At 71.7% G+C, this 55,754-nt stretch carries 57 protein-coding genes (1 of these 57 running past the window's edge); 27 read left to right on the top strand and 30 right to left on the bottom strand.

All coding sequences use genetic code 11. The features are described from left to right. Window positions 1–92: 92 nt before the first annotated feature. The 6 genes from ACWED2_RS00005 to ACWED2_RS00030 all read right to left on the bottom strand — a co-directional run bounded on the left by ACWED2_RS00005 (window position 93) and on the right by ACWED2_RS00030 (window position 8,580). Window positions 93–2,021, bottom strand: a complete 1,929-nt coding sequence (locus ACWED2_RS00005) for an RICIN domain-containing protein (RefSeq protein ID WP_449688198.1) — start codon at window positions 2,019–2,021, stop codon at window positions 93–95. Window positions 2,022–2,115: 94 nt separating this feature from the next. Next, the gene (locus tag ACWED2_RS00010) at window positions 2,116–3,870 is read right to left on the bottom strand and encodes a glycoside hydrolase family 35 protein (protein ID WP_449688199.1); all 1,755 of its coding nucleotides are present in this window, start codon (window positions 3,868–3,870) and stop codon (window positions 2,116–2,118) included. Next, window positions 3,863–5,416: an arabinosylfuranosidase ArfA gene (gene arfA, locus ACWED2_RS00015; protein WP_449688200.1), complete on the bottom strand. Its 1,554-nt coding sequence runs from the start codon at window positions 5,414–5,416 to the stop codon at window positions 3,863–3,865. Before arfA ends, ACWED2_RS00010 begins: the two co-directional genes overlap by 8 nt. Further along, window positions 5,413–6,753 carry an ABC transporter substrate-binding protein gene (locus tag ACWED2_RS00020; RefSeq protein ID WP_449688201.1) on the bottom strand — a complete coding sequence of 447 codons (1,341 nt, stop codon included), beginning with the start codon at window positions 6,751–6,753 and terminating at the stop codon, window positions 5,413–5,415. Before ACWED2_RS00020 ends, arfA begins: the two co-directional genes overlap by 4 nt. Before the next feature lie 32 nt (window positions 6,754–6,785). Further along, window positions 6,786–7,649 carry a carbohydrate ABC transporter permease gene (locus ACWED2_RS00025; protein ID WP_449688202.1) on the bottom strand — a complete coding sequence of 288 codons (864 nt, stop codon included), beginning with the start codon at window positions 7,647–7,649 and terminating at the stop codon, window positions 6,786–6,788. 1 nt (window position 7,650) lies between these two features. Beyond that, the gene (locus tag ACWED2_RS00030; protein WP_449688203.1) at window positions 7,651–8,580 is read right to left on the bottom strand and encodes a carbohydrate ABC transporter permease; all 930 of its coding nucleotides are present in this window, start codon (window positions 8,578–8,580) and stop codon (window positions 7,651–7,653) included. Between the two features lie 111 nt (window positions 8,581–8,691). Between ACWED2_RS00030 and ACWED2_RS00035 the strand changes: the two genes are divergently transcribed. Together ACWED2_RS00035 and ACWED2_RS00040 are read left to right on the top strand one after the other, a co-directional pair. After that, complete coding sequence (locus ACWED2_RS00035; RefSeq protein WP_449688204.1) at window positions 8,692–9,747, top strand: LacI family DNA-binding transcriptional regulator; 1,056 nt, start codon at window positions 8,692–8,694, stop codon at window positions 9,745–9,747. 327 nt (window positions 9,748–10,074) lie between these two features. After that, the gene (locus ACWED2_RS00040; protein WP_364254210.1) at window positions 10,075–10,260 is read left to right on the top strand and encodes a hypothetical protein; all 186 of its coding nucleotides are present in this window, start codon (window positions 10,075–10,077) and stop codon (window positions 10,258–10,260) included. Here the strand turns inward: ACWED2_RS00040 and ACWED2_RS00045 are convergent. Next, window positions 10,235–10,873, bottom strand: coding sequence for a DsbA family oxidoreductase (locus ACWED2_RS00045; protein ID WP_449688205.1), 639 nt, complete (start codon window positions 10,871–10,873; stop codon window positions 10,235–10,237). The two genes, ACWED2_RS00040 and ACWED2_RS00045, sit on opposite strands and share 26 nt — an antisense overlap. A 74-nt stretch (window positions 10,874–10,947) precedes the next feature. Between ACWED2_RS00045 and ACWED2_RS00050 the strand changes: the two genes are divergently transcribed. Then, a complete protein-coding gene (locus ACWED2_RS00050; RefSeq protein ID WP_449688206.1) occupies window positions 10,948–11,547 on the top strand; it encodes a QsdR family transcriptional regulator in 600 nt (199 codons plus the stop codon). Window positions 11,548–11,746: 199 nt separating this feature from the next. Beyond that, entirely contained in the window at window positions 11,747–12,676 is a 930-nt protein-coding gene (bdeA, locus tag ACWED2_RS00055) for a bis(hydroxyethyl) terephthalate hydrolase (protein WP_449688207.1), read from the top strand. On the opposite strand, the gene ACWED2_RS00060 is transcribed toward bdeA, so the two are convergent. Then, entirely contained in the window at window positions 12,673–13,647 is a 975-nt protein-coding gene (locus ACWED2_RS00060; RefSeq protein ID WP_449688208.1) for an NAD(P)-dependent alcohol dehydrogenase, read from the bottom strand. The two genes, bdeA and ACWED2_RS00060, sit on opposite strands and share 4 nt — an antisense overlap. Window positions 13,648–13,738: 91 nt before the next feature. On the opposite strand from ACWED2_RS00060, the gene ACWED2_RS00065 reads away from it, so the two are divergent. Both ACWED2_RS00065 and ACWED2_RS00070 read left to right on the top strand, forming a co-directional pair. Beyond that, a complete protein-coding gene (locus ACWED2_RS00065) occupies window positions 13,739–14,392 on the top strand; it encodes a TetR/AcrR family transcriptional regulator C-terminal domain-containing protein (protein ID WP_449688209.1) in 654 nt (217 codons plus the stop codon). A gap of 45 nt (window positions 14,393–14,437) precedes the next feature. Beyond that, complete coding sequence (locus tag ACWED2_RS00070) at window positions 14,438–15,430, top strand: LLM class flavin-dependent oxidoreductase (RefSeq protein WP_449688210.1); 993 nt, start codon at window positions 14,438–14,440, stop codon at window positions 15,428–15,430. 1 nt (window position 15,431) lies between these two features. On the opposite strand, the gene ACWED2_RS00075 is transcribed toward ACWED2_RS00070, so the two are convergent. The 4 genes from ACWED2_RS00075 to sigK form a co-directional block, all read right to left on the bottom strand. Further along, the gene (locus ACWED2_RS00075) at window positions 15,432–16,106 is read right to left on the bottom strand and encodes a fasciclin domain-containing protein (protein WP_449688211.1); all 675 of its coding nucleotides are present in this window, start codon (window positions 16,104–16,106) and stop codon (window positions 15,432–15,434) included. 92 nt (window positions 16,107–16,198) lie between these two features. Next, window positions 16,199–17,665, bottom strand: coding sequence for a molybdopterin-dependent oxidoreductase (locus ACWED2_RS00080; RefSeq protein WP_449688621.1), 1,467 nt, complete (start codon window positions 17,663–17,665; stop codon window positions 16,199–16,201). A 25-nt stretch (window positions 17,666–17,690) separates the two neighbouring features. Beyond that, window positions 17,691–18,371 (bottom strand): anti-sigma factor, encoded by a 681-nt coding sequence (locus ACWED2_RS00085; protein WP_449688212.1) that lies wholly within the window; start codon window positions 18,369–18,371, stop codon window positions 17,691–17,693. Further along, on the bottom strand, window positions 18,368–18,964 hold the full coding sequence (gene sigK / locus ACWED2_RS00090) for an ECF RNA polymerase sigma factor SigK (RefSeq protein ID WP_449688213.1): 597 nt from the start codon (window positions 18,962–18,964) through the stop codon (window positions 18,368–18,370). Before sigK ends, ACWED2_RS00085 begins: the two co-directional genes overlap by 4 nt. A gap of 334 nt (window positions 18,965–19,298) precedes the next feature. Between sigK and ACWED2_RS00095 the strand changes: the two genes are divergently transcribed. Continuing rightward, the gene (locus tag ACWED2_RS00095; RefSeq protein ID WP_449688214.1) at window positions 19,299–19,712 is read left to right on the top strand and encodes an SsgA family sporulation/cell division regulator; all 414 of its coding nucleotides are present in this window, start codon (window positions 19,299–19,301) and stop codon (window positions 19,710–19,712) included. Between the two features lie 16 nt (window positions 19,713–19,728). After that, entirely contained in the window at window positions 19,729–21,087 is a 1,359-nt protein-coding gene (locus ACWED2_RS00100) for a class I adenylate-forming enzyme family protein (RefSeq protein WP_449688215.1), read from the top strand. On the opposite strand, the gene ilvD is transcribed toward ACWED2_RS00100, so the two are convergent. Beyond that, the gene (gene ilvD / locus ACWED2_RS00105) at window positions 21,066–22,757 is read right to left on the bottom strand and encodes a dihydroxy-acid dehydratase (protein ID WP_449688216.1); all 1,692 of its coding nucleotides are present in this window, start codon (window positions 22,755–22,757) and stop codon (window positions 21,066–21,068) included. The genes ACWED2_RS00100 and ilvD overlap by 22 nt on opposite strands. Before the next feature lie 114 nt (window positions 22,758–22,871). Here ilvD and ACWED2_RS00110 point away from each other — a divergent pair, with 114 nt between their 5' ends. Continuing rightward, window positions 22,872–23,948 (top strand): NAD(P)H-dependent amine dehydrogenase family protein, encoded by a 1,077-nt coding sequence (locus tag ACWED2_RS00110; protein WP_449688217.1) that lies wholly within the window; start codon window positions 22,872–22,874, stop codon window positions 23,946–23,948. Then, window positions 23,945–24,430 (top strand): carboxymuconolactone decarboxylase family protein, encoded by a 486-nt coding sequence (locus ACWED2_RS00115; protein ID WP_449688218.1) that lies wholly within the window; start codon window positions 23,945–23,947, stop codon window positions 24,428–24,430. The genes ACWED2_RS00110 and ACWED2_RS00115 overlap by 4 nt, the downstream gene beginning before the upstream one ends. A gap of 34 nt (window positions 24,431–24,464) precedes the next feature. On the opposite strand, the gene ACWED2_RS00120 is transcribed toward ACWED2_RS00115, so the two are convergent. Then, entirely contained in the window at window positions 24,465–26,027 is a 1,563-nt protein-coding gene (locus ACWED2_RS00120; RefSeq protein ID WP_449688219.1) for a GMC oxidoreductase, read from the bottom strand. Window positions 26,028–26,250: 223 nt separating this feature from the next. Between ACWED2_RS00120 and ACWED2_RS00125 the strand changes: the two genes are divergently transcribed. From ACWED2_RS00125 to ACWED2_RS00135, 3 genes are all read left to right on the top strand, one after another. Further along, on the top strand, window positions 26,251–26,604 hold the full coding sequence (locus ACWED2_RS00125; RefSeq protein WP_449688622.1) for an RNA-binding S4 domain-containing protein: 354 nt from the start codon (window positions 26,251–26,253) through the stop codon (window positions 26,602–26,604). Window positions 26,605–26,759: 155 nt separating this feature from the next. Next, the gene (locus ACWED2_RS00130; RefSeq protein WP_449688220.1) at window positions 26,760–27,260 is read left to right on the top strand and encodes a sigma-70 family RNA polymerase sigma factor; all 501 of its coding nucleotides are present in this window, start codon (window positions 26,760–26,762) and stop codon (window positions 27,258–27,260) included. Beyond that, window positions 27,257–27,559 (top strand): cupin domain-containing protein, encoded by a 303-nt coding sequence (locus ACWED2_RS00135; protein ID WP_449666721.1) that lies wholly within the window; start codon window positions 27,257–27,259, stop codon window positions 27,557–27,559. Before ACWED2_RS00130 ends, ACWED2_RS00135 begins: the two co-directional genes overlap by 4 nt. 3 nt (window positions 27,560–27,562) lie before the next feature. Here the strand turns inward: ACWED2_RS00135 and shbA are convergent, their stop codons facing one another. Next, a complete protein-coding gene (shbA, locus tag ACWED2_RS00140; RefSeq protein WP_449688623.1) occupies window positions 27,563–28,192 on the bottom strand; it encodes an RNA polymerase sigma factor ShbA in 630 nt (209 codons plus the stop codon). 235 nt (window positions 28,193–28,427) lie between these two features. Next, window positions 28,428–29,423 (bottom strand): hypothetical protein, encoded by a 996-nt coding sequence (locus tag ACWED2_RS00145; protein ID WP_449688221.1) that lies wholly within the window; start codon window positions 29,421–29,423, stop codon window positions 28,428–28,430. 316 nt (window positions 29,424–29,739) lie between these two features. Between ACWED2_RS00145 and ACWED2_RS00150 the strand changes: the two genes are divergently transcribed. Continuing rightward, a complete protein-coding gene (locus tag ACWED2_RS00150) occupies window positions 29,740–29,916 on the top strand; it encodes a hypothetical protein (protein WP_449688222.1) in 177 nt (58 codons plus the stop codon). A 6-nt stretch (window positions 29,917–29,922) separates the two neighbouring features. Here ACWED2_RS00150 and sigJ read toward each other — a convergent pair whose 3' ends face one another. Together sigJ and ACWED2_RS00160 are read right to left on the bottom strand one after the other, a co-directional pair. After that, window positions 29,923–30,789 carry an RNA polymerase sigma factor SigJ gene (gene sigJ / locus ACWED2_RS00155; RefSeq protein WP_449688223.1) on the bottom strand — a complete coding sequence of 289 codons (867 nt, stop codon included), beginning with the start codon at window positions 30,787–30,789 and terminating at the stop codon, window positions 29,923–29,925. Further along, window positions 30,786–31,313, bottom strand: coding sequence for a hypothetical protein (locus tag ACWED2_RS00160; RefSeq protein WP_449688224.1), 528 nt, complete (start codon window positions 31,311–31,313; stop codon window positions 30,786–30,788). Before ACWED2_RS00160 ends, sigJ begins: the two co-directional genes overlap by 4 nt. A 204-nt stretch (window positions 31,314–31,517) precedes the next feature. On the opposite strand from ACWED2_RS00160, the gene ACWED2_RS00165 reads away from it, so the two are divergent. After that, on the top strand, window positions 31,518–33,845 hold the full coding sequence (locus tag ACWED2_RS00165) for a putative bifunctional diguanylate cyclase/phosphodiesterase (protein WP_449688225.1): 2,328 nt from the start codon (window positions 31,518–31,520) through the stop codon (window positions 33,843–33,845). A gap of 31 nt (window positions 33,846–33,876) precedes the next feature. Here ACWED2_RS00165 and ACWED2_RS00170 read toward each other — a convergent pair whose 3' ends face one another. Further along, a complete protein-coding gene (locus ACWED2_RS00170) occupies window positions 33,877–34,704 on the bottom strand; it encodes a cyclase family protein (protein WP_449688226.1) in 828 nt (275 codons plus the stop codon). 82 nt (window positions 34,705–34,786) lie between these two features. Here ACWED2_RS00170 and ACWED2_RS00175 point away from each other — a divergent pair, with 82 nt between their 5' ends. Then, complete coding sequence (locus ACWED2_RS00175; RefSeq protein ID WP_449688227.1) at window positions 34,787–35,212, top strand: DUF5709 domain-containing protein; 426 nt, start codon at window positions 34,787–34,789, stop codon at window positions 35,210–35,212. A gap of 1 nt (window position 35,213) precedes the next feature. On the opposite strand, the gene ACWED2_RS00180 is transcribed toward ACWED2_RS00175, so the two are convergent. After that, window positions 35,214–36,260 carry a hypothetical protein gene (locus ACWED2_RS00180; RefSeq protein ID WP_449688228.1) on the bottom strand — a complete coding sequence of 349 codons (1,047 nt, stop codon included), beginning with the start codon at window positions 36,258–36,260 and terminating at the stop codon, window positions 35,214–35,216. Beyond that, window positions 36,257–36,631, bottom strand: a complete 375-nt coding sequence (locus ACWED2_RS00185; RefSeq protein WP_449688229.1) for a MerR family transcriptional regulator — start codon at window positions 36,629–36,631, stop codon at window positions 36,257–36,259. Before ACWED2_RS00185 ends, ACWED2_RS00180 begins: the two co-directional genes overlap by 4 nt. A gap of 54 nt (window positions 36,632–36,685) precedes the next feature. Between ACWED2_RS00185 and ACWED2_RS00190 the strand changes: the two genes are divergently transcribed. Continuing rightward, window positions 36,686–37,849 (top strand): MFS transporter, encoded by a 1,164-nt coding sequence (locus tag ACWED2_RS00190; protein ID WP_449688230.1) that lies wholly within the window; start codon window positions 36,686–36,688, stop codon window positions 37,847–37,849. 47 nt (window positions 37,850–37,896) lie between these two features. On the opposite strand, the gene ACWED2_RS00195 is transcribed toward ACWED2_RS00190, so the two are convergent. Then, the gene (locus ACWED2_RS00195; RefSeq protein ID WP_449688231.1) at window positions 37,897–39,090 is read right to left on the bottom strand and encodes a glycoside hydrolase family 18 protein; all 1,194 of its coding nucleotides are present in this window, start codon (window positions 39,088–39,090) and stop codon (window positions 37,897–37,899) included. Between the two features lie 164 nt (window positions 39,091–39,254). Between ACWED2_RS00195 and ACWED2_RS00200 the strand changes: the two genes are divergently transcribed. Further along, entirely contained in the window at window positions 39,255–39,644 is a 390-nt protein-coding gene (locus ACWED2_RS00200) for a hypothetical protein (protein ID WP_449688232.1), read from the top strand. A 5-nt stretch (window positions 39,645–39,649) separates the two neighbouring features. Here the strand turns inward: ACWED2_RS00200 and ACWED2_RS00205 are convergent, their stop codons facing one another. Further along, window positions 39,650–40,996, bottom strand: a complete 1,347-nt coding sequence (locus tag ACWED2_RS00205; protein ID WP_449688624.1) for a pyridoxal phosphate-dependent decarboxylase family protein — start codon at window positions 40,994–40,996, stop codon at window positions 39,650–39,652. An 82-nt stretch (window positions 40,997–41,078) separates the two neighbouring features. Here ACWED2_RS00205 and ACWED2_RS00210 point away from each other — a divergent pair, with 82 nt between their 5' ends. Next, a complete protein-coding gene (locus ACWED2_RS00210) occupies window positions 41,079–41,612 on the top strand; it encodes a GNAT family N-acetyltransferase (RefSeq protein ID WP_310967351.1) in 534 nt (177 codons plus the stop codon). Here ACWED2_RS00210 and ACWED2_RS00215 read toward each other — a convergent pair. After that, window positions 41,602–42,069 carry a nitroreductase family deazaflavin-dependent oxidoreductase gene (locus ACWED2_RS00215; protein ID WP_449688625.1) on the bottom strand — a complete coding sequence of 156 codons (468 nt, stop codon included), beginning with the start codon at window positions 42,067–42,069 and terminating at the stop codon, window positions 41,602–41,604. The two genes, ACWED2_RS00210 and ACWED2_RS00215, sit on opposite strands and share 11 nt — an antisense overlap. A 42-nt stretch (window positions 42,070–42,111) precedes the next feature. Between ACWED2_RS00215 and ACWED2_RS00220 the strand changes: the two genes are divergently transcribed. From ACWED2_RS00220 to ACWED2_RS00235, 4 genes are all read left to right on the top strand, one after another. After that, the gene (locus tag ACWED2_RS00220; RefSeq protein WP_449688233.1) at window positions 42,112–42,741 is read left to right on the top strand and encodes a class I SAM-dependent methyltransferase; all 630 of its coding nucleotides are present in this window, start codon (window positions 42,112–42,114) and stop codon (window positions 42,739–42,741) included. 95 nt (window positions 42,742–42,836) lie between these two features. Continuing rightward, window positions 42,837–44,015 (top strand): PucR family transcriptional regulator, encoded by a 1,179-nt coding sequence (locus ACWED2_RS00225; protein ID WP_449688234.1) that lies wholly within the window; start codon window positions 42,837–42,839, stop codon window positions 44,013–44,015. 56 nt (window positions 44,016–44,071) lie between these two features. Then, window positions 44,072–44,551, top strand: a complete 480-nt coding sequence (locus ACWED2_RS00230) for a DUF2975 domain-containing protein (protein WP_449688235.1) — start codon at window positions 44,072–44,074, stop codon at window positions 44,549–44,551. Next, a complete protein-coding gene (locus ACWED2_RS00235) occupies window positions 44,551–44,763 on the top strand; it encodes a helix-turn-helix domain-containing protein (protein ID WP_449688236.1) in 213 nt (70 codons plus the stop codon). Before ACWED2_RS00230 ends, ACWED2_RS00235 begins: the two co-directional genes overlap by 1 nt. A gap of 6 nt (window positions 44,764–44,769) precedes the next feature. On the opposite strand, the gene ACWED2_RS00240 is transcribed toward ACWED2_RS00235, so the two are convergent. After that, window positions 44,770–45,339, bottom strand: coding sequence for a GNAT family N-acetyltransferase (locus ACWED2_RS00240; protein ID WP_449688237.1), 570 nt, complete (start codon window positions 45,337–45,339; stop codon window positions 44,770–44,772). A gap of 56 nt (window positions 45,340–45,395) precedes the next feature. Between ACWED2_RS00240 and ACWED2_RS00245 the strand changes: the two genes are divergently transcribed. Further along, window positions 45,396–45,785 carry a helix-turn-helix transcriptional regulator gene (locus ACWED2_RS00245; protein ID WP_449688238.1) on the top strand — a complete coding sequence of 130 codons (390 nt, stop codon included), beginning with the start codon at window positions 45,396–45,398 and terminating at the stop codon, window positions 45,783–45,785. Between the two features lie 166 nt (window positions 45,786–45,951). On the opposite strand, the gene ACWED2_RS00250 is transcribed toward ACWED2_RS00245, so the two are convergent. Further along, the gene (locus ACWED2_RS00250) at window positions 45,952–46,449 is read right to left on the bottom strand and encodes a hypothetical protein (protein ID WP_449688239.1); all 498 of its coding nucleotides are present in this window, start codon (window positions 46,447–46,449) and stop codon (window positions 45,952–45,954) included. 271 nt (window positions 46,450–46,720) lie between these two features. Here ACWED2_RS00250 and ACWED2_RS00255 point away from each other — a divergent pair, with 271 nt between their 5' ends. Continuing rightward, window positions 46,721–47,785, top strand: coding sequence for a DUF3068 domain-containing protein (locus tag ACWED2_RS00255; protein WP_449688240.1), 1,065 nt, complete (start codon window positions 46,721–46,723; stop codon window positions 47,783–47,785). Between the two features lies 1 nt (window position 47,786). Here ACWED2_RS00255 and ACWED2_RS00260 read toward each other — a convergent pair whose 3' ends face one another. Beyond that, on the bottom strand, window positions 47,787–48,482 hold the full coding sequence (locus tag ACWED2_RS00260; protein WP_449688241.1) for a class I SAM-dependent methyltransferase: 696 nt from the start codon (window positions 48,480–48,482) through the stop codon (window positions 47,787–47,789). 161 nt (window positions 48,483–48,643) lie between these two features. On the opposite strand from ACWED2_RS00260, the gene ACWED2_RS00265 reads away from it, so the two are divergent. Next, window positions 48,644–49,876, top strand: a complete 1,233-nt coding sequence (locus ACWED2_RS00265; RefSeq protein WP_449688626.1) for a glycosyltransferase family 4 protein — start codon at window positions 48,644–48,646, stop codon at window positions 49,874–49,876. Between the two features lie 906 nt (window positions 49,877–50,782). Here ACWED2_RS00265 and ACWED2_RS00270 read toward each other — a convergent pair. After that, window positions 50,783–50,965, bottom strand: coding sequence for a hypothetical protein (locus ACWED2_RS00270; RefSeq protein ID WP_449688242.1), 183 nt, complete (start codon window positions 50,963–50,965; stop codon window positions 50,783–50,785). A gap of 3 nt (window positions 50,966–50,968) precedes the next feature. Next, window positions 50,969–52,651 (bottom strand): hypothetical protein, encoded by a 1,683-nt coding sequence (locus ACWED2_RS00275; protein WP_449688243.1) that lies wholly within the window; start codon window positions 52,649–52,651, stop codon window positions 50,969–50,971. 69 nt (window positions 52,652–52,720) lie between these two features. Here ACWED2_RS00275 and ACWED2_RS00280 point away from each other — a divergent pair, with 69 nt between their 5' ends. Then, on the top strand, window positions 52,721–53,923 hold the full coding sequence (locus ACWED2_RS00280; protein ID WP_449688244.1) for a lipopolysaccharide biosynthesis protein: 1,203 nt from the start codon (window positions 52,721–52,723) through the stop codon (window positions 53,921–53,923). 227 nt (window positions 53,924–54,150) lie between these two features. On the opposite strand, the gene ACWED2_RS00285 is transcribed toward ACWED2_RS00280, so the two are convergent. Beyond that, window positions 54,151–55,754: the final stretch of an alpha-(1->3)-arabinofuranosyltransferase domain-containing protein gene (locus ACWED2_RS00285; RefSeq protein WP_449688245.1), read on the bottom strand. The gene runs 2,407 nt beyond the window's last position; only the last 1,604 of its 4,011 coding nucleotides appear in the window; its start codon lies off the right edge, out of view; its stop codon occupies window positions 54,151–54,153.

Genomic DNA, 55,754 nt, shown 5'->3' on the forward strand with positions numbered 1-55,754 from the left:
CCTACCTCGAGCATGCCCGCGACTACCTGGGCCTTGACGTCGACATCGCCGCCCTGACCGGCTACCACTCACGACCAGCTGCGGCAGACTGCTCAGCTGGCGATGGACTGCCAGCGCTGGTTGGGCCCGTTGGTCGGCTTGTACAGGCCGATCCGGGCGCCGTCCTCACGGGACTCGCTCGTGACGTCGAGCAGCTGCCCGCTCGCCGCGTTGACGAACGTCCAGGTGCCGTCACCGGTGGTGGACAGCGTCCACTGGGCCGCCGGGTCGCACACCCCCGCCGCGGCCAGCGTCACCGCGCCGCCGGACGTGCTGAGCACCTGGCCCGTGCCCGCGTTGGTGATGGTGAACCGGTCGCGGTTGCCATAGCGGCCCGTGCGGTCGGTGAGCGTCCAGCGCTGCGCCGGCGCCGACGCGTCCGTGATGCGCTGGACCAGCGTGCCGTTCTCCGCCGACAGCGACTTGCCGCTCTGCACGCCGGTGAAGGTGAACGGCTTGCCCGAGCCGATGCCCGTGCCGGCCGCCGTCGCGGAGACGCCGTCGACGAGGAAGGTCGTCACCGACCGCGCCGGTACCCGCAGCATCGCCTTGCCGCCGGTGACGCGCACCGGCTTGCCCCGCTTCAGCGCCCCGGTGACGTCGGTGACGACCGGCGTCACCGACGCACCCGGACGCACGTTCCGGAAGCCCGACAGGTCCAGCGTGACGTCCTGGGCGTCCGTGCCCGCGTTGGTGTGCACCACCGTGGCCAGGTCCTCGCCGCGCATCGCCACCGTCGACGCGGTGTCGTTCACCCCGATCAGCCGGTCACCCGGCCGGATGTAGTGGGTGAAGTTGCGCATCGTGTTGAACTTCGTGTTCGTCCTGATCTGGCAGGTCGCCGGGGTCGCGTTCGCCGCGCAGTCGAACGGGACCTGGATCTCGCCCCAGTTCATCCCGGCCGCCGACTCGCCGCCGGGCTTCATGTTGTTGTAGTCCTCGATCGGCTGCCAGCTGACCCACGCGCTCGGTTCCAGGAGCCGCAGGTCGTCGGTTATCTGCTTGGCCATGCCGAGGCCGGGGTCCATGTCCGTGAAGTCCTGGCGGTCCAGCCAGCTGCCGCCGACCTCGCTCATCCACAGCGGCTTGTCCGCGCCCTTGGCCAGGTCGCGCGGGACCGGCCGGTTGCCGGTGCCGTAGGTGTGCACGTTGAGCCGGCCCGCCGCCGCGCGGGCGTCGGCCGACCAGCCGGTCCAGTCCGCGGCGAAGATGTCCGGGTTGGTCTCGTCGGGCGCGGAGACGATCGCGCGCGACCCGGCCGCCTTCAGTGCCGCGGCCATCGCCGGGATCAGCTGCGACTGGACCGCCGGGCCGATGTGCGCGCCTTCCTGACGGCCCCCGGTCGGGTTGCCGTCGGCGCCGAGCGTGGTCTTCCAGTAGTTCGTGTTCGGCTCGTTCAGCGGGTTCACCGACGCGAACTTGATGCCGTGCGCCTTTTCGAGGGTGCGCACGACCTGCGTCAGGTACGCGGTGAAGTCGCCGATCTTGTCCGAGCGCAGTTGCTCGTCGGTGGCGTTGAAGCCGCCCGAGACGTAACCGGACACGGTCTGGAAGTACGGCGGCGAGTTGCTGAACGCCTCCCACTTCGTGACGCGGTTCTTGATCTTGTCGACCCACCAGCGCTGGTTGGGGTCGGCCTTGGGGTCGAACTCGGCCGCGTCGCCGGGGGTCCACCAGTCCTTGTCGTTGCGGGTGGTGCCGGCCGGTGCCTTCCACCAGCCCGGCACCGCGGCACCCGCACGCAGGTACGACGGGACGTCGGGCGCGTTGCCACCGCCGACGTTGAACCGGGCGATGTTCAGGTTCAGCCCGTCGGGACCGAAGACCAGGTCGGCCAGCTTGTTCCGGATGGCGTCGGGGTAGCCGCCGGTCGCCTCGGCCATCCACGCGAGGCTGGCGCCCCAGCCGTCGAACGACTGCTGCCGGTAGGTCGGGTCCGGTTTCACGGTGACGGCAGTGGCCGCTTCCGCCGGTGCGGCCACTACCGCGCCGCCTATCAGAGGTACACAAAGGACGGTGAGCAAACGCCGCAAGTTCATCGTCGAACTGCCCTTCGGGTGCGGTGGGGACTGTTTCTCAGGCCTCGGTGTGGCCGAGCAGCGGCCGCGGCACGAACCGGGCCGCGGGGTCGAGCATCGTGCCGAGTTCGAGCACGACCAGTTCGTTGGCACCGGCCCGGACCACCGGACGCGGCACGTACAGCGTCCGTTGCGGACCGCGCCGCCAGTAGCGGCCGAGCGCGAACCCGTTGAACCAGACCACGCCCTTGCCCCACTCCCCGGTGTCGAGGAAGAGGTCGGCGGGCTCGTCGACATCGATGTCGGCGCGCAGCAGCACCGGCCCGGCCACCGCACCCGCCACGGACGACGGCGCCGAAGGCCGCAGCGACGGCAGCGCGGCCAGGTCGAACGGCAGCACGTCCCAGCCGGTCAGCGGTTCGCCGTGCAGCGACGCGCCGCCGATGATGCCCTTCGCCTCGCCGATGCGCGGGCCGTAATCGACCCGGCCCTGGTCTTCGACCAGCACCAGCAGCTCGCCGCGGGCGCGCGGCAGCGGGATCGCGCGCTCGTGGTGGTCCCGGCTGAGCGTGCCCACGAGATCGCCGTCGAAGAACACCGTGGCGCGGTCGCGGACCTCGCCGAAGGTCAGCACGCCGGGCCGGTCGCCCTCGATCGCGCAACGCAGCAGCGCGAGCTGCGGCATCGGCGTGAGCTCGTCGAACGCGGGCAGTTCCTCGTGGAACTCCCAGGTACCCCAGCGGTCCGGGGCGTCGAGCAGCCGCACCGGTTCACCGAGCACGCCGGACGGCGTCGGCGCGGGCCGCGCCGGGGGCGGGACCGTGTCGGGCACCTTGTGGTAGCGGGCGATCACGTCCCGGAAGGCGTGGTACTTCGGTGTCGGGTCGCCGGCTTCGTCCAGCGGCGCGTCGTAGTCGTAGGAGGTGATCAGCGGCTGGTAGACGCCCTTGTCGTTGGCGCCGTTGGTGAGCCCGAAGTTGGTGCCGCCGTGGAACATGTAGAGGTTGACCGAGGCACCCGCGGCGAGCAGCGCGTCGAGCTCCGCCGCCGAGTCCGCGGCCGGGGTCGTGTGGTGGTGGGCGCCCCAGTGGTCGAACCAGCCGTTCCAGAACTCACTGCACATCAGCGGCCCGGTCGGCTGGTGCTCCCGCAGGATGGCCAGCCGCGCCTCGGCGCCCGAGCCGAACGACGCCGTGCGGTGCAGACCGTCGAGACTGCCGGCTTCCAGCATCTCCGGCGTCGGCTGGTCCACTGTGGTCAGTGGCACGGTGACACCCGAAGCAACCGTGTGCTCGGCAAGCGCTTTCAGGTACCGCTTGTCGTCACCGAAAGCACCGTATTCGTTCTCCACCTGGACCAGCAGCACCGGCCCGCCGCGGTCGATCTGGTGCGGGACGACGACCTCGTACACCTTGCTCAGGTAGCCGCGCACCGCGTCCAGGTACTTCGGCTCGTACCGGCGCACCCCGACCGACGGGTCGCGAAACAGCCACGCGGGCAGCCCGCCGTTGTCCCACTCGGCGCAGATGTACGGGCCGGGCCGCACGATCGCGTACATCCCGGCCTCGGCCACGAGCCGCAGGAAGCGGTCGAGGTCGAGGCCGCCGGAGAGGTCGAACTCGTCCGGCGAGGGGGCGTGCGCGTTCCAAGCCACGTACGTCTCGATGGTGTTGAGCCCCATCCGCCGGGCCTTGTCGATCCGGTCGGCCCACAGGTCCGGGTGCACCCGGAAGTAGTGCAGGGCACCGGACAGGATGCGGAACGGGCGTCCGTCGAGCAGGAAGTCGTGCTCCCCGATGGCGAACTCAGGCATCCGGGCCCGCCTGCGGGGTCAGCTGGAGCACGGTCCAGGACAGCGGTGGCAGTGTCACGGTGATGGTCGTCCCCCCGGGATCGGACGTCGCGGCCGTGCCGGGTAGCGGCACCGGCCGGACCGGTTGCGAGTCGGCGGTGTTCACGGTGTGGCGGGTCTCGCCGTCCGGTGTGGTCAGCGTTTCGGCGGCGTACACGCCGAAGCGGGCGCCGCGCAGGCGGATCCGCACCTCGGTCGGGGACGCCGTGGCGCGGTTGGTCAGGAACACCGCCCCGCGGCCGGACTCCTCGACCGTCGCCGCGACGTCGACGAGGTCGACTTCGCCGTGCTGCGCGGTGCGGAGCCGGTCGCCCTCGACGGCCAGGCGCAGGCTCGACCCGCCGGCCAGCGCGGCGACCTGCCGGAACGGGTGGAACGTCGTCTGCCGCCACGCCGGGCCATCGGGCTCGGAGCGAATCGGCGCGATGACGTTCACCAGCTGGGCCTGGTTCGCCATGGTGACGCGGTCGACGTTGCGCAGCAGCGAGCTCAGCAGCGAACCGACGACGACCGCGTCGGTGACGGTGTAGGTGTCCTCGATGATCCGCGGGTGCTCCCGCCAGCCGCCCGCGGCCAGCTCCGCCTGGTCGACCTCGTTCCAGCGGCGCAGGTCCCAGACGTTCCACTCGTCGACGCTGATCCCGATCTTCTTGTCGAGCCCCAGCTCGGCCAGCGTTTCGTCGATGACCCCCGCCGTCGTGCGGATGTAGCGGTCCAGCGCGGCCGCGCTGGCCAGGTAGCTGTCGGTGTCGCCGTGCAGTTCCTGGTAGTAGGCGTGCAGCGAGATGTGGTCGACCAGCTCCGCGGTGTGGCGCAGCACCGTGCGCTCCCACGAGCCGAACGTCGGCATGTCGGCGTGCGAACTGCCCGCGACGACCAGCTCGACGCCGGGGTCGATCATCCGCATCAGCCGGGCGGTCTCCGCGGCCAGGCGGCCGTATTCGTCGGCCGTCTTGTGGCCGATCTGCCACGGGCCGTCCATCTCGTTGCCCAGGCACCACAGCTTGAAGCCGAACGGGCGGTCGGCGCCGTTCGCGCGCCGCCGCTCGCTCAGTTCCGTGCCGCCGGCGTGGTTGCAGTACTCGAGGACGTCGGCGGCTTCCTGGATGCCGCGGGTGCCGAGGTTGACGGCGTACATCACCTCGGCACCCGCGGCTTCGGCCCACGCGACGAATTCGTGCAGGCCGAAGCGGTTGGACTCGACGCTGTGCCACGCCGGGTCCAGCCGGACCGGCCGCGATCCGGCCGGCCCGACGCCGTCTTCCCAGCGGTAGCTGGAAACGAAGTTGCCGCCGGGGTAGCGGAGCACGGTCGGGCCGAGTTCCCGGACCAGCTCCAGCACGTCGCCGCGGAACCCGCGATCGTCCGCTGTGGCGTGCCCGGGCTCGTACAGCCCGGTGTAGACCGACCGGCCCATGTGCTCGACGAACGAGCCGAAGAGGCGACGCGGGACCCTGCCGATGACCTGGGCAGGGTCGCCGACGTCGCCTTCGATGTGGACGGTCATCCGGCGCTGACCGTGAAGCCCTGCTGGTTGCCGTAGTCGACGATGGCCTGCTGCCAGGCCGCCAGCCCGGCGTCGAGGCCGGTGGCGTTCACGTAGGCCTTGCCGGCGGTGTCGCTGAAGACACTGTTGGCGTAGGTCTGGTACGGCAGGTAGGTCCAGCCCGGCGCGACGTCCTTGGACGCCTGGGTCAGCACCTGGTTGACCTTCTGGCCGCCGAAGTACGGCAGGGCCTCGTCGACGAACGCGGGCGAGGTCAGGTCGGCCGTGGTGGACGGGAAGCCGCCGCTCTTGATGAACGGCTGGACGCCGCCGGCGTGGTTGAGCCAGCGCACGAAGCCCGCGGCCAGCGCCGGGTTCTTGCTCTGCTTGACCACGGACTGCGCGCTGCCGCCGTTCTCCGCGGTCACCGGCTTGCCGTCGTAGGTCGGCATCGGCGCGACCGCCCACTTGCCGGCGCCGCCGGGCACCGACGAGATGAAGTTGCCCGGCATCCAGGCGCCGGTGACCAGGGAGGAGATGGTGCCGTCGCCGAGGGCGCGGAACCAGTCGTCGGACCACTCCTTGACCGGGGCGAGCAGCTTGCCCTGGATCAGCTGGTCCCACATCGCGGTCCACTTCTTGGTGCCCGCGTCGCCGAAGTTGACCTTCACGTTCCGGCCGTCGACGGTGAACGGGCGCCCACCGGCCTGCCAGATCATGCTCAGCACGAACCCGGGGTCACCGGTGTCCGAGGTGATGTACTTGGTGGGGTCGGCGGTGTGCAGCTTCTTCGCCGCGTCGATGTACTCGGCCCAGGTCTTCGGCACGGCGATGCCGTTCTTGTCGAAGACCTCCTTGTTGTAGAACAGGGCCATCGGGCCGGAGTCCTGCGGCAGGCCGTAGATCCCGTTGCCGTTCTTCACCTGCGCCCACGTCGAGGCGCTGTAGTCCTTTTCGAACGACCCGAAGCCGAACTGGTTGAGGTCGGCCAGCGAGTCGGTCAGCGCGAACTGCGGGAGGGCGTAGTACTCGATCTGGGCGACGTCGGGGGCACCCGAGCCGGCCTTGATCGCGTTCTGCAGCTTGGTGTACTCCTCCTTGTTCGTGCCCGCGTTGACGTAGTTGACCTTGACGTTCGGGTATTCCTTCTGGAACGCGGCGACCTGGTCCTTGGCCGACGGGGTCCAGCTCCAGTACGTGATCTCGCCGCCGGCCTTCAGCGCGGCGTCGACCGAGTCCTGGGTGCCGGTGGCGGCGGCGGGAGCGGAGGACGAGCCCCCGGACGAGCAGCCGACCGCGAGCGCGGCGGCCAGCGCGATGGCGGCGGCCGCCTTCGCGCGGGTGCGGATTCCTGACATCGAATGTCCCTTCACGGCGGTGTGACGGCGGGTTATTGCTTAACGCTTCCGGCGCTCAGCCCGGACTGCCAGAACCGTTGCATGAGCAGGAAAGCGACGACGAGGGGAATGATGGTGAGCAACGACCCGGTGAGCACCAGGTTGAAGATCGGCTGGGCGCCCGCGCCGTTGGCCTGGGCGCTCCACTGGTTGAGCCCGACGGTCAGCGGGTACCACTTCGGTTCGCTGAGCATGATCAGCGGCAGGAAGTAGTTGTTCCACGTCTGCACCATCGTGAACAGCGCGACCGTGATGATGCCGGGCACCAGCTGGCGCAGCGTCACGGTGAGGAAGATCCGGATCTCGCCCGCGCCGTCGATCCGCGCCGCTTCCAGGAGCTCGTCCGGGATGGCGTCGGCGGCGTAGACCCAGATCAGGTACAGGCCGAACGGGCTGATCAGCGACGGGATGAGGACCGCCAGCGGCGTGTTGGTCAGCCCCATCTTGCTGAACATCAGGAACGTCGGCACGGCCAGCGCCGTCGGCGGCACGGCCACGGCGCCGAGGACGATGGCGAACACCGAGCGGCGGCCGGGGAAGCGGTACTTGGCCAGCCCGTACCCCGCGGCGGTCGCGAGGATCGTCGCGCCACCGGCGCCGACCACGACGTACAGCAGGGTGTTGCCGAGCCAGCGGAAGAAGATCCCGCCGTTGTAGGTGAACGTCTGGCCGATGTTGTCGAACAGCGCGAACGGGCCGCCGAAGGACAGGCCCGACGTCGAGAACAGCGCCGGCTGGGTCTTCGACGCGTTGATCACCAGCCACACCAGGGGAACCAGGGTGTAGATCAGGTACAGCGCCATGAAGCCGGTGAGGACACGCGACTTGCGAGGTTTTGTCACCGAGAAGGTGGCCATGTCACATCTCCTTCCGGGAACCGCGCAGCTGCACGACGTAGGCGATGACCGCGGTGATCACGCCCATCACGATCGCGACGGTGGCGGAGTAGTTGTACTGCTGCCCGTTGAAGGAAAGGTTGTAGGCGTACATGTTCGGCGTGTAGAAGGTCCCGATCGTGTTCGGCACCAGGTTGCGCATGATGTTCGGCTCGTTGAACAGCTGGAAGCTGCCGATGATCGAGAAGATCGTCGCGACCACGATGGCGCCCCGGATCGCGGGGAGCTTGACCGACAGGATGGTGCGGAACGTGCCGGCGCCGTCGATCGCGGCCGCCTCGAACAGTTCCTTGGGGATCACCTTCAGCGCGGAGTAGAAGATGAGCATGTTGTAGCCCACGAACTCCCACGTGACGATGTTGCCGATCGACGTGAGCAGCCAGTTCGGCGACAGCGGCTTGATCGAGTCGGTGCCCAGCAGGTGGTTCAGGTCCGCGGCGAGTCCGAAGTGGTCGCCGTAGATGAAGCCCCACATCAGCGCGGCGACCACGGCGGGAACCGCGTACGGCAGGAAGATCACGATCCGGAAGAAGCCGGCGGCGTGCAGCCGGGCGCTGTCGATCGCCAGTGCCGCGATCAGCGCGAGCACCAGCATGATCGGCACCTGCACGGCGAGGAACACCAGCACGCGCCGGAAGGCCTCCCAGAACTTCGGGTCGCCGAAGACCTGGACGTAGTTGTCGGCGCCGACGAACACCGTGCCGCCGAAGAAGGCCTGGTCGCGGTAGAGGCTGAGCACGAACGCGTACACGACCGGCGCGATGAAGGTCAGGGCGAACACCAGCATGAACGGGGCGACGAAGAGCCAGCCCCGCCATTTCCGCCGTGGCCGGCGGGCCGCGGGCGCCCGGCGCGAAGGCACCGGGGCGGGCGGAGCCGCTGTGGACGTCATCGTCTCTCCGAGTGGTCATGCGGCCGGGCCCTGGACCCGGCGGGATGTTTACGTCAACATGGACGGCCGCAGAGTAACGTGTTGACGTAAACATGTCCAGGACACCAAGGAGTGACCGTGCCGCGCCAGACAGCGACCTCGTCCGCATCCGGCCACGCCGCCCGGCGCCGGGGGCCGTCGATGGCGGACGTGGCCCGCGAGGCGGGTGTCTCGGGTCAGACGGTCTCGCGCGTCGCCAACGGGAAGACCAATGTGGACGAAGCGACGCGGGAGCGGGTCCTCGCCGCGATGCGCCGGGTCGGCTACCGGCCCAACAGCGCGGCCCGTGCCCTGCGCAACGGCCAGTTCCGCAGCATCGGCGTGATCATTTCGGCGCTCCCGACGTTCGGCAACAGCAGGACCCTCGACGCCATCGCGGCGGCGGTCGTCTCGGAGGGGTTCTCGATCATCCTGATGCCGGTGACGCGCCCGACGCAGGGCGAGGTGACGGGCGCGTTCAGCACGTTGAACGAGCAGGCCGTCGACGGCGTCATCATCCTCATCGAGCAACACCAGCTTGACCAAAGCGAGATCGAACTGCCGCACGGGCTGCCGGTGGTGGTGATCGACTCGAGCGCCCGCTACGACTACCCGGTGGTGGACAACGACCAGGCCGACGGCGCGGCCCGCGCGACCAGCCACCTGCTCTCGCTGGGGCACTCGACGGTCTGGCACATCGCGGGCCCACCGCAGTCGTATTCGGCCGAGCGCCGCCGCAAGTCGTGGCAGGCCACTTTGGAGCGTTCCGGCCGCGTGGTGCCGCCGGTCCTGGTCGGCGACTGGTCCCCGGAGTCGGGCTACCAGGCGGGCCTGCGCCTGGCGGCGGACCCCGCGGTGACGGCGGTCTTCGCGGCGAACGACCAGATGGCTCTGGGATTGCTGCGCGCGTTGCACGAGACGGGCCGCGCGGTGCCGGCGTCGGTGAGCGTGGTGGGCTTCGACGACATGGAGGAGTCGGCCCACTTCTGGCCCCCGCTGACGACGATCCGCCAGTCGTTCGAAGCGGTGGGCCGCCACGCCGTGGAGGCCCTGCTGGCGGAGATCGAGACGGGCGCGGAAGCCGGCGAGCCGGTCCTCCTCCCGACGGAACTGGTCATCCGCTCGAGCACCGCCCCACCCCCCGCCTGACGAGCCGGGCATCACCCGTGTCCCGAAAGGCATCACGTGTGATCGGGCAGGCATCAGCCCGATGCCCCGCCAATCACGAGTGATGCCCTTCCCATCACACGAGATGCCCCGCCAGTCACACGAACCGACCCTCCAGGTACGTGGGCCGACCCCCTGGGTACGCGGGCCGACCGCCTGGGTTCGGGCGGGCGAAGTGGACTTGCGGGGATCAGTCGTTTCAGGCGGGCGGGGCGGGGGAATTACCGGCCACCAAGCCGGGAACCCCGGTAGCCCCAACGTCCCAGTGGCGTGGACCATTCGGCGCCACCGCACGGAAACGAGGCCGTCATGCTCGCCATTCTCGCCGCCGTTCTCTTCGGGCTCGCCCTGCTCATGGAGCTGGCCGGGTTCGGGCTGGGCCCGGTGATCACCACCGGGACCCTCACCACCGCCGGGTTGCTGTGCGTGGCCCTGCACCTGGCCGGCATCGCCACCGACCGGTCGCGGTTCACCCGGCGGCGGCGCCGTCGCTGACTCGCCTCAGCACCTGGGCGAACACCTCCGGCGACTGGGCTCCCGCCACGCCGTACCGCTGGTCGATCACGAAGAACGGGACGCCGGACGCGCCGAGTGCGCGGGCCTGCTCGCCGTCCGCCGCCACCTCTGCTTCGTACGCGTCGGACTCGAGCACCGCCCGCGCCTCGGCCGCGTCCAGTCCCGCTTCCGCGGCCAGCGACACCAGCGAATCGCGGTCGAACAGCGACCGCCGCTCGGTGAAGTGCGCCGCGTAGAAGCGGTCCACGACGGCGTCGGCCACGCCGTGCTTCGCCGCGAGGTGGACCAGGCGGTGGCCGTCGACCGTGTTGCCCATGTGGACGCCGTCGAGGTGGTACTCGAGGCCGTCGGCCGCCGCGCGCTCCTCCATCTGGGCTTCCATCGCGTCCGCTTCTTCCAGGGTACGGCCGTACTTCTCGGCCAGCACCTCGCGCGTCGGCCGCGAGGTCCCGCGCGGGAACGACGGGTCGAGCTGGAACGAGTGGTGCACCACCTCGACGTCGACACCGACTTCGGCCACCGCCCGCTCGAAGCGGCGTTTGCCGAGATAGCACCAGGGACAGACCAGATCGGACCAGATGTCTACGCGCACGAAACCCAGCTAACCGAAGGGGTGCCGCGCACTTCAAGGTAACCGGCACCCACCAGCGGACTAGGGTTGGCGCGGTGACCGTCTCGACCGACGACATCGTCCGGCACGCGGCCCGGCTGCTGATGGCCGGGACGCGCCTCGACCTCGGCCGGATGGCCGCCGAGCTCGGGATCTCGCGCACCACGTTCTTCCGGCGCGTCGGCAACCGCGACGACCTGATGGGCGCCGCGCTGCGGCTGCTGTCCGACCGGACCTGGCAGCGGGCCCTCGACGGCTGGCGCGCCGGGCACGGCGACGCCGTGCGCACCCCCGAAGGCCGGCTGCGCTGCCTGTGGGTCATGGAGGCCTACCGCCGCGAGGTCGCCGACAGCGACGGCATGCGCAAGCTCATCGAGGCGGAGTCGAACACCGCCCTGCGCGTGCTGACCGACCCGCGCGGCGCGGTCCAGCCCGGGCTGGTGGACGCGCACGTCGAGCTGTTCCGAGCCGACGCCGACGCCGCCGGGCTGGCGCCGCTGGTCGGGCTGCCGGACCTGGCCTTCGCGGTCGTCCGGCTCGGCGAGTCGTTCCTCTACTCCGACGTCCTGGCCGCCCGCTCGGTGGACCTGACCGTCGCGACGACGCTGATCGACACCCTCGTGCGCGGGGCCCTCGAACCCGCCCACGTGCACTGAGCGACCGCACAGTTCGTCAGACCACTCCCCCGTTCGGAGGATGTGGAACATTTCGCCAAGGTGTTTCATAGGCGGACGGGAAAGCGGTTACCCCGCACCCCGTCCGCGGCACGTCTTTCCGTTGCCGTGCAACAGTTCTGCCGATCCGCCCGTCTGTGTCCGGGCGCGCTTTCGCCTGCCCGGGGAAAGAGAGCGATCCATGTCCGCACTCACCAGCCCGCCGACGACGTCCGGCTCGCGTGAGAAAATTTCCCGCCACCGCCCGTGGCGCGCCAAGGCCGCCGGCGTCGTGCTGGCCGCCCTGGCGCTGACCACCGCGGTCGCCGCGCCGGCGCCCGCCGCCGCGAACCCCTACGAGCGGGGCCCCGACCCGACCACCGCCAGCATCGAAGCCACCCGAGGCTCGTTCGCGACGAGCACCGTCACGGTGTCGCGGCTGGCCGCCTCCGGCTTCGGCGGCGGCACCATCTACTACCCGACGACCACGACCGCCGGCACGTTCGGCGCGATCTCGATCGCGCCCGGCTTCACCGCCACCCAGTCGAGCATCGCCTGGCTTGGCCCGCGCCTGGCGTCGCAGGGCTTCGTCGTGTTCACCATCGACACCCTGACCACCTCCGACCAGCCCGACAGCCGCGGCAGGCAGCTGCTGGCCTCTCTGGACTACCTGACCCAGCAGAGCTCGGTCCGGTCGCGGATCGACAGCAGCCGGCTCGGCGTCGTCGGGCACTCGATGGGCGGCGGCGGCACGCTCGAAGCGGCGCGCTCCCGCCCGTCGCTGCAGGCCGCGGTGCCGCTGACCGGCTGGAACCTGACGAAGAACTGGTCGACGCTGCGGGTGCCGACGCTCGTCGTCGGGGCGCAGTCGGACACCGTCGCGCCGGTGGCGTCCCACTCGATCCCGTTCTACACCAGCCTGCCGTCCACGCTGGACCGCGCGTACCTCGAACTGCGCGGCGCCAGCCACTTCGCACCCAACTCGCCGAACACGACGATCGCGAAGTACACGCTGTCCTGGCTCAAGCGGTTCATCGACAACGACACCCGCTACGAGCAGTTCCTCTGCCCGATCCCCCGGACCGACCTGTCCATTTCGGACTACCGCGGGAACTGCCCGCACAACGGCTAGCCGCCGAGGGTCACGACAACCTTTCCCTTGGCGTGCCCTGATTCGGAGTAAGCGAACGCGGCACGCAGGTCGTCGAACGGGTAGCTCCGGTCGACGACCGGCGTGACCGCGCCCCGCTCCACCAGGCCGGCCAGCTCACGAAGAGCCGCCGCCTTGTCCGGGCAGGCCACCGCGTCCGCGAGCACGACCCGCCGCCGTGCGAACAAGCCGGACGCCAGTGCGGCGAAGACGTGCCCCGCGGGCTGCACCCACCGCCCAGCCTGGCCACCGACGGCAACTAAGGTGCCGTCCCGCGAAAGCACCCGCCGACAGGCGAACACCGACCGGCTGCCGGCGACGTCCAGCAGGACGTCGTAACGACGGCCGCTGCGCGTGAAGTCCTCCGCCCGGTAATCGAAGACGTGCTCGGCGCCGAGTGCGCGCACCGCCGCAACGTTGCCCGCGCTGCAGACGGCGTCGACATGCGCCCCGAGCGCCGCGGCCAGCTGCACGGCGAAGGTGCCGACCCCGCCGGAAGCCCCGTTGACCAGCACCCGCTGCCCGGCTTCGACACCACGCAACGACAAGAGCGCGGTCAAGGCCGCCATCGGCATCGCGGCCGCCTGCTCGTGGGTGAGGTTCGCCGGCATCGGCGCCAGCAGGTCCTCGGGCACGCAGACGTACTCGGCGTGCGCACCCCGCGGCAGCAGCGCGTAGACGTCGTCGCCGGGCCCGAACCGGTCGCCGGCCGACGCGACCCGGCCCGCCAGGTCGCAGCCGAGCACCCCGACCGGCGGGCGCCGCAGGCCGAACCCGCCGGTCATCAGGCGGGCCACGTACGGCTCGCCTCTCATGAAGTGCCAGTCGTACGGGTTGACCGAAGTCGCGTGCACGCGGACCAGCACCTCGCCGGGACCGGGCACCGGATCGGGCACGTCTTCCCAGGTCAAGCTGTCCGGCGGGCCGTACGCACGCTGCACCAACGCCTTCATGACGTCTCCCTTACGTTGTAAGTCTTACACCGTAAGGTAGCTTCGCGCAGCACAGCGGGTCAAGGAGGACTTACGTTGTACGATCTCCGGCGTGACCACCGAAGCCCGGATCCCGCTGAGCCGGGACCGCGTGCTGCGGGCGGCCGTCGCGCTCGCCGATGAGCACGGCCTGCGCGCGGTGACCATGCGCCGGCTCGCCGAGGACCTCGGCGCCGAGGCGATGTCGCTCTACTACCACGTGGCCAAGAAGGAAGACGTGCTCGACGGGATCGTCGAGGTGGTCGCCGAGGAGATCAACGACGCGGTGGCCCGGGTGGCCCCCGGCCCGGACTGGAAGCGGACGGCCCGGCAGCGCATCCTCGCCGCGCGGCAGGTGTTCCTCCGCCACCGCTGGGCCCCCGGCCTGTTCGGCACGCGCTCGGCGACGAGCATCGCGGTGCTGAAGTACTACGACGGCCTGGTCGCCCTGATGCGCGAAGGCGGGTTCTCCCACGACCGGATCCACCACGCGCTGCACGCGCTGGGCAGCCGCGCGCTGGGGTTCAGCCAGGAGCTGTTCGACCCGAACGCCGGCGCGTCGGCCGAGGTCCCCGCCGACCTGGCCGCCCAGCTGCCGAACCTCGTCGGGATGCTGGCCGAAATCGCCCACGACGACCCGGACTCGACCCTCGGCTGGTGCGACGACCAGGCGGAGTTCGAGTTCGGCCTCGACCTCATCCTCGACGGGCTGGACCGGCTGCGGTAGTCCACCAGCTGGGACAACCCCGCTCACCGGGGCAAAATCGAACCTGTGTCACGACCACTGCGGAAGCTCGGCTTCCTGACCATCGGCCTGTTCGACGCGGCCGACCCGCGGCGAGGCCACGAGTCGACGCTGGAGATCATCGAGCTCGGCGAGCGGCTCGGGTTCGACAGCGCCTGGGTGCGCCACCGGCACCTGCAGTACGGCATCTCCTCGCCGGTCGCCGTGCTGGCCGCCGCGTCGCAGCGCACCAGCCGGATCGAGCTCGGCACCGCGGTGATCCCGCTCGGCTGGGAGAACCCGCTGCGGCTGGCGGAGGACCTCGCCACCGTCGACCTGCTCTCCGGCGGCCGGCTCAACCCCGGGCTCAGCGTCGGCCCGCCGATGCGCTGGGACGACGTCAAGCACGCCCTCTACCCGGACACCGCGGACGTCGAGGACTTCTCCTACGAGCGGGTCCAGCGGCTGCTGGACTTCGTGCGCGGCGAGCCGGCCACCGGGTTCAGCGGCACCCAGGGCTTCGAGGTGTTCTCCGACCGGGTCCAGCCGCAGGCGCCCGGCCTCGGCGAGCGGCTCTGGTACGGCGGCGCGAGCCTGCGCTCGGCGGAGTGGGCGGGCAAGCACCGGATGAACTTCCTGACCAGCAGCGTGGTCAAGGCCGAAGGGGAGAGCACGGACTTCGCCGAAATCCAGCTCTCGCACATCCGGACCTTCCGCGAGCACCACCCCGAAGGCCGCATCTCCCAGGGCCTGGTCGTGATCCCGACCGACCGCGCTACACCGGAACAGCGGGCGAAGTACGAAGCCTACGCCGAGAAACGCCTGCCCCGCACGGCCGAACCCCAGGGTCCGGCGCGGATGCTGTTCTCCCCCGACTTCGTCGGCACGTCCGCGGAAATCGCCGAGCGGCTGCACGCGCACCAGGCGTTCCGCGAGATCGACGAGGTGGCTTTCGCTCTGCCGTTCACCTTCGAACACGAAGACTACGTGCAGATCCTCACCGACATCGCGGAACGCCTGGGCCCCCTGCTGGGACGCTAGATCACTTGTTCGTGCCCGGCGTCAGCACCTTGTCGATCACGAAGACCGTGGCGTTCTTGGTGGGGATGTTGCCGCAGAGGATCTTGGCGCCGTTGATCGTCATGTTCTCGCCCGAGCCTTCGATCTTCACCGGGCCGCCCGCGGTGTTGAGCGTGTCGACCGAGCCGGCCGAGGCGAGCCCCTTGGCGTCGTAGCGCTTGCCGACGACGTGGTACTGCAGGATCGGCGCCAGCTCGGCGGGCTTGCCGGCCAGCTCGTTGAACTTGGCGTCGCCCAGCGCGGCGAACGCCGGGTCGGCCGGCGCGAAGACCGTGATGGCCTCCTGGCTGTTCAGCGTGTCGACCAGGTTGGTGGCCTTGACCGCCGCCACCAGCTTGGTCAGCAGCGGGTTGGTCGACGCGGCCGAGGCGACCGGCTGCGGGCCCATCGAGTCCAGCGAGCCGGGCGCGGAGCCCTGCGGCAGCTGCGAACAGGCCGGGCCGAACACGTCGGCGTTGGTGGTCACGCCGTTGCCGGCCCCGGAGGCCATGCTGGACGACGGCGCGGGCACCGAGGACGACGGCGCCATCGAGCTGCTGGAACTGCCCGACGAAGCGGTGTCGCTGCTGCTGCACGCGGTCAGCGAAAGGGCGGCGACGGCGGCGACGCCGATTCCGGCGACACGGAGCTTGGTCACGAAAATCACTCCCATAAGCGGCTGAGAACTGCTTCTTGATCGGTATTCGGAACTACCGGTAAATCGGATTGCCCCCGTTCGGGTGATCCGGGTCACCGGGCCGTGAAGGCGATGCTGTGCCACCCGGTCGCCCCATCGGGCACGGTTCCGGCGCGCATTTCCGTCTGCGTGTACCCGCTTTTGTCGGTGGCCCGGCAGAAGACCTGGTGCCCGCCTGGCCGGACGTCGAACCCGAGCCACCACATGCGCCAGGTGTGCACGTCGACTTCGTGTGACAGCATGGCTTCCCGCCACGGGCCGTCGTCCATCCGCAGCTCGACCTTGGCGATCCCGGTGTGCTGCGCCCAGGCGATCCCCGCGATCCGGACCCTCCCCGAAGGGACGGTTTCGAAACCCTTCGGCGTGTCGATTCTCGATTCCGTCTTGATCGGCGCGTCCCGGCCCCAGCCGCGTTTCAGCCAATACGCCTGTCGCGCGGCCCAGGTGGTGACTTCGAGGTCGGTCACCCATTTCGTGGCCGACACGTACCCGTACAGCCCGGGAATGACGAGCCGGGCCGGGAAACCGTGCTCGATCGGCAACGGCTCGCCGTTCATGCCGAGAGCGAGCATGGCCCCGCGCGAGCGGTCCAGGGCCGCGGCGACCGGGCTGCCGGACGTCCAGCCGTCCACACTGGACGAGAAGAGCTGCTCGGCACCGGGCCGGACCCCGGCCTCTTCGAGCAGGTCGGCCAGGTCGACGCCGACGAAGTTCGCGGTGGAGACGTAGGTGCCGCCGACCTCGTTGGACACGCAGGTCATCGTGATCGTGCGTTCCACCAGCGGCCGGTTCCGGAGGTCGCCGTAGCGGTACCGGATTTCGCGGTCGACCAGCCCGTGCAGCCGCAGGCTCCAGTCCTCGGCCCGCACCTGGGGCACGGTCAGCGCGGTGTCCACGCGGTAGAAGCGGTCGTTGGGCGTCAGGAACGTCGGTGTGCCCAGCTTCGCGAAGTCGGCGTCGGCCGGGATCATCGGCGCGGTCCGGGCCGGCACCAGCCGCCCGACCGCTTCGCGCGACGCCGCCGCGTCCCGGCGCCCGGCGAGCAGCTGCCCGCCGAGGCCGGCGACCCCGGCGCCGACGACGACGCCGGCGCCCGCCAGCAGCACCGTCCGGCGCGAGCGGTCCGGAGCGACGTCGAGCCGGTGCAGGAAGGCGAACGTCCCGACGCCCGCGACCAGGCTCGCCAGCGGGGCGAGCAGCGCGACCGCGTCGAGGTCGGGCCGCGCGTAGACCGCGACCAGCCCGACCAGCCCGAACCCGGTGATCACCACCAGTCCCGGCACCGGCGTCCGGCGGGACAGCAGGCCCGCCACCGCGGCGACGGCCACCATGACGACGGCCATCCCGGCCAGCAGCACGAGCTTGTCGTACGTGCCGAACGTCCGGACGGCGAAGTCCTTCAGCCACACCGGCGTCAGGTCGATGGCACCGTTGCCGACCGCCAGGTACGGCGACGCGTTCACGCCGACGAACCCGGCGACGAGGTGCCCCGCCGCCAGGGCCGCCACGAGCGCCAGCACACCGAACAGGGCGGCCGACCGCGCGCTACGCAAGGGAGATCCTGGTGACGGCGGGGGTCGTCGGGCCGGCCGAACCACCGGCGGGCTCGACGGTGATCCCGATCCGGTCGACGTCGGCGGGCAGCTCGGCCACGAGCATCCGCTGCGACGCCTCGGACGTCATCAGCCCGGCCGACCGCGCGCCCCCGCTGCCGATCAGCCACACCTGGTAGACGTGGCCGGCGTCGAGCGCGGGCAGGTCCGACGCGAGCAGCACGGCCTGGTGCCGGCTGCGGGAGACGACGAGCGTGGCGTGCCCCTCGCCGGTCCCCTCGATCGCGGACGCGTCCGGCGCGCTCAGCACCGCGTCGACCGGTGCGGGTGTCCCGGTGACGCCGAGCAGGACGGCCACCAGCGCCGCGGCGGCCGCCCCGAACAGCGACACGCGCAGCTGCCACGTCTTGGCCCGGCTGAGCCGCCGGACGACCGGCAGCTTCGGCGGCAGCTGGCGGGTGCGGGCGACATCGGCGAACACCACCAGCTTCAGCGACGGCGGCGGGTCCACCGCGGCGGCCACGCCGAGCCGCGCGCCGGTCGCCCGCAGCTCCGCCACCTCCTGGCGGCAGGCGGCGCATTCGCCGAGGTGCCGTTCGAACTCGGCGCGCTCCACATCGGACACGGCGTCCAGTGCGTACGCCCCGGTCAGCGTGTGCAGTTCGGCGGTCATCGGTCCACCCCCAGGCAGTCGCGCAGCCGGATCAGGCCGTCGCGGATGCGGGTCTTGACCGTGCCCGGCGCGACCTTCAGCACCTCGGCGACCTCGGGGTAGGTGTAGCCGTTGTAGTAGGCCAGCACGATCGACTCGCGCTGCAGGTCGGTCAGCGCGGCCAGGCACTGCCGCACCCGCTCCTGCTCCAGACCGGCCAAAGTGGACTCGGTGACCTCGTCGAACGGCCGCCGCACGTCCATCAGACCGGCCCGCTCTTCCCGGTCGACGCCGGCCTGGTGCGAGCGCACGCGGTCCACGGCCCGGCGGTGGGCGATGGTCAGCACCCACGACAGCGCGCTGCCGCGCTCCGGCTCGTACCGCGTGGCCTTGCGCCACACCTCCACCAGCACCTCCTGCGCCACTTCTTCGGCCTGCGCGTGACTGCGCAGCACGCGCGTCGCGAGGCCGAGCACCGGACCGGCGACGAGGTCGTAGAGCGACGCGAACGCCGTCTCGTCGCCCGCCGCCACCCGCGCGAGCAGCTCTTCGGCGCTCGGCGCGAGCGCCGGCACCTCGTCCGGCGGCAGCCGCAGCCACCCACGCTCACCCATGCCCAGTCCTCCAGTCACCCCTGACTCGTGGTGGGTTCGCGGCCGGACGGCGGAGCGGACTGGTGGCCGGTGGCCTTTCCCACCCGGACGGCGCAAATCCGGCGCGGGGACCCATCCGGCGGCGGCGCGGCTCCGAATGCCAAGGGTGCCGGGGATGAGTCACCGGCGGTGACCGTGTGTGAGGGAGTTGCCCGATCGGCCACGCCGACGGTGACCTCGGACACTTCTTGATCACCCTGGCGTGTGAAAGTTTTTCGGAACACTGGGCGTTGAACTGACTATGGGTTATCCCTGGAAGCAGCGGAAGTTAACCGACGAGTAGCAAAGAGGTCCCATGACCGACCCGCACAGCGTGACCAGCGCCCGCATCGACTTCGCCCTGCGCACCTTCGGGGCCGGGCCGCGACCGGTGCCGGCCGAGCTGGAGTACGACACCCGCGAGCCGTACGCGGTCGCCGTGGTGCTGCACGCCGGCCCGAGCGCGGTCCGGTGGCTCTTCGGCCGCGACCTCCTGTCCGACGGCCTGCTCGCCCGCTGCGGCGACGGCGACGTGCGCATCGGCCCGGCCGGCGACCCCACGCTGGTGGTCGTGGAGCTGAGCTCCCCCGACGGCGCCGCGGTGCTCGAGGCCCCCGCCAAGGAGATCGCGGCCTTCCTCGACCGCACCTACGACGTCGTCCCGGCCGGGAGCGAGACCGACTGGTTCGACTTCGACGAGGAAATGGCGAAGCTTTCCTACCAGGACTGAGTTAGCGTCCCCGGGCGTGAGCTTCTTCCTGACGAAGGTCCTCGCCGCGCTCGAGGACGGCGGTGACCGCGTCCTGTTCCACGCCGGTGACGGAGTCACCACCTACCACCAGGCGCGCGACCGGCTGCGCCGCCTGCACGGCGGCCTCGGCGAGGTCGAAACCCTCGCCGTCGACCTGCGCAACCGGCCCGAGACGGTCCTCGTCCAGCTGGCGGGCCTCCTGCGCGGCGCGACCGTCCTGATGGTCCCCGCCTCGGCCCCGAAAGCCGACCGGCTGGCCGCGGCGAGCGGCGCCACCGTCGTCACCGACCGCCCGCACGCCTGGCCCGCGGGCGACGTCCGCACCCTCGACGACCTCGACGGCGAGCCCGCGCCGCTGCAGCCGCCGGAGACGGTCCGCCTGCTCTTCCCCACCGGCGGCACCACCGGCGCCCCGAAGCTGATCCGGCACAGCGGCATCTACGACGGCATGGCGTACATCTTCACGCCGTCGCCGGACGGCCCCGGCCGCACGCTGCTGGTCGCACCGATGACGCACATGACCGGCAACGCCACCGTGCTCGGCACCCTGCTGCGGCAGGACACCCTCGTCGTCCACGACGGTTTCGACGCGGGCGCCGTCCTCGGCGCGATCCAGGAACACCGCATCGACACGCTCTCGCTGACCCCGCCGCGGCTGGCCGCCGTCCTGGACCACCCGAAGCGCCCGGAGACCGACCTCAGCAGCGTCCGCTCGCTCTCCCTCGGCGCCGCGCCGCTGCCGCCGCACCGGCTCGCGCAGGCCCTCGACGTCTTCGGCCCGATCGTCGGCCAGGGCTACGGCCTCACCGAGGCCCCGATGATCGCGAGCATCTCCGCCGCCGAGCTGCTCGGCCACCCGGAGCGGCTGGGGTCGGTCGGCCGGATCGTACCCGGCATGGAGGCCCGCCTCACCGCCGACGGCGAGGTCGAGGTGCGTGGACTGTCCATGATGGACGGTTACCTCGGCGGCCCGGACATCGGCGCGGGCTGGCTGCGCACCGGCGACCTCGGCCGCTTCGACGACGAGGGCTACCTCTACCTGCTCGACCGCGCCGACGACGTCGCCGTGGTCGGCGAGCACGGCACGAAGGTCCCCACCACCGTCGTCGAGCACGCCCTCGCGACGCACCCGGCGGTGCGGGGCGCGGCCGTCTTCGGCCGCGGCGACCGGCTGCACGCCGTCGTCGTCGCGACGGGCGAGGTCACCGCGGACGACCTGCAGGCGCACGCCCGGGAGACCTTCGGCCAGGAGCACTACGTCCCGGCCACCGTGGACTTCGTCGACGCGTTGCCGCTCACCGACGTCGGCAAGGTGGACAAGCGCGCCCTCGCTCAGCTCGTGACGGCCCCGTAGGACGACGACCGCACCAGCTTCACGTACTTGCCCAGCACACCTTCCGGGAACTTGTTCGGCAGCGGCTCCCAGCCCTCCCGGCGCCGGGCCAGCTCGGCCGCGTCGACCAGCAGGTCGATGCTGCGCGCCTTGATGTCGACGGCGATCCGGTCGCCGGTGCGGACGAAGGCGATGGGCCCGCCGTCGACCGCCTCCGGCGCGACGTGGCCGATGCACAGGCCGGTGGTGCCGCCGGAGAACCGCCCGTCGGTCAGCAGCAGGACGTCCTTGCCGAGCCCGGCGCCCTTGATCGCCGCGGTGATCGCCAGCATCTCCCGCATCCCCGGGCCGCCCTTGGGGCCTTCGTAGCGGATGACGACGACGTCGCCGGCCTCGATCCGGCCCTCGTTCAGCGCCGCCATCGCTTCCTGCTCGCGCTCGAACACGCGCGCCGGGCCCTCGAAGTTGGCGGTGTCGAAGCCGGCCGACTTCACGACCGCGCCCTCCGGGGCGAGCGAGCCGCGCAGGATGGTGATGCCGCCGGTCGGGTGCAGCGGGTTGTCCAGGCCGCGCAGGACCTCGCCGTCGATCGGGTCCGGGTCGAGCTCGGCCAGGTTCTCGGCCACCGTGCGGCCGGTCACCGTCAGCGCGTCGCCGTGGATCAGTCCCTCGTCCAGCAGGGCCTTCATCAGCACCGGGATGCCGCCGTGGCGGTCGATGTCGTTCATGACGTACTTGCCGAACGGCTTCAGGTCGCCCAGGTGCGGGACGCGGTCGCCGACGCGGTTGAAGTCGTCCAGGGTCAGCTCGACCTTGGCCTCGTGCGCGATGGCCAGCAGGTGCAGCACGGCGTTGGTCGAACCACCGAGAGCCATCACGACGGTGATGGCGTTCTCGAACGCCTCCCGCGTCAGGATGTCCCGCGCGGTGATGCCCTTTTCGAGCAGGCCGACGACGGCTTCCCCGGACAGGTGGGCGTAGTGGTCGCGGCGGCGGTCCGCGGACGGCGGCGCGGCCGAGCCCGGCATGCTCATCCCCATGGCTTCGGCGGCCGACGCCATCGTGTTCGCGGTGTACATCCCGCCGCAGGCGCCTTCACCGGGGCAGATGGCGCGTTCGATGCGGTCGAGGTCGGCGGTCTTCATCCGCCCGGCCCGGCAGGCGCCGACCGCCTCGAAGGCATCGATGAGCGTAACGTCCTTTTCGGTGCCGTCGGTGAGCTTCACCCAGCCGGGGGCGATCGTGCCCGCGTAGAGGAACACCGAGGCCAGGTCCAGGCGCGCGGCGGCCATCAGCATGCCCGGCAGCGACTTGTCGCAGCCGGCCAGGAGGATCGAGCCGTCGAGCCGCTCGGCCTGCATGACCGTCTCGACCGAGTCGGCGATGACCTCGCGGGAGACCAGTGAGAAGTGCATGCCGTCGTGGCCCATGGAGATGCCGTCGGACACCGAGATGGTGCCGAACTGCAGCGGGTAGCCGCCGGCCGCGTGCACGCCTTCCTTCGACGCCTGGGCCAGCCGGTCCAGCGACAGGTTGCACGGCGTGATCTCGTTCCACGAACTGGCGACGCCGATGATCGGCTTCGTCCAGTCGCCGTCGCCCATCCCGACGGCGCGGAGCATGCCGCGCGCGGGCGCGGCCTCGATCCCGTCGGTCACCGTGCGGCTGCGGGGCTTCGGGTCGATCGTCATCGCTGCCCTCCGATACGACGTTCGGGTGCTCGTGCATGTTACCAACGGACGCGCGGTCCGCTGGCCGGAACGATTTCCTACCCGAGCGCGGAACCGCCGGCGAAAACTCGGGCCATGATCTCCACAGTGGTGTGGGGCACGGGCAACGTGGGCCGGGCGGCAATCCGGGCCGTCGACGCCCACCCGGCGCTGGAACTGACCGCGGTGCTCGTCCACGACCCGGCGAAGGTCGGCAAGGACGCCGGCGAGCTGGCCGGCGTCGGCGCGCTGGGTGTCGCCGCGACGGACGACATCGAGGCCGTCCTGGCGGCGAGCCCCCGCGCGGTCGTGTACGCCGCTTCGGGTGACGTCCGGTTCGACGACGCGCTCGCCGACATCGTGCGGGCGGTCGGAGCGGGCGCGGTCGTCGTGACACCGGCCCTGTACCCCCTCTACGACCAGCGGAACGCACCGCCGGAGCTGCGGGACCCGGTGCTCGCGGCGATCAAGGACGGCGGCGGGTCGCTGTTCGTCTCCGGCGTCGACCCCGGCTGGGGCAACGACGTGCTGCCGCTGCTGGTCAGCGGGCTCGGCACCGACGTCGACGTCGTCCGCTGCCAGGAGATCTTCGACTACTCGACCTACGAGCAGCCCGACTCCGTCCGGTACCTGGTCGGGATGGGCCAGCCGATGGAGTATGACCCGCCGATGCTGATGACCGGCGTGCCGTCGATGGTGTGGGGCGGGCAGGTCCGGCTGATCGCGCGCGGCCTCGGCGTCGAGGTCACCGAGCTGCGCGAGACCCTCGACCGGCGTCCGCTCGACGAGACCGTGACCACGCGGACCATGGGCGAGTTCGAAAAGGGCACGCAGGGCGCGGTGCGGTTCGAGGTGCAGGGCATCGTCGACGGCGAGCCGCGGATCGTCATCGAGCACGTGACGCGCATCCACCCGTCGTGCGCGCCGGACTGGCCGACGCCACCCAGCGGCGACGGCGCGCACCGCGTGATCATCGAAGGCCGGCCGCGCATCGAGGTCACCGTCGAGGCGACCGACGAAGGCGAGAACCGGTCGGCGGGCGGCAACGCCACCGCCGTCGGCCGCCTGGTCGGCGCCATCGACTGGCTGGCCGCGGCCGAACCCGGCCTCTACGACGCACTCGACGTCCCGCTGCGCCCGGCAGCCGGCAAGCTCGGAAGGAGCCGTCCGTGAACATCGACATCCCCGCGGGCAAGGACCCGATCGGGTACGTCTGGGGCGAAATGGTGCCCGGCATCGGGATCGCCGCGTCGAAGTTCTCGCTGGCCGTGTACGAGCACACGACGCTGGGCCTGCGGGAGTTCGAAGCCGCGCGGCTGCGGATCGCCCAGATCAACGGCTGCGTCTTCTGCCTCGACTGGCGCACCGAGCGCGACGGCGTCAAGGTCGAGCCGGAGTTCGCGGACGCGGTGTCGGAGTGGCGCACCACGGACCGCTTCGACGAGCGGACGCGGCTGGCGGCGGAGTACGCCGAGCGGTACGCGACCGACCACCACAGCCTGGACGACGAGTTCTGGAAGCGGATGTCCGCGGCGTACAGCCAGCAGGAGATCGTCGAGCTGAGCATGAGCCTCGGCGCGTGGCTCGCGTTCGGACGGCTGAACCACGTCCTGGGCCTCGACACGGTCTGCGTCCTGCCGTCCCACCGGTCGTGAGGGGCGGGGGCGGCGCCCCTCACGAGACAGCGGGTCAGAAGTCCTGCGCGATGATCTTTTCGATGTTGCGTTCCGCCAGTGCGGTGATGGTGACGAACGGGTTGACGCTGGTGTTGCCCGGGATCAGCGAGCCGTCGATCGCGTACAGGCCCTGGTACCCGGCGAGCCTGCCGTAGTTGTCGGTCGCCTTGCCGAGCACCGCGCCGCCGAGCGGGTGGTAGGTGAGGTGGTCGCCCCAGGTCTTGTACACGCCGAAGAGGTCGGTCCGGTAGATCGTGCCTTCGGTTGCGTTGATCTTGTCGAAGATGGTCTTCGCCATGTCGATCGACGGCTGTTTCCACGCCGTCTGCCAGTTCAGCTCCACCGCGCGCGTCGTCGGGTTCCAGGTGAACTGCGCCCGGTTCGGGTTCTTCGTGATCGACAGGTAGAACGACGCCCACGTCTCGATCCCGGTCGGCAGCGGCGCGACCTCCGCGAAGGCCCCGCCCGCGTTCCAGTTGTCGATGCCGCCGCACGGGATGGTCGACTGGGAGGCCCCGGTGGGGTCCCAGATCTGGTTGGCGCGCCCGACCATCACGTTCCCGTTGTCGCCCCAGCCCTTGCCGACCTCGCCGTTCAGGTTGGGCAGCGCGCCGGTCGCCTTCAGCTTCACCAGCAGCTTGCTGGTGCCGACGCTGCCCGCGGCGAAGAACACCGTGTCCGCGGTGACGGTCTTGGTCGTGGACACCGCGCCGGCGGTGGTGAGCTGCTCGATCGTCACGATGTAGCCGCCGCCCGCGGCCGGCACCACCTGCGTCACGCGGTGCAGCGGCGAGATGGTGACCCGGCCGGTCGCGGCGATCTTCGGCAGGTAGGTCTTCTGCAGCGACTTCTTGCCGTAGTTGTTGCCGAACAGGATTTCCCCGGCCAGCGCCGACTTCGTGGCGGTGCCCGCCGCCTCGCGTTCCATGTAGTCCCAGTCGTACACGTCCGGGACGAACACGAACGGGAACCCGGACCGCTGGGCCTGTTTCCGGCCGACGCGGGCGAACTGGTACCAGTCGGTGCTGTCGAACCAGGCCGGGCGGATGCTGGCGACCCCGAGACCGGCGTTGGCCCGCGGGTAGTAGACGTCGTACATCTCGTTCGCGTCGACGGTGGGCAGGATGGCGCCGAAGTTCTCCCGCTTCGGCGTGACGGCCATGCCGCCGTTGACGAGCGAGCCGCCGCCGACGCCGCGGCCCTGGTACACGGTGATCCCGCTGAACTCCTCGGCGTCGAGGATGCCCGTGTAGCGCGGGATGTCCTTGTCGATCGGGAACCCGAGGAAGTTGGAGAACGGCTGCTTCGTCCTGGTGCGCAGCCAGAACGACCGCTGGTCCGGGTTGGGCGTGGCGCAGAAGATCTTGCCGTCCGAACCGGGGGTGTCCCAGGCCATGCCCATCTCGACCATCTGCACGTCGATGCCGGCCTGGGCGAGCCGGAGGGCGGCGACCGACCCGCCGTACCCGGTGCCGATGACCAGCGCGGACACGCGGGCGCCGTCGGAAATGGCGGCGGCCGCGGCCGGCTGGGCCGACGCGGCCGCGGCTCGGCCACCCAGCGCGGCACCGGCCAATATAGAACCGGTTCCTGCAATGAAGAGGCGACGGGAAACAGAGCCAGAAGTTGTTCTCCACATGGGTTCGTCACTCATGCTTTGTTCCTCACCGTTGAGGTATTTAGAACAAGTTATAGCTCTACGGTGAAGACAAGTCGACATATACCCACGAGTAACCTGGCGGGGCTGCGGGGTGGTGCCGCTGAATGGGCCATGATGGACGACTGTGGAGTCCACCCGAGTGGACCGCTGGCTCTGGGCGGTCCGGCTGACGAAGACCCGCCCGGATGCCGCGGCGGCCTGCCGCGGCGGCCACGTGCGCGTGAACGACAAACCGGCCAAGCCGGCGACCACGGTCGTCCCGGGTGACGAAGTGCGGCTGCGCGTCGGCGGGACGACGAAGGTGCTCGACGTGGTCAGGGTGATCCAGAAGCGCGTGGGCGCCCCGGACGCGGCAACGTGCTACGTGGACCGGACGCCGAAGCCGCCGCCGGAGACGGCGATCCCGGTGGCCCGCCGCGACCGCGGCGCGGGCCGGCCGACCAAACGGGAACGCCGGGTACTGGACGCGTTCCGCTCCCGGCAGGAGCCTTAGGAGCCGCCCCCACGGCCCGTCAAGACTAGGTCATCTCCCCCGTCGATCAACGGATCGTCGCCGCCCTCGCCGCTTCTCCGGAAATAGCCGGGAATCCGCGTCGGCGAGGTCGGTCCCGGTGGGATTCGGGTAGTTCCCCGCTCGGGAGGGAAGCCATGACCACCACCTCGGACCACCTGCTGGCCGAAGCCAGGCCGCTCGTGGAGCGCTATTGCCGCGCCCGGCTGGACCCGGACTCGGCCGACGACGTCGCCCAGGACGTCTGCGTCGCACTCATCAGGGCCCTGCCGCGGCGGCGGCCGGAACGGCCCTTCCCCGACTTCGTCTGCGGGATCGCCCGGAACAAGGTCGCGGCCGCGCGCAAGGCCGCCGCGCGGCAGGACGAGCCGGTGGCCGAGCTGCCCGACGAGCCCGACGCGTCGCTGGGGCCCGAACACCAGGCGCTGCGGCGCGAGCTCCGCGAACGGATGGCGAACCTGCTGGGCGTGCTGCCGCGCAAGCAACGGGAAATCGTCGTGCTGCGCGTGGTCGTCGGCCTGAGCGCGGAGGAGACCGCGGCCGCGGTCGGTTCGACGCCGGGCGCGGTCCGCGTCGCCCAGCACCGCGCGCTCGACCGGCTCCGCCGGGTCGTCACGACGGCTACCCTGGCCAGGTGAGCGACAGCGAGAATTTCGAAGGACGCGACGTCGGGTCCGGGATCTCGGTCATCCGCGAAAGCACGGACGTCGTCGGCTCCGGACCGCGGCTGCACCGGCACCCCTACACCGAGACGTTCGTCATCATCCGCGGCCGGGCGCGCTTCACCGTCGGCGACGAGGAGCGCGACGGCGGTGCCGGGGACGTGCTGGTCGTCCCGGCCGGCACGCCGCACAAGTTCGCCGTGCTCGGCCCCGGCGTCTACGAGGCCGTGCACATCCACGAAAGCGACCACTTCATCACCGAATGGCTCGAGTGACGCCTAAAGCCCGCGCTCGCCGATCATGCCGCGCAGCTTCGACAACGCGCGGAACTGCGTGATGCGGACGTTGCCGGCGGAGATGCCCAGCGCCTCCGCCGTCTCGTTCGCCGACAGGCCCGCGACGATCCGCAGCGACAGGATGTCCTGGTGCAGCGGCGGCAGCGACGCCAGCAGCCGGCCCAGCCGGGCCCCGAGGTCGAGCTCGAGGACGTGGTTCTCCGGCTCGTTGCCGCCCAGCGGGCGGTCCGGCAGCTCCGGCACCGGCTTCGACCGGTCCCTGGCCACCGAGCGGAACGCGTCGGCGACCTTGTTCGCCGCGATCGCCCGCACGAGGTACAGGAACGAGCCCCCGCGGTCCTGGTAGTTCGGCAGCACCTTCAGCACCGCCAGGCACACCTCCTGGGCGACGTCGTCGGCCGAGAGGTACGACAGGTCCCGGCCGCCGATCCGCGCCCGGCAGTAGCGCACGACCGTCGGCTTGATGAGCAGCAGCAGCGCCTGGACCGCGTCCGGGTCGCCGTCGCGCGCCGCCTCCACCACCGGGTCGAGCCGCTCCTTCGCGAGGCCGCCCTCCGGCCTCGGCGAATCCTCCAGCACGGTGTAGCCGTCAACGGCCGCCTCCGCGATCATGGTCTCCACGGGCCCTCCTCTGTCCGCCGCCGGTGCCGGGGTCCGTCCACAACGGACAGCGTGCCGCCTCGACGATTCCCGGTCCGACATATGGCGTAATCGAGGCGCTGACCAGCAACGTTGCACTGTGGTAGTGGTTGTCCAGCTATTGTCCGTTAACTGTTCACCACGACTCCGGAACGATCGCCGGGCACCGGCGGGACACCGGACAAATCGTGGACAGAACCTGGAAGAATCAGGCCCAGCGGATTCCGTAGGCGAAGCCGGGGGCGAGGTCCCGAAACCGGACGTGCACCTCGCCGGCGTCGTCGGCGGTCAGCGTGGCGCCGGCTCGCCACCGGTCGTCCGCGGCGGCCGGGGAAACCTTTTCCTGGCACACGATCCGCTTCGGTACGTGTTCACCGAACCGGACGTGCAGATCGAAAAGATCGCACGGGTGCCGGGGCACGCACACGTAACGCGGTTCTCGCAGGTTCGCCCGGAATCGCAGCCCGACCTCGTGCCGCTCCCCGCGGCGCAACGGCTCCGGCAACCGCAACGCCAGCCCGATCCGGTCGGTCGATTCCATCACCCGGCCGGCGAGCACACCTCCGTGAAACACGTCGACGCCGAGATCGGACGTGTGTACCGAATCGCCCGATTCGCCGGTCACCGGCAACGTCAGCGCCAAGTCGAGCACGGCGATTTCGTCGGCGTCGGCAACCACCCGCCGGAATTCGAACGCCTCCGGCACCGGTTGGTCGAGGGCCAGCGTGACGCGCAGTTCTTCGGTGTGCCAGCCACGGCCCGGATAGTGCCGGGGCACCGGCACGGCCGCCGCGACGGCCAGCGCGGCGATCTGCTCGATCCCCTCGTCGATCCGCCGCCGGACCGTGCGGTCGTCCCGGTCGAGCGTGATCGCCGCCCAGTGGACCCGCTCCTGGTAGAACGGTTTCCGCGCCCGCTCGTCGAGCGCGAACGCGGCCAGCAGAGCGATCTTCAGATCGTCCGGCAACGACTCGACCAGCGGCCGCAATCGGTCGGACAGCTTACGCCGCATCTCCACGGTTCCGTCATCTTCGAGAATGCCACAAGTGGAGCGCAATGCGGGCCCGATCCGATCCGCGAGCGGTGTCGTGAAAATTGCCCTCCCTTTGCGCAGGGCCTTGAGTTCGCCGACCACGTCCGCCGCACTGAGGCTCACCGTTACCCTCCCCTTCCACGCACGGAGGTCAATGTTCGCCAGCGCCACCAGCGATGTCCAGTCGATCACGCTCCGGCAAACGGATCGTTATCCCGCGGTTTCCTTTTCCGCCATTCGGGTAACGTCGAAACTTGTTGGCGTTGTGTTCACAAGGACCGCATTGCGCCGCAACGATTTCCCGGCGGAAACTCACGCGGTCACCGCTGTCGAACGCGTCGAAATGACGAACGCGTGTTCGTCTCCGCGCCGCCCTTTCCGCCGGGGTCACGTTCACCCGGGCGGCCCACCACCCCCGCGGGTGAACGTGACCAGGCCGTTGCCGCGGCACCGGTTGACGACGGGCCCGCGGGGGTACTTGTTGATCATGAGCCCGAGGATGTGGCGCTTGCTGATCTCGGGGTCGTTGCGGCTGTTCCTGATCAGCGCCGTGCCGGCCGCCGCGCACCTGTCCGTGCTCGCCGGACTGGCGGCGGCGGTGATCGCGTTCGTCGTACCGGCGCCGCACAGCCGGCACGACGACCGCGCCGGCCCCGGCGGCTAGCGCTCCTCAGGCGGGCTGCCAGCGGCGGAGCTTCTCGGGGTTCCGCACCGCCCAGATCCGCCGGACCAACGCCCCCGCCACCTCGAACGCCATGACGGCCACAATGGCGCCGTCCCGCCACGCGACCAGGCCCGGCCGGCCGTTGACGGCGGTCTCCTCCAGCGTCAGCGCCGGGATCCGGCCGGTCAGGTCCACGGCGTAGCGCGCGACCCGCTCGCCGCCCGCGATCGGACGCCGGACCGCGCCGGCCAGCCCGCCGCCGTCGGCGACGACGGTGGCCTCCGGGTCGAGGATGCCGACCAGCCCTTCGATGTCCCCCGCCGCCCAGGCCACCTTGAAGGCGCGGACCACCTCGGCGCTCTCCCGGGCCGGCGCCGGGGCGCGGGCCGCCCGGACCCGGCGCCGCGCGGAGGACGCCAGCTGCCGGCACGCGGCGGCCGTCCGGCCGAGGACCGCCCCCACCTCGGCGAACGGGTAGCCGAAGACGTCGTGCAGGACGAAGGCCACCCGCTCGGCCGGGGTCATCGACTCCAGCACGACCAGGAACGCCATCGTGATCGACTCGTCCAGGGTGACGCGCTCGGCCGGGTCGGCGAGCGCGCCCGGCTCCCCGGGCAGCGGCTCCGGGAGCCACTCGCCGACGTACCGCTCCCGCCGCACGCGGGCCGAGCCGAGCAGGTCGAGGCAGATGCGGCTCGCCACCGTCGTCAGCCACGCACCCGGCGACCCGATCGCGTCCCGCTGCGGCCCGGACAGGGCGTACCACCGGCCGTAGGCTTCCTGGACGACGTCCTCGGCGTCGCTCATCGAGCCCAGCAGGCGGTAGGCGAGGCCGGTCAGCCGCCGCCGTTCGGCCGTGATCGCGCCGGTCATGATCCCCCCTCGGTGTCCAGCACTGTGACGAATCGCCGGGGCGGGTTGTGACACGCCCGCTCATCCGCGGCGCCGCACGCACCGGCCGCGCAGCACCACCGCCGCCGGGGCGCCCGGCGCCAGGGCACCCAGTCCCAGGTACTCCCGCGCGCTCCACGACGCCGCCGCCGGCGCGTCGTGCGGCCGGACCCCCGCGGCCACCAGCGCCCGGATCTCCGCGACGATCCGCCGTGCGGCAGGGAATCCGTGCCCGCCGGCACGCGCACCCCGGCTTCCGCCGCGGCCGCCGCCACCGCGCGCCGCTCAGGAACCACCTCCGGGCCGGGCTGTCCGGCCGCTGTGTCCTCCCCGAACCACGGCGGCGGCTCGCCCGGCAGCCCGGGCGAGCGGATCAGCGTGACGCCGGCGTCGACGTGCTGGTGCAGCCGCTCGTCCATCGGCTGGTCGGGCTCCACGGCGCCGGGGTGGGTGTGCGCGTCGACCAGGTCGGGTACCAGCCAGGCCCTCGCCCACCAGGGTCGCACCCGGCACCGGGTCGGTCGTCCAGCGGTCGCCGTCGGCGCAGAGGTCGACGTACTCGCCGCTCGGCAGCGCGTACCCCCGGGTGCGGGTGATCACCACGCCGACCGTACCCGCGTACGCAGCGCCCATGCCGGTGCGCTTGTGGATGATCACGCCCGGTGTACTGTTTGCCGGTCCTACCGGCGTGCGTGACCGCGTGAGGTGCCATGACAGTGCGGCGGTACCCAGTGGCCATCCTGCTCGTCTTCGTCACGGCGGCGCTGATCGTGGTCAACGGCTTCGCCTTCTGGGGCGACACCTTCGCCCTGTGGGTCGACGACGTCATGCAGCTGAGCGCCGGGATCACCGGCGTCGTCTGCGGGATCGTCGTCGCGCGCCGCGTCCGCGGGCACCAGCGCTGGTGGCGGGTGCTGGTCGCGGCCGGCATGACCTGCTGGTCGCTCGGCCAGTGCGTCTGGTCCTGGTACCAGCTGGTCGACGGCCGGGGGCTGCCCTCGCCGTCGCTGGCCGACGTCGGGTACCTGAGCTTCCCCGTGTTCGCCCTCGCCGCCCTGTTCGTGCTCGCGCACGCGCGGGCGCGGCCGGACCGGGAACGCTGGCAGCCCGCCCAGTGGACCGCGCACTTCGGCGTCGCGGTGGTGCTCGACGGGCTCGTCGTCACCGGCTCGCTGTTCATCCTCACCTGGACCGCCGCGCTCGGGCAGGTGGTCCAGGCCACCGGGCCGGACGCGCTGACCTGGGCCGTCGCCATCGCCTACCCGCTGTCGGACCTGGTCGTCGTGGTCGTCGCCGTGCTGCTGGTCGTGTTCGACCGGGTGGACCGCCCGTACCGCGCGAACCTGCTGCTGGCCGCCGTCGGGATCGTCGCGCTGGCCTGCTCCGACAGCGTGTTCGCCTACCTGGTCAGCATCGGCGCGGAGAGCATGAAGCCGTGGTCGGACGCCGGGTTCGTGCTCGGCCCGCTGTTCATCGCCTTCGCCCTGCTGGTCACGCCCAATACGCGGCGGCGGGACGACGGCGGCCAGCCGGTCGGCGTCGACTGGTGGCAGGTGGCGCTGCCGTACCTGCCGGTGACCGCGGTCGCGCTGCTGATCACCGTGCAGGTCGTGGCCGGCGCCGGCCCGGACGCCGTCGAGGTGTACGTCGGCGTGCTCGTGGTGTTCCTCGTGCTCGCCCGGCAGCTGCTTTCCCTGCTGGACAACAGGTTGCTGCTGCGCCGGGTGTACGAGGGCCAGCAGCAGCTGACCCACCAGGCCTACCACGACCCGCTGACCGGGCTGGCCAACCGCGCGCTGTTCGCCGACCGGCTGGACCGGGCCGTGGAGCAGGGCACCGAAGGCGGGCACGGGCCGCTCGTGCTGATCTTCGTCGACCTCGACGACTTCAAGGAGGTCAACGACCGGTTCGGGCACGCGGGCGGGGACGTCCTGCTGCACGCGGTCGCCCAGCGGCTGCTGAGCTGCGTCCGGGCGGGCGACACGGTGGCGCGCCTGGGCGGCGACGAGTTCGCGATCCTCCTGGAAGGCGAGGTCGACGCCCCGCAGGCGGTCGCCGACCGGATCCAGAGCGCGCTGCGGCGGCCGTTCGCGGTGCACGGCACGCTGGTCGGAGTCCGCGCGAGCATGGGACTGGTGGTGCCGGACCCGGCCGAACCGGCGGTGACGGCGGACGTGCTGCTGGGCCGCGCGGACACGTCGATGTACGCGGGCAAACGGCTCGGCAAGGACACGACGGTCGTGTACCACCCGTCGCCGGACGGGCCACCCGACTTCCCGTCGGCGCTGCGCCGCGCGGGCGGAGGTCTCCCGGAGGGCTTCGCGCTGGTGTTCCAGCCGATCGTCCGATTGGCCGACGAGACGCCGGTGGCGGTGGAGGCGCTGGCCCGCTGGACCACGCGGGACGGCACCGCGGTGTCGCCCGAGACGTTCGTCCGCGCCGCCGAGGGCGCCGGGCTCGGCGCGGAACTGGACGCGCTGGTGCTGGACCTGGCCTGCCGCGAGATCACCGCGGCCGGCGTCGACCTCACGGTGCACGTCAACGTGTGCGCGAGCCGGCTCGGCGCGGCCGCGCTGGAACAGAGCGTCGGCTCCGCGCTGGACCGGTACGGCCTGCCCGCCGAACGCCTGATCCTCGAGGTCACCGAGACGGTGCCGGTGCCGGACCTGGCGGCGGGCGCGGCCGCGATCCGCCGCCTGCAGGACCTGGGCGTCCGGGTGGCGCTCGACGACTTCGGCGCCGGGTACAGCTCGCTGACGGTGCTGCACGCGCTGCCGGTCGACCTGATCAAGCTGGACCGCGCGCTGACGACGGGAGTACGCCCGGACCGCGACGCGGCGCTGTGCCGGTCACTGGTCGGCCTGTGCGCCGACCTGGAGGTGGCGGTGGTCGCCGAGGGCATCGAGACGGCCGAGCAGGCCGAACTGGTCACCCGGGCGGGCTGCACGACCGCCCAGGGCTACCACTTCGGCCACCCGGCCCGGCTCTCGGCCCTCCGGCTGAGCAGTCTGCCGCGGCCGGTCGTGAGTGGTAATTAGGGTTCTAACCCCAATTACCACTCACGAGGACTCAGCCCGCCTGCACCCCTGGCGGCAGCACGCCGAAGATCGTCGCCGTGGAGCCCGCGCCCTTGCGGTTGATCGGGCCGCCCGCGAGCACCCAGGCGCCGGTCGCCGGGAGGGCCTTGAGGTTCGCCAGGATCTCCAGGCTGATCCGGTGGCGCCGGTAGACCAGCTTGGACACGGTGTACGTCTCGTCGGTGCCGACGTCCGGGCTGAACGTGTCGGTGCCCGTTCCGCCGCGGCGGCCCAGGCGTCCGGTGTCGATCAGCCACTGCACCGCCGGGATCGAGAACCCCGGCTGGTGCAGCACGCCGTCCGAGCCGGTGTTCGGGAAGGCCGGCGTGCCCCACTTGGCGTCCCACCCGGTCCACAGCACCACGACGGACTCGTTCGGGATCCGGCCGTACCGCTTCTCCCACGCCTTCAGGTCGTCGATCGTCACGGCGTAGTCGGGGTCGTGCGCCGCCTTCGCCCGGACGTCGATCTTGACGGCCGGGCGGAACAGGTCCGCCGGGTCCATGTCGTCGGCGAGCGGTTCCCCGGTGTTGAAGTGCCCGGGCGCGCCCCAGTGCGTCCCGGTGTGCTCGCCTTCGCGGACGAACTGCAGGTAGTAGCCGTCTTCGGGGATGGTGGCGATGGTCTCCAGCTCGAAGGCCGGGTCCCCGGGGAAGACGTTGGTCGTGGCCGGGTCGTTGACGTGCGACAGGTTGACCAGGTTCAGCTGGTCCAGCCGCACCGGCGGCACGGTCGCGGCGGCTTGGGCCGTCCGTCCGGACAGCGCGGCACCGAACACCCCGGCCAGCCCCGCGGCCAGCACCCTGCGTCTCATCGGCATGAGGGATCACCTTTCAGCCTTGTTTGCACGGTCATATCACCCGGGCTGGGCGAGGCCAATGAGTTGCGCGAAGATGTTCCTCGTGGACAACGACATCGATGACAACGCCGACGACGGCATCCTCGACCCCGAGGACACTTTGGACGACCGCGACGAGCTCGCGGAGGGTTATTCACCCCCGGAACGCGCGCAGGCAACGGAAGGCTGGGGCACCACCGCCCGCGAGACGGCGGAGGGCGAAAGCTGGGCGGGCCGGCTCGCCCGCGAGGTTCCCGACCTGGCCGACGACCTCGACGACGACGGGCTCGGCGACACCGAGGACACCGACGGCGAGCTGATCGACGACGAGGTCGGCGACGTCCGCGCGGGCCGCCTGGTCGCCACGGACGAGGGTTTCGGCGAAGACACCGACGAAGAGCTGTACGCCTCGGACGCCGGCATCGACGGCGGCGCGGCTTCGGCGGAGGAAGCGGCCGTGCACGTGATCGACCCGTCCCGCCGCTGGTGAGCTAGAAGAAGCTCCGGAACGGACCGTCGTCCGCGGGCGGCTCGACAGCCGGCGGAGGTGCCGTCACCGGCGGCAGCACGGGCTCTGGCGGCCCGAGCTCCACCGGTTCTTCCTCGACGGCCTCGGCCACCGCGGGCTCGGCTGGCTCGTCCACCGCGGGCTCGGCCGGTTCGTCCACGGCGCCGGGGTCGACCGCCTCCTCCGGGAGCTTCTCCAGCGCCCCGCGCGGCTCGGCCTTCAGGAAGGACGAGAGCAGGTCGGTGAGGTCCAGCGCACGCACGTCGACGACCTCGCGGATCTTCTGCTCGTTGCCCCGGCCGTACGCCGAGGCGATGGTGTCCTCCAGCGCCTCCGGCGGCACGGGCTTGTTCTCGTTGCTCGTCACGTCCAGCGCCGCGTACAGCGCGGCCGCGTCCCGCTCGAACACCTTGCGGACCATCTTGTGCAGTTCCCGCTCGACCGCGTCGACCTTGCCCTCGCGGAGCTTGTCCACCACCGCGCGGTCGACGGGCCCGAGCGCGACCTCCGGCCCCTTCACGACGTGCCGGAACACGTTGCGCTGGTGGTTGAAGTCCCCGACCTGCACGCCGCGCGAGTTCCAGATCGCCACCTTCGTGCGGCCCTGCACCGGCGACTCCGGCTGCGGCAGGCTCGCTGCCAGCGCACGGGCCAGCGTCTTGTCCAGGGTGATCCGGACGTCCTCGACCCGGAACTTGTGGATGTTCGTCTGCGAGTTCCAGTTCCCCAGCTGGATGCCGGCGCAGTTCTTGACGACGAGCGCGTTCGGCGGCAGCAGCCCGGTGACGCCCTCGGCCGCCAGCGTGGCCGGAACGTCCACGACCTGCGCTTTCAGGTCCGCGGTGGGGAAGAACGCGGCCTGCGTCGCCGCGGCCCACTCCTCGACGACCTTCGGGGCGACGACGGCGACCGGGGTGCCGTTCCACAGCGCGTCGACCAGCGGCGCGTCCGGGTCGGCCACCGGGCGGGAGAGTTCCCGCCAGGGCACCGGTTCCAGGAGCCAGTCTTCGCCGGAACCTTCGTCCGTCATCGGCCGGCCGGGTCGTACCCGCGGACCGCGGCCAGGTACTCCCCGATCGCGTCGCGGTTGCGCAGCAGGCATTCCGCCCGCCTGGTCATCCGGTCGCGCTCGGCCTCCAGGGTGGCGATCATCTCCGGCGTCGCGTCCGGGAAGTAGATCGCCCGCGGCTTGTCCAGGCAGGGCAGGATCTGCTTGATGATCCGGGTCGGCAGGCCGGCGTCGAGCAGGCCGCGCACCTGGATCACCCGGTCGACGGTCGGCTCGTCGTAGTCCCGGTAGCCGTTCGGGCCGCGGCTTGCGATGATCAGGCCCTGCTCCTCGTAGTACCGGAGGAGCCGCCGGGACGTGCCCGTGCGCTCCGAGAGCTCGCCGATCCGCATGTGCCCCACCTCACATAGACCTTCACACGGGTGTGAGGGTTCGAGCATAGCGGCATGACGAGCCTCAGCACCCGCGCTTTCCCGCTCACCGCCCTCCTCGCCCTGACCACCGCCGCGTTCGTCACCGTGCTCACCGAGGCGCTGCCCGCCGGGGTGCTGCCCGGGCTGAGCGCCGGCCTCGGCGTCGGCGAAGCCGCGGCCGGCCAGGCCGTGACGATCTACGCGCTCGGCACCGCCCTGACCGCCATCCCGCTGTCGGCCGCCACCGCGAGCTGGCCCCGCAAACGCTTGCTGCTCACCGGGGTCGCCGGGTTCGCGGTGGCGAACACCGTTACGACGCTGTCGCCGGACTACGCGCTCACGATGGTGGCGCGCTTCGTCGCCGGGGTGGCCGCGGGCGTCGTCTGGGCCCTGCTCGCCGGGTACGCGCGCCGGCTCGTCCCGGACGGGGCGGGCAAGGCCATCGCGATCGTGATGGCCGGCATCCCGCTGGCCCTCTCGCTCGGCATCCCGGCCGGCACGTTCCTCGGCGGCCTGCTCGGCTGGCGCTGGGCGTTCGGCGTCATGTCGGCCATCGCGGCGGTGCTGCTCGCCTGGATCGCCGCGGCGGTGCCGGACCAGCCGGGGCGTCCGGCCGGCCGGACGCCGGTGCTGCGCACGCTCACCGTCCCCGGCGTGGTGCCCGTGCTCGTCGTGACGCTCGTGTTCGTGCTGGCGCACACCGTGCTCTACACCTACGTCGCCGCCTTCCTCGGCCACGTCGGGATGGGCGGCGCGGTCGACGCCGTCCTGCTGGTGTTCGGGATCGCGTCGATGGCGGGCATCGGCGTCGTCGGCGCCCGGATCGACCGCGCGCTGCGGGCGCTGACGGTGGCGAGCACCCTCCTGGTCGCGCTGGCCGCGACCCTGCTGGCGGTGTTCGCGGGCAGCCCGGCGCTGGTCTACGCCGCGGTGGCGCTCTGGGGGCTCGGCTGGGGCGGCGTCCCGACCCTGCTGCAGACGGCGGCCGGGAACGCCGGCGGCGAGGCGGCGGACAACGCGCAGGCCATGCTGGTCACGCTGTGGAACGCCGCGATGGCCGCGGGCGGGGTGGCCGGCGGGGTCCTGCTCGACGCCGCCGGGCCGGCGTCCTTCCCATGGACGCTGCTCGTGCTCCTGCTGCCGGTGCTGGCCGTGGTGCTCGGCGCGCGGCGGCGCGGATTCCCCACAAGGTCCTAAGTGGACGAAGGGCCCGGACGCGCTCGCGCCCGGGCCCTCCAGCTCGTTCAGCAGCGGCCCGCGATGGCCCGCAGCAGTTCGGCGTTCGCCGTGTCGCCGGACAGCTCCCAGGCGAACACGCCGCCGAGCCCCTGCGACTTGGCGTAACCGGCCTTGGCCGACGCCGTCTCGGGCGTGTCGTAGCTCCACCACTGCGAGCCGCACTTCGCGTACGCCGTACCGGCGATCTTGCCGTTGGCGGGGCACTTGGTCTTGAGGACCTTGTAGTCCTCGACGCCCGCTTCGTAGGTGCCGGGCGCCGGGCCGGTGGCGGTGCCGCCCGGCTGCTTCTGCGTCACGCCGTCCCAGCCGCGGCCGTAGAACCCCAAGCCCAGCAACATCTTCGACGACGGCACGCCCTGGTGGCGCAGCTTCTGGACGGCCGCGTCGGCGTAGAACCCGGCGGTCGGGATACCCGGGTAGGCGCGCAGCGGCGAGTGCGGCGCGGTCGGCCCGGCCGGGCTGGCGCCGGCCACGAAGTAGTCGTAGGTCATCACGTTGTACCAGTCGAGGTACCGGCTCGCGGCGCCGTACTCGGTCGCGTCGATCTTGCCGCCGGCCGAGCCGTCGGCGGTGATCGCGGCGGTCACCAGCTGGCGCCCGAACTTCGCGCGCAGCGCCTTGACCAGCCCGGTGAACGCCTTGGGCCCGCTGGTGTCGCAGGTGTTGCCGCAGGCGTTCGGGTACTCCCAGTCGACGTCGATGCCGTCGAAGACGCCCGCCCAGCGCGGGTCGTTGACCAGGTTGTAGCAGGATTCCGCGAACTTGGCCGGGTCCTTCGCCGCCTCGGTGAAGCCGGCCGACCAGGTCCAGCCGCCGAAGGACCACAGCACCTTCAGCTTCGGGTGCAGCTTCTTGAGCTGCCGGAGCTGGTTGAAGCTGCCGTGCAGCGCCCCGGGCTCGGTGCTGTCGGCCTGGCCGCTGACGCTCGTCGTGGCGTCGTACGGCATGTCGTGGTCGGCCCACGGGTCGCCGACCGCGCAGCCGCCGCCCGTCACGTTGCCGAACGCGTAGTTGATGTGGGTCAGCTTCGCGGCCGAGCCGGACGTCTCGATGTCCTTCACGTGGTAGCCGCGGGCGTAGACGTCCCAGTCGGCGAAGTAGGCCATCACCTTGCCCTGGGCCTGCCCCGCGTCCGCGGGCGGCGCGACGACGGAGGCGCCGGCGAGTGCGAGCGCGGCGACGGCGATGCGTTTTCTCATGCGGAGCACGGCATTCTCCCATCCGGGCCGGGTGGCCGCGCCGAGGTTAACAGGTCCAGACCATTCCCGGCCAGGGTCAAATCAGTGTCAAATCGGTACGGTCAACGGATTTCCCGATCCTCCCCCAGCCGGGCGCGGATTCACGGACGTGCGATGATCGGCCGATGACCGAGTTCGGCTGCGCCCGCTGCTCCGGCGAAGACGCCCTGACCGCGCTGGCGTTCTGCACGACCCGGCTGAACAAGACCCATCGCCTGGTCGAGCGGTCCCATTTCAGCGTTTCCCTGCGCCGGTGCCCGGAATGCGGCCAGTCGTTCGCCGCGATCTTCACCGAGTTCGTCGATCGGGCGGGTGAAGACGCGCAGTACTTCGACTTCGTCCCGCTCACCACCGCCGAGGTGTCGTCACTGGCCGCGCAGGGCGCCCGCGTCGACCTCGCCGAGCTGGGCGCGCTGGGCAGCGTCCGGCGGCGGCTGTCGTCGAGCTGGCCGACGGGCGGCGAGAAGGAAATCGCCTGGCGGACGGACTCGCTTTCGGTGCGCGAGGGTCACTGACCGGCTCACCGACCGGCCAGGCGGAGGATCGCCGCGGCGCTGCGGTCGACGTCGGCCTCCGTCGTCGACCAGCCGGACACCGAGATCCGCAGGTACCGGCGGCCGTGCCAGGTGGTCCCGCCCAGCCAGCAGGTGCCGTCGTCCTGGACCTTCCGGACGAGGTCGTCGGTGTCGCCGCCGAAGGACACCAGGACCTGGTTGAGCACGACGTCGTTGGCGATCTCGGCACCGCCCTCGGCGAGCTTCGCGGCGAACCGGCGGGCCAGCCGGCAGCAGCGGCCGACGAGTTCGGCGACGCCGTCGCGGCCCAGCTCGCGCAGCGCCGCCCAGACGGCGAACCCGCGGGCGCGGCGTGACGACTCCAAGGTCAGGTCGCCCATGCCGGACACCTCGCCGGCCCCGGTGAGGTAGGCCGCCCGGTAGGAGATCGCCGCGGCGTGGACGTCCGGGCGGGCGCAGAAGACGAAGCCCGAGTCGTACGGGACGTTGAGCCACTTGTGGCCGTCGCAGGCCCAGGAATCGGCGAGTTCGACGCCGTCGAGGAGCGGCCGGGTCTCCGGATCGGCGGCGGCCCACAGGCCGAAGGCGCCGTCGACGTGGAGCCAGGCGCCGGGCGCGGCTTCCCGGGCGGCGCGCAGGTCGTCGCACGCGCCGGTGTTGACGTTCCCCGCCTGCAGGCAGACGATCAGCGGCCCGGTTCCGGCTTCGCACACCTTCCGGAGGTCCTCGACGTCGATCGCGCCCTGCGGGCCGGCTTTGACCGGCTCGACGGCCCGGGTGCCGAAGCCCAGCAGGCGCAGGGTGCGGTCGATGGTGGCGTGCCGTTCTTCGCTCGCGACGACGCGGACGCGCGGGGCACCGGCGAGCCCGTCGCGTTCGACGTCCCAGCCGGCTTCGGCGAGCACGTGGTGCCGGGCGGCGGCGAGGGCGGTGGTGTTCGCGGCCTGGCCGCCGGTGACGAATCCGGCGGAGGCGCTCGCCGGGATGCCGAGCAGCTCCTTCAGCCACTGGCCGGCCACATCTTCGGCGGCGGCCGCGGCGGGCGAGAGGACGGCGTTGAACCCGTTCTGGTCCCAGCCCGCGGCGAGGACGTCGGCGGCGGTGGCGGCGGGGAGGGCACCGCCGATGACGAAGCCGAAGAACCGCGGCCCGGCGGTGGCGACGAGCCCGGGGCCGGCGGCGCGGGCGAGCTGTTCGAGCACTTCGGACGGAGGGCTCGGCTCCTTCGGGAGCGGACCGCCGAAGCCGGCCCGCAGGGCGGCGGGGTCGACGGCCCTGGCGACGGGCCGGTCCGCGAGGGTCGCCCGGTAGCCGGCGGCCAGCTCGGCGGCGCGGGCCAGGAGTGCGTGCATGTCGTCCACGAACCGACTGTAGGCCGGATCCGCTCTCCCGCGGCCGGGAACAATCCGGGGCCTTCCGGCGTAGCGTCCTGGTATGGAGACCCCGTTGAGCACCGACCGGCTCGTGATCCGGGACTGGACGCCTGCCGACGCCGAAGCCGCGTTCGCCATCTACGGCGCGGAAGACGTCACGCACTGGCTGACCCCGGCCATGGACCGCGTCGGCGACATCGGCGCGATGCGCGCGGTGCTGCACGCCTGGCAGGAAGCGCAGCCGAACCTGCCGCCGCCGCGGGGCCGGTGGGCGATCGAGCGCAAAGAGGACGGTGCGGTGATCGGCGGCCTCGGCATCCGGCTGCTGCCGCCGTTCGAGGAGGACCTCGAACTGAGCTGGCAGCTCACCCCCGGCGTCTGGGGCAAGGGCTACGCGTCCGAAGCGGCGACCGCGCTCATCGAGTGGGCCTTCACCCAGGACACCGAAGAGCTGTTCGCCGTCGCGCGGCCGAACAACACGCGGGCGATCGCGGTCGCCAAGCGGCTCGGCATGAACTGGGTCGGCGAGACGGACAAGTACTACAACCTGCGGCTGCAGGTGTACCGGATCCGGCACACCGACCTCATCGGCTGACCGGCTCCAGCAGGAAGACGCGGATGTCCCGGTGCGAAGCCCGCACGGCGTACCGGTCGTACGCGGGCCAGTACGCCGCGACCGCGTCCCACATCTCCTGACGCTCGTCGCCGGTCAGGAGCCGCCCGATGACGTCGATCGTGCGCCCGTGCAGCGCGACCTTCGCCTTCGGCCGGGCCAGCAGGTTCGCCGACCAGGCCGGGTGCGCTTCGCCGCCCCAGTTCGAGCCGATGACGACGTACCCGCCGCCCCGCTCGACGTACAGCAGCGGCACCTGCCGTGGCTCGCCGCTGCGCCGCCCGATCGTGGTGAGCAGCAACGTCCGCAGGCCGACCGCCGCGCCGACGCCGACCCGGCCGCCGCTGATCCGCAGCAGCACCCGGTCGGCGGGCACGAGCGCCCGCCCGAGCACGGCGAACGCCCTGCTCTTGCCGAACCCGGCGAACACACCCCGCAAACCGGTCACGGCGAGATCCTAGGTCCGGCAGGATGGCCGACCGTGACCCGCCCCGAAACCGCCGCCGAGGTCTTCGACGCGCTCGGCACGGACTACGAGCACGCCTTCCGCACCGCGACCGGGCAGCGCGCCGCCCTCACCGACCTGCTCGACGCCCTGCCACCCGAAGCGAAGGTGCTCGACCTCGGCGCGGGCACCGGGCGGCCCACCGCGGAGCTCCTGGTCGCCGCCGGCCACGACGTGACCGGCTACGACGTCGCCCCGGCGATGGTCGAGATCGCGCGGAGCCAGGTGCCCGCCGCCCGGTTCGAGCTCGGTGACATGCGCGAACTGTCCTTCGAGGACGGCACCTGGGACGCGATCACGGCCTTCTTCTCGATGCTCCAGCTGCCGCGGGCCGAGCAGGAAACCATGATCGGGCGGATCGCGCGGTGGCTGAAGCCCGGTGGCCTGCTCGTGTTCGCCACCGTGCCCGCCGACGTCGACGGCGTCGACATCGTCTTCATGGGCCACCCCGTCCGGGCGTACAGTTTCGCCACCGGCCCGCTCGAGGAGCGGCTGCGGGCGGCAGGCCTGGAGATCGTCCAGGCGGACGAGGCCGAGTTCGTGCCCGACCACCCGGAGGCCGGCCCGGAGCCGCACGTCTACCTGACCGCGCGCAAGCCCGGCTGAGCCGTCAAGACCTCACGACGTCGATCACCCAATGGACATGAATTTTACTCAAGTTCGTGCATGTCCCGGGCGGCGGACCCGAGCTAAAGTGAGGGATGGGCATCGAAGCTCTCGCCAGGCCGGTCCCTCGCGAGCACCGTGAGCTGGTGCGCGAGATGCTGGCCCGGCTTCCCGAGTTCGCCGATCGCCTGGCCCGGCTGCTCGGCGAGCAGGACGAGTTCTACCGCCAGGTGGAGGCCGTCGCCCCGGGCGAGCTGCGGCAGGTCTGCCGGGCCAACCTGGAGCGTGCCCTGACGGCGCTGGCCGAGGGGCGCGGCCTCGCCATCGACGCCGCCCGCAAGACCGGGCTCGCCCAGGCGCGCCGGGGCATCCCGCTGCCCGCCGTGCTGCGCGCGTTCCGGATCGGCGGCACCTTCGTCTACGAAGGGCTCCTCGAGCTCGCCGGCCCGGAGTTCCTCAACCCGACCCGGACGATCGAGATCAACTCCTACGTCTGGAAGGCGATCGACCTCTACTCCGAGGCGCTGACCACGGCGTACGAGGAGGTCGCGGCCGAGCCGTCGCACGCGAACGCGCGGCTGCTGGACGACCTGCTGCGCGGCCGGCTGGCCGGCCAGGCCGACATGGAGGCCGCGGCGCGCGAGCTGGGCCTGCCGACCGCGGGGATGTTCGTCGCCGTGGTCACCGAGGGCGTCGAGCCGGACGAGCACGACTCCGTCGAGGCGCTGCTGCGGGCGCGGCGCTGGCGGTCGGCGTGGCGGCCCGGCGGCGAGGCGGGCCTGGTCGTGATCGACCGGATCGAGGACGTCCGGCGGCTGCGCGAGGTGCTGGGCTCCCTGCCGGTCGCGGCCGGGATGAGCAGGCCGTTCAGCAGCTTCCCCGACGTCCCGGACGCCCTGCACCGGGCCCGGATCGCCCGCCGCTCGCTGCCGGCGGGAACGGCCGGTGTCGTGGTGTTCGGCGACTCGCCGGTGACGACGCTGGTCGCGGCCGCGCCCGGGATGGCCCGCGACGTCGTCCGGGCCGCGCTGGCCGGCGTGCTCGCCCTGCCGGCCGCGGAGCGCAAGGTCCTGCTCGACACGCTGCTGGCGTGGTTCGCCGGCCACGGCTCGGCGAAGGAGGCCGCGGACCGGCTGTTCGTGCACCCCAACACGGTCCGCTACCGGCTGCGCCGCGTGCAGGACCTGACCAAGCGCGACCTCACCGACCCCGTGGACGTCGGCGAGCTGTACGTCGCGCTGGAGTCCGTCCGCCTGGATCCAGGGCCGGAATGATCGCTTTTCGATCACTACCGATTGACTTTCGATAGGTCACGCGCGATAGTCGGCGCATGGTTACCGAGAAGTGGGCCGTTGCCGTGCTCCGGGTGTTCCTCGTCGTGCTGTTCGGCGTCCTCGTCGTGTTCCAGACGCTCTCGCTGCCGGGCGGGATCGCCTACCACACGCAGCAGAACCCGAACGACGCTCCGCTGCGCTGGCCGTTGACCGCCATCGCGGTCTTCCTCGTGCTGTGCGTCCAGGTGGTGCTCGTCGCGACGTGGAAGCTGCTCACCCTGGTCAAGAAGGACCGGATCTTCACCACCGCGTCCCTGAAGTGGGTCGACGCGATCGTCTGGGCGATCGGCGCGGCGTGGCTCGTGTTCGTGGGCATGCTGCTCTTCGTCGGCTTCAACGCGGACGACCCGGGCATGCCGATGGTGCTGTTCCTGGTGACGGTGGCGATCACCGTGCTCGGCCTGGTGATGGTGGTCATGCGCGCCCTGCTCCGGCAGGCGACGGCGCTGCGCTCCGACCTGGAAGCGGTCATCTGATGCCGATCGTCGTGCGCATCGACGTCGAACTGGCCAAGCGCAAGATGAGCGTCGGGGAGTTCGCCGAGAAGGTCGGGCTCACGCCGGCCAACGTGGCCGTGCTGAAGAACGGCCGCGCCAAAGCGGTCCGGTTCAGCACCCTGGAGGCGATGTGCCGGGTGCTCGGCTGTCAGCCCGGCGACCTGCTGGAGTGGGTCGAGGAGGAGGTTTAGCCCAGGTCAGCGGAGATCGCGTCGCATCAGCCAGCGGACCCGGCCGTCGGCCCGTGCCCCGGTCGGCCGGATCCGTTCGAATCCCGCCGCTTCGAACAGGGAGGTCGTGCCGACGTGGGCCGCGCTCGAGCTGAGGCGCGCGCCCTCCGGATCGACCGGGTAGCCCTCCACCGCCGGGGCACCACCCGAACGCGCGTAGTCGACCGCCCCGGCCAGCAATGCCGCGGCCACGCCCGTGCGCCGGTGCGACGCGCGCACCACGAAACAGACCACGCTCCACACCGCCAGGTCGTCGAGCGGCGGCATCGTCCGGGAGCGTTTCAACCGCTCCATGCTCGACCGTGGCGACACCCCGCACCAGCCGACCGGCGTGGCCCCGTCGTAGGCGAGCACCCCCGGCGCGGACTCGCCCGCACACAGGTCGCGGACCCGGTCGGCTCGTGCTTCACCGCGCAACGCGCTGTACTCGGACGACGTGACGCGGTAGGCGAGGCACCAGCAGGCACGCTCGTTCCCGCTCGGGTTGAGGATCGAAGCGACGTCTTCGAAGTGCGAAGCGGGACGGACGATGACCATGGAATCACCGTAGGATCCGATTCCCGACAAAGCGATGTCGGTTGAGGGGATCGCGGATGGATCGGCTCGTCGGCTCCGGCCGCTACCCGGGGATGACCCAGCTGCACCAAGCCGTGCCGCTGGTCGAACGGCAGCACGCGCTGATCGAGGAGATGCGCGCGCGGGCACCCCGGTTCGTCACCGGCCGGGTGCTGGCCGAGCGCACCGGGACGACCGTGCGGACCGTCGAACGCGACGTCACGCGGCTGCGCACGGCGGGCGTCCCGGTCGAGGTCAAGCGCGGCGCGGGCGGCGGCTACCGGCTCACGATGCCGCCCGTCGTGCCGCCGGTGAGCTTCAGCCCGGGCGAGGTCGCCGCCCTCGTCGCCTCCCTGGTGGCCCTCGGCCCCTACACCTCCGCCACGGCCGCCAGCGCGCTCGGCAAGCTCCTCACCACCTTCCGCTAGCCGAGCCGCCGGCTTCGGTCACGACCGCGGCTCGCCAACGCACCAGGGGACGCGGATCCGCGCATGACGCCCGGCAACGGCCGGCCCAACCGCCCCAAGGCGGCCTTCGGTGCGTCAGCCGCAACCAAGGCCACATCGGGGCGCTTGAGACCCGGGCCGGGCCGGGCTAAGCCGCGTCGGCCTCGACCAAGCGGGCCAGGTCCAGCAGCGTCTCCTCGAAACCCGGGCCCGCGGTCAGCGCCACCTTCAGCGGACCGCCACGCCGGTCCCGGCCCACCGGCAGCGTCACCGCCGGTTCCGTCCACTGCGGACGGTCCACACCGGCCGAAACCACCACGTCGGGGCGGGCCGGGCGAGATCGCCGTCCGCCGGCGTCGAGATCGAGAACCACGTTGCCGTGCAACGAAAGCAGGGCCGCGACGTCCGCCACCGCGTCCCGCAGCTCGCGGTCGGCGATCGAGTCCGAATGGGCGCCGATCGCCGGGCGGGGCGGGTCGCCGTCGCGGGTGAGGCGGGGGACGATCGCCTCGAGGTCGCCCAAGGCGCACGTCAGCACCCGGATCCCGGGCACGCCCGCCAACGGGTCGGTGATGCTGATCCCCGCGCTCGCGGCGGCCGCCACGATCCGGGCCCGCCAGCGCGCGGTCGCCGCGATGGCGACCATCGATGGGTCCTGGAGCAAAAGGGGCGTTCTCCTTCGCGGTCCGGCGCGGCGGCTGGGGGATCGTCCGATGGTGGGCCGGTGCCCGTTGTGCCCGGGAACAAACATGTTTGGCCGCTTGGTCCGAACGGCCGCGCTCATGCGGCCTTCCGGTGGCACCGGATGGCTGTGACCGCCGGTCACACTTTGACGCGCGACGTGGCGCAGGCCACTATCCGTGCACCTGATTACCGCCGGGTAATTTGCGTGTACCAAGTACGACCCAGGAGGACCGTTGCGACGAGCTTTGGGCCTGATCTTGCTGGCGCTGGGGGTCTTCGCGGTCGCCGGGGCGGTGCTGCTGCCGACCTACGTCTACCCGAAACTCGCCAAGGTGCCGCTCGACCAGGATTCGACGTCGGTGCTGGAAGGCACCGCGAGCAAGGTCCTCGCCGTGACCGACAAGGGCGCCGGCCCGGTCACCGAGATCCGCGAGAACGCGAAACTGACCGCGACCGGCCGCGTCCAGGCGAACTTCGCCCGGCCCGAGATGCGCACGAACAGCGACTACGCGGTCTGGCTGCTCGCGGTGCAGGTCAAGGACGACAGCGACGGCACCGTCCTCAGCGCGAGCAAGCGGCAGGTCTGCTTCGACCGGCGCACCTCCGAGGGGTACGACCCGCGCGGCGACTCCGACCCGAAGTGCGCCGCCGACAGCAGCTACGTCGCCGAGATCGGGGACAAGGCCGAGAAGCTCGGCGAGAAGCCGCCGGAGAAGATCGAATACAAGCCGCAGCCCGGCCTCAACTTCAAGTTCCCCTTCGGCACCGAGCAGAAGGACTACCAGGTCTACGACGACAACACCGGCAAGGCCGTCACCGCCCGGTACACCGGCACCGAGGTGGTGAACGGGATCGAGACCTACAAGTTCGTCCAGAACATCCCGGACACCAAGCTCGAGACGAAGTCGGTGCCCGGCTCGCTCGTCGGCGTCGCCGACTCGAGCGTCGACGCGGACCTGTACTACCGCGGCGTCAACACGATGTGGGTCGAGCCGGTCACCGGTGTCGAGGTGAAGCAGCAGCAACAACAGCACCAGGAACTGCGCCCGGTCACCGGCAACCCGACGGTGGTGTTCGACGGGACACTGGCCTACAACGGCAAGACGATCGCGCAGATGGTCGACCAGGTCGACCAGAACAAGGGCAAGCTGGAGTTCCTGACGAGCACCGGCCCGCTCTGGCTCGGCATCGGCGGCGGGGTGCTGATCGTCCTGGCGATCTACCTGCTGGCCCGCCGCCGCCCGACCCCGCCGCCCGCACCGAGGCAGCGACGCCAGGTGGTTTTCGCCCAAACCTGAATCAGCGCTTCCGCAGCACCAGGACCAGATTCCACGAAGCAATTTCGCGGAGGCCGGGAATCCGCACGATCCACATCGCCCAGCTCGGGTGGTACCGCGGATACCCGGCCACGAGATCGGCGAGCGGCGTCGTCTTCGCCCAGCGAAGCGCGGCGCCGACCGAAACCGGGAACAGGCTTTCGCCGAATTTGTTCTTCGGCTGCTTCCCGAGTTTCTTCGCGTAGCGTTGCCGTGCGTAGTAGCCGCCGAGGAAATGCCACGGCGCTGTCTCGTGGCCGCCCCACGGCGAATACCACGGCGTGAACGACGCGAAGACCGTGCCGCCGGGCTTGGTCACCCGGCACATCTCGTCGAGCATGACCCACGGCTCCGAGACGTGCTCCAGCACGTTCGACGAGTAGCAGACGTCCACGGATCCGCTGCGCACCGGCAGTTCCGTGCCGCTCGCGCGGATCATGTTCTCCCCCGGCTCGCCGCGGGCGGACAGCTCGCCGACGTCCGGGTCGAGGCCGAGGTAGACGGCACCGGCCGCGCGGAAGGCGTCGGAAAAATAGCCGGGGCCACCGCCGACGTCGAGGACCGTGCGCCCCGACAGCGGAGCGTGCGCCGCCAATTGCCGGACGGAGTCGGCGGCGAGCGCGGAATAGAAGCCGTCCGGGTCGGTCTGTTCGGTCAGGAATGTCCGGAACAGGGTCACGGACCGGCGGAGCGTGGCGCGATGCGGATGCGCCGTCGCGACCAGAACCGGATTACCTACCATTGAACCGTCGCTTTCCGGAATACGTTCATCTAGGGTGTACGCACCAGTAACCTAGCACCGTCGCTACAGTTTGGAAAAACCCGATGCAACGTCCTCGTGTGCTCCTCCTCAACTGGCGCGACACCGGCCACCCCGAGGGCGGCGGCTCGGAGCGGTACGTCGAGCGGATGGCCGAGGGCCTGGCCAGAGCGGGGTACCGGGTCGAGATCCAGTGCGCCGCCTACCCGGGTGCGGCCGCGGGCGAGTGGCGCGACGGCGTCCGCTACCGGCGGCGTGGCAACAAGTTCGGCGTGTACGCGCATGCGCTGCGCGCGATCCACCGGGTCCGCGCCGACCTCGTGGTGGACGTGCAGAACGGGATGCCGTTCTTCGCCCGGCTGGTCGCCGGCTGCCCGGTGCTGGTGCTCGTGCACCACGTCCACAAGGAACAGTGGATCAGCGCGCTCGGCGAGACGCTGGGCCGGCTCGGCTGGTGGATCGAGTCGCGGCTCGCGCCGTGGCTGTTCCGCAAGTGCCGGTACGTCACGGTTTCCGAGGTCACCAGGGCGGAACTGGCGGAGCTCGGGATCGGGCGCGAGCGCGTCACGGTGATCCCGAACGGCCTCGACGCGCCGCCGCCGTGCACGTCCGAACGGGACAGCGAGCCCACCCTGGTCGCGGTGAGCAGGCTGGTGCCGCACAAGCGGATCGAGCACGCCATCGACGTCGTCGCGCGGCTGGCGCGGCGCTGGCCGTCCCTGCGGCTGGAGGTCGTCGGCCAGGGGCCGTGGGACGAGGTGCTGCGCGCCCACGCGGCTTCGCGCGGGGTCGCCGACCGGGTCGTCCTGCACGGCTGGGTCGACGAGCAGGCCAAGCACGAGATCCTGGCGCGCTCGTGGCTGCACCTGTGCCCCTCGGTCAAGGAGGGCTGGGGCATCGTCATCATGGAGGCCGCGGCGCACGGCGTGCCCTCGGTGGCCTACCGCGCCGCCGGCGGCGTTCGTGAGTCCATCGTGGAGGGCCGGACCGGCCTGCTGGCCGACGACTTCGAGGAGTTCACCGCGCAGGTCGACGGCCTCCTCGCCGACGGGCTGCGGCGCGCGGAGATGGGCTTCGCGGGCGCCGAGCGGGCCGGGAAGTACAGCTGGGACGCCAGTATCGGGCAGTTCGAGTCACTGGTGCGGGACGTCGCCGGGCAGCCGGTCCCCCGCCCGCGCACCCTGGTCCCGTACCGCGTCCCGGAACTCGCCAAGGAGCCGGGCGGCGGCGGCCGCGTCGAAGTCCTTGCGGCGGGCCCGCACGGTGACCGTGGTCCGGTCACCGGTCGTGGCGGCGCCGAACGCCACGCCTGAGCGGCCGCTCGCCGCCGGGTAGAACGCCAGCGACCGCACGGTGTCCCCGGTGGACACGACGCCGAGGTTCGACACCAGGAACGTCGAGCCGAGCCGCCTCGCCAGCAGCCGGGTGCCCAGCCGGGCGAGCCGGCTGCTGCGGGCCGGGAAGTCCGGCTCCGGCGGCTGGGCGGCCAGCACCGCGGCGACGTCCGCGCCGCGCGTCAGCCGCAGCCGGAAGAACGCGCTGTCGTGCACCGGTTCCGGCGCCGCGCCGGATCTTCGCGACGCCCCCAGCGCCGCCACGACCCGGGCCGTCCGGGCACCGTGCGCGCGGTTCCAGCGTTCGGTGGCGTGCACGGCGGCCGCGACGAAACCCGCGGCGCCCAGCCGCAGCCGCGGCTCGTGGCAGGCCACGAAGACGTCTCCGACGGCTTCACGTCCCCGGTCGGGCGTGATCCGGCCCGGTGGCACGAAAACCGCCTCAGCGAGCCGCTGGAGGGCCGAAAGGGCAAAGGGTTTGCCGCCCATGCGGGCGCCGATCCCCCGCGCCGCCGAGGAAACCGGGACGTCGAGCAGGATGCCGAGCAGGGACAGCAGGCCGAGACCGTCGAGGGCGCCGTGGTGCGCGGCGACGAGGAGGGTGGCTTCACCGGCGGCGACGCGGACCAGCGGCGCACCACGTTCGTAGGGCGCCGAAGCGAAGCGGCCGCGGACCGCGGGCAGCTCGGTGATCCGCTCGATCTCGGGCACCGCGCCGAGGTGCGGGTACTGCTGGACCGCGGCCGCCAGCCGGGCGCGGAGCTTCTCCGGTTCCGGTGCGGCCGCGCCGAGTTCCGCTTCGAGGAGGATGCTCCAGGAAACGGTGGGGTCGCCGTAGAGCCCGACGACGCGGTGGGCGTGGTCGGAGGCGAGCCGGGTCACGCGTCAGCGGTCCCCGTAGAGCTTGAGCGGGTGGTCGGCAGGGTTGTACTTCACCTGCGCGTTGAGCTTCTGCTGCACCGGAGCGGCGGTGTCCGGGTCGGCAGAGGTGATGAGGGCGAAACCGCTCGCTGTCGCCGCTCCGCCGCCGATGATGACGGCGACGATCGCGCCGATGACCGTGCCCACGTGTCACTCCTTCCGCGGCGGGAGAATCCTGCCGCGGCCCAATGTACGCATCGGTAACATGCGGCACAACAGTGCGACGCACAGCAACGTGAGCGCTACTCCGTTCGCCAGCAAGGCGGGCGCCCACGAGACCGCTTTCACCGCGGGCACACCCGGGGTCCGGTACAGCGTCAGCCAGTCACCCGACCACACTCGCGTCGCGCCGGCGAGCAACCGCGGGTCGACCTGACCGGGCGTCCCGTGTTCCACGAGGATCCAGCCGACGCCCGCGTCGGTGAGCTCCCGCGCGGACGTCGCGGCCCGGACGTCACCGATCCTCGGGTCCTCACCGGCGATCCGCTCGGAACCGACCTGCAGGGTGTCGTCCACCAGCACGGGTTTCGGCAGTGCGCGCGGCGCCGGGTCGAGCTGGGTGCGGTCGGCGTTCCACGCGAACCCGCGGAACGCCGAGAGCGGCAGCGCCAGCACGTCACCTGGCCGGTCACCGAGCTTTTCGGACACTGCCCGCCAGTCCGCCGGGTACTGCGCGGTGTCCAGCCGCCCCCAGCCGCCCCACGCGAGGTCCGGCATGGTCAGGAGCGGGAAGACGACCGCCGCCGTCACCAGTCCGACGCGTCCCCCCTCGGTCTTCAGCTTCGCCGCGGCGGCTTCCACGGCCAGCGCGAAGCCCAGGGCGAGCGGCAGCGCCCACCACGCCACCCATTTCTGGGCGTCACGCAGCAGTCCCGCGCCGGGCAGGTACCGCGTCGCGGCGGTCAGCAGCGTGTCGCCGCCCGGCAACGTCGCCAGTGACGCCAGGAGGACGCCCAGGACGCCGAGTGCGGTCAAGGAGCGGACCGGCGCCTTCCCCCACCGGTGCGCGAGCGGCCGGAGCCCGGCGATCGCGATGGCGACGACGATGAGCGTCAGCACCGGCACCAGGGGCACACCGCGGCTGACGGGCACGGTTTCGGCGTTCCAGATGCCACCGAGCCCCAGCACGCTCAGCAGGGCGGGGCCCCAGCTTTCGGGGCGGGCGCTGAACGCCGTGACGCCGTCCGGGTCGGAAAAGGTGCCACCGGCGTGGAGGAACGCCGGGACCAGCCAGGGCAGGTTGAGCACCACGGCGAGCGGGACCGTCTGCCAGAGCCGCCGCGAACCGGCGGCCACGACCATGACGGCGGCCGCGAGGACGCCGCCCGGCGGGGTCAGCACGGCCGGCGCGCAGGCGAGGACCAGCTTCGGCAGGGCGCGGGGTTCGTGCGCGCGCACGGCGAGGCCGGCGCCGGCGATCCACGGCAGGGCCGCGTACGTCAGGAGAAGCGGCCAGTGCCCGATGAACAGCCGTTCCGCGACGTACGGCGTCCAGGCGTAGGCCGTCGCCGCGACGAGCCGGGTGCCGAGGCGTTCGGTGGGGACGAGCCGTCCGGCGCCGAGCGCGGCGCAGAAGACGGCCAGGAGCAGGACGATCTTCTGGACGATGTCGCCGGGCAGCACGGTGGTGGCGAGCGCGACGGCGGCGTCGGCGGGAACGGACCGCGGCAGCGTGCTGCCGATCCCGAAGGCGTCCGGCACGAAGTACTGCCGTGGTGCGAACACCATGTCGTAGCTCAGCACGAACCCCCGGCCGAGCAGCGGCGCGCAGACGGCGAACGCCAGCGCGGCCGACAGCACGGGGAGGGCCGCCCGCCTGCTCGGTGCGTTCACGGCCTTCCTTTCCGTTGCGCGCGCGGTTATGGTCCCTGGTCATTACCCAGCGGTAACGGGAGCCCGACGTTGAGCGTAGACACCGAAGTCCCGGCCCGGACGGGCAACCGGGTCGCGGCGATCCTCGTCTCGCTCGCCCTCGCGGGCAACAACGCGGCCAGTTACGTGCTGAGCCTGGCGGCCGCGCGGATCCTCGCGCCCGGCGCGTTCGGGGAGCTGAGCTCGCTGCTGGCGGTGCTGGTGATCGGCGTCGTCCCGGCGATGGGCCTGCAGACGGTGGTGGCGCTGCGGGTGGCCCGCTCGCCGTCGCTGTCCCACGGTTCGCTGTTCGCGCTCGGCCTGGTGACGAGCGCGATCGTCGCGACGACGGCGTTGACGCTGAGCCCGTTGCTGGTGCTCCTGCTGCACCTGGGATCACTGGCCCCGGCGCTGCTGGTGACGGCGGCGCTCGGGCCGTTGACGCTGCTGGGCGTGTTCCACGGGCTGCTGCAGGGCAGCCACCGGTTCGCGGTGCTGTCGGGCCTGATCGCGCTGGAGGGTGCGGGCAAGGTCGGCGGTTCGCTGGTCGGGCTGGTGGTTTCTGGGTCGCCGACCGGCGCGCTGGCCGGGGCCGCGATCGGTTCGCTGGCGGTGGTGGTGGCGGGCTGGCAGGTCTGCGGCCGCCCGCGGCCCCGCTGGGCCGACCGCCACGGCGGCGAGGTCTTCCACACCGCGCAGGCCATGCTGGCGCTGGTGCTGCTGGTGAACCTGGACCTCGTCCTGGCCCGCCACACGCTTTTGGCGGGTGAGGCGGGCGAGTACGCGCTGGGGGCGATCGTCACGAAGATCGCGTACTGGCTGCCGCAGGCGGTCGGCGTGCTGGTGCTGCCGCGGTTCGCGGTTTCCGACCGGCGGCGCCGGGTGCTGCCGGTGGCGCTGGCGGTTTGCGCCTGCCTGGACGCGCTGGTGCTGCTGGCTTCGCTGGTTTTGGGGCCTTCGCTGCTGGCGTTGATCGGCGGGGCGAAGTACGCGGGGAGCACGATGCCGGTGTGGCCGTTCGCGCTGGCGGGCTCGATGCTGGCGCTGGTCCAGATCCTGCTGTACGCCCGCCTGGCGGACGGCGACCGCCGCGTCACGATCCTGATGTGGACGGCCGTCGCCGTGGAGACGGCGCTGATCACCACCTGGCTGCACGGGTCACCCACCCAGGTGGTCACCGCGGCGGCCTGCACGGCCGGCGCCCTGGCCGCGGCCGGCGCACTCCTGGAGCTCCGCCCCCGCAAACCGGCCTGAGCAGCCCCCGTTTTCCACGCTACCGCCAGGCACCGACAATTCCCGCCCCCGAACCCGCGCACCCGCCGGCCGATCCACATACCTGGGGAGTCGGCTTGCGTACCCGGGCCGTCGGCTTGCGTACCTGGAGGGTCGGTTCGTGAGCCGACCCTCTGAGTACGCGGGCCGACCCTCTGGGTACGCCAACCGACCGCGTGGGTACGCGGGCCGACCCTCTGGGTACGGGGCTATTGGGTGAGGGTGGTGGGGTTTTGCTTGCGGGTGAACCAGTCCACGCATGTCGCCACCATTGCGGCCGCGGCCAGGAGCAATGCTGCCTGGGTCACCGGGCCGTACGCCCAGTCCTGGCCGTGGCCCAGGATGCGGCCCGTCACCGAGACCAGAGCCGCCACGGCCATGCCGCCGAACGCCAGGTACCTCGGTGCCCGCTCCGAGAACTGGCGGGCCAGCAGGCAGGCGATGAGCAGCACCACCGGGAGCATCCCGCCCAGCGCCACCAGCAACCCGATCAGCACCACCGGTGTCCAAGCGCCACCCGGGGAGATGGTGAACCGGCGACGGCGGGCCGGCCAGGCCACGCCCACCAGCAGCACCAGCACCGCCGCCGCGCCGATCAGCAAGCTCAGGCGGTAGTGCGCGTCCGGCGTGAACGACAGCGACACCACCCCGCCCGCGCCCGCCGGGACGATCCACGCCTGCTGCCAGCCGTCCACCCGGGTGCGGGTCAGCTGCTGTCCGTCCAAAGTGGCCGTCCAGCCCGCGTTCGCGTTCTCCGGGACCGCCAGCACCGCCTCCGCGCCCGGTCCCACCGTCACCGACCGCGACGCCGCGTCCCACGCGCCCACCTGGACCGCTCGGTGCACCGGGGGCGTCGAAGCGGCCGCCGGGCGCAGCCACAGGTCCTGGACGACGAACGACTCCGACCGGTCCGTCCGCAGCTCGTGGCCGCCGGCCGGCAGCGCGATGCCGCCCTCCGAATCGCGGCACATCCCCAGGGACAGGGGCCGGTGCTCGGTGATGTCGGACAGCTTGCCCTGCACCGACGTCCGGTAGTCGAGCCCGTCGAGGTGGACGTTCGGCCCCGAGCCGCACGGCACCGTGAACGCCGGGTCCGGCCCGGGGAGCAGGCCGTCGCTCCCGGACAGCGAAAGGCCGCCGATGCCCACCACCGCGCGTGCCGCGGGATCGTCGTCGTCGCCCGGCAGCCCGATCTGCAGCTGGTCGGTGTCCAGCGGCTCGAAGGACGCCGACCCACCCGCGTCCAGCCGCACCGACCGCGTGCCCGACCGGCCGGTCAGCTCCACCTGCCGGGGCAGCCGCGCGCCGCTCGCCGCCGAAACTTCGAGGTGCAGTCCCGAAATCCGCTTCGGCGACGCCCACCCCAGGGTCAGCGTCGGCCGCAGATCGGTGACGTCGGGGCGCCAGGTCGTGCCCGGATCGCCGTCCACGGCCGCGAACCCGGCCGCCGCCGGGTCGCCGCCCAGCTGGGACGTCGACGTCACGGTGACCCCCGGCAGCGACACCGGGTTCCGGCCGCCGCCGGCCGGCAGCACCGAGCCGCCGACGAGGTACGTCTGCTCGGCCGGGGTGCTGAACAACCGGCGGATCCCGTCGGGTTCCTCGCCGTCGCGGGCCGCCGCGGCGTCGCACCGCACGGCGTCGCCGAGCGGCAGGCACGCGTACCGCGGCTGCGGGCCGCGGGTGAACGCGAACCCGGGCGCCGGCCCGGTCGGCAGGTCCGCCGGCACCTCCAGGGCGCGCTGCGGCTCGGTGTCCGGGATCTTCAGCTCCGCGATGCCGACGTTCCCGTCCTGCCGCCCCACCACCAGCG

It is taken from the genome of Amycolatopsis sp. NPDC005003, assembly GCF_053600695.1.

Coding starts and splice junctions, on each gene's coding strand:
- ACWED2_RS00010 (WP_449688199.1), bottom strand. CDS start 3,870: ATGCCTGAGTTCGCCATCGGGGAGCACGACTTCCTGCTCGACGGACGC.
- arfA (WP_449688200.1), bottom strand. CDS start 5,416: ATGACCGTCCACATCGAAGGCGACGTCGGCGACCCTGCCCAGGTCATC.
- ACWED2_RS00020 (WP_449688201.1), bottom strand. CDS start 6,753: ATGTCAGGAATCCGCACCCGCGCGAAGGCGGCCGCCGCCATCGCGCTG.
- ACWED2_RS00025 (WP_449688202.1), bottom strand. CDS start 7,649: ATGGCCACCTTCTCGGTGACAAAACCTCGCAAGTCGCGTGTCCTCACC.
- ACWED2_RS00030 (WP_449688203.1), bottom strand. CDS start 8,580: ATGACGTCCACAGCGGCTCCGCCCGCCCCGGTGCCTTCGCGCCGGGCG.
- ACWED2_RS00040 (WP_364254210.1), top strand. CDS start 10,075: ATGCTCGCCATTCTCGCCGCCGTTCTCTTCGGGCTCGCCCTGCTCATG.
- bdeA (WP_449688207.1), top strand. CDS start 11,747: ATGTCCGCACTCACCAGCCCGCCGACGACGTCCGGCTCGCGTGAGAAA.
- ACWED2_RS00060 (WP_449688208.1), bottom strand. CDS start 13,647: ATGAAGGCGTTGGTGCAGCGTGCGTACGGCCCGCCGGACAGCTTGACC.
- ACWED2_RS00085 (WP_449688212.1), bottom strand. CDS start 18,371: ATGACCGCCGAACTGCACACGCTGACCGGGGCGTACGCACTGGACGCC.
- sigK (WP_449688213.1), bottom strand. CDS start 18,964: ATGGGTGAGCGTGGGTGGCTGCGGCTGCCGCCGGACGAGGTGCCGGCG.
- ACWED2_RS00095 (WP_449688214.1), top strand. CDS start 19,299: ATGACCGACCCGCACAGCGTGACCAGCGCCCGCATCGACTTCGCCCTG.
- ilvD (WP_449688216.1), bottom strand. CDS start 22,757: ATGACGATCGACCCGAAGCCCCGCAGCCGCACGGTGACCGACGGGATC.
- ACWED2_RS00110 (WP_449688217.1), top strand. CDS start 22,872: ATGATCTCCACAGTGGTGTGGGGCACGGGCAACGTGGGCCGGGCGGCA.
- ACWED2_RS00130 (WP_449688220.1), top strand. CDS start 26,760: ATGACCACCACCTCGGACCACCTGCTGGCCGAAGCCAGGCCGCTCGTG.
- shbA (WP_449688623.1), bottom strand. CDS start 28,192: ATGATCGCGGAGGCGGCCGTTGACGGCTACACCGTGCTGGAGGATTCG.
- ACWED2_RS00150 (WP_449688222.1), top strand. CDS start 29,740: ATGAGCCCGAGGATGTGGCGCTTGCTGATCTCGGGGTCGTTGCGGCTG.
- sigJ (WP_449688223.1), bottom strand. CDS start 30,789: ATGACCGGCGCGATCACGGCCGAACGGCGGCGGCTGACCGGCCTCGCC.
- ACWED2_RS00165 (WP_449688225.1), top strand. CDS start 31,518: ATGACAGTGCGGCGGTACCCAGTGGCCATCCTGCTCGTCTTCGTCACG.
- ACWED2_RS00170 (WP_449688226.1), bottom strand. CDS start 34,704: ATGCCGATGAGACGCAGGGTGCTGGCCGCGGGGCTGGCCGGGGTGTTC.
- ACWED2_RS00180 (WP_449688228.1), bottom strand. CDS start 36,260: ATGACGGACGAAGGTTCCGGCGAAGACTGGCTCCTGGAACCGGTGCCC.
- ACWED2_RS00185 (WP_449688229.1), bottom strand. CDS start 36,631: ATGCGGATCGGCGAGCTCTCGGAGCGCACGGGCACGTCCCGGCGGCTC.
- ACWED2_RS00190 (WP_449688230.1), top strand. CDS start 36,686: ATGACGAGCCTCAGCACCCGCGCTTTCCCGCTCACCGCCCTCCTCGCC.
- ACWED2_RS00195 (WP_449688231.1), bottom strand. CDS start 39,090: ATGAGAAAACGCATCGCCGTCGCCGCGCTCGCACTCGCCGGCGCCTCC.
- ACWED2_RS00200 (WP_449688232.1), top strand. CDS start 39,255: ATGACCGAGTTCGGCTGCGCCCGCTGCTCCGGCGAAGACGCCCTGACC.
- ACWED2_RS00205 (WP_449688624.1), bottom strand. CDS start 40,996: ATGCACGCACTCCTGGCCCGCGCCGCCGAGCTGGCCGCCGGCTACCGG.
- ACWED2_RS00210 (WP_310967351.1), top strand. CDS start 41,079: ATGGAGACCCCGTTGAGCACCGACCGGCTCGTGATCCGGGACTGGACG.
- ACWED2_RS00225 (WP_449688234.1), top strand. CDS start 42,837: ATGGGCATCGAAGCTCTCGCCAGGCCGGTCCCTCGCGAGCACCGTGAG.
- ACWED2_RS00230 (WP_449688235.1), top strand. CDS start 44,072: ATGGTTACCGAGAAGTGGGCCGTTGCCGTGCTCCGGGTGTTCCTCGTC.
- ACWED2_RS00235 (WP_449688236.1), top strand. CDS start 44,551: ATGCCGATCGTCGTGCGCATCGACGTCGAACTGGCCAAGCGCAAGATG.
- ACWED2_RS00240 (WP_449688237.1), bottom strand. CDS start 45,339: ATGGTCATCGTCCGTCCCGCTTCGCACTTCGAAGACGTCGCTTCGATC.
- ACWED2_RS00245 (WP_449688238.1), top strand. CDS start 45,396: ATGGATCGGCTCGTCGGCTCCGGCCGCTACCCGGGGATGACCCAGCTG.
- ACWED2_RS00250 (WP_449688239.1), bottom strand. CDS start 46,449: ATGGTCGCCATCGCGGCGACCGCGCGCTGGCGGGCCCGGATCGTGGCG.